At 72.1% G+C, this 54,646-nt stretch carries 57 protein-coding genes, 1 tRNA gene and 1 riboswitch (2 of these 59 running past the window's edge); of the genes, 33 read left to right on the top strand and 25 right to left on the bottom strand.

The annotated features are described in order from the left end of the window. Positions 1-229: the 3' portion of a phosphotransferase gene (locus CFI00_RS13410; protein ID WP_207081631.1), read on the top strand. The gene continues 692 nt to the left of window position 1, outside the view; the window shows 229 of its 921 coding nt (coding positions 693-921); the start codon falls outside the window, past its left edge; it ends in the stop codon at positions 227-229. A gap of 12 nt (positions 230-241) precedes the next feature. Here the strand turns inward: CFI00_RS13410 and CFI00_RS13405 are convergent, their stop codons facing one another. Further along, positions 242-1,156 (bottom strand): neutral zinc metallopeptidase, encoded by a 915-nt coding sequence (locus CFI00_RS13405; protein ID WP_207081630.1) that lies wholly within the window; start codon positions 1,154-1,156, stop codon positions 242-244. 108 nt (positions 1,157-1,264) lie between these two features. Between CFI00_RS13405 and CFI00_RS13400 the strand changes: the two genes are divergently transcribed. The 4 genes from CFI00_RS13400 (at position 1,265) to CFI00_RS13385 (ending at position 5,961) form a co-directional block, all read left to right on the top strand. After that, positions 1,265-2,863 (top strand): ABC-F family ATP-binding cassette domain-containing protein, encoded by a 1,599-nt coding sequence (locus CFI00_RS13400; RefSeq protein ID WP_207081629.1) that lies wholly within the window; start codon positions 1,265-1,267, stop codon positions 2,861-2,863. A 28-nt stretch (positions 2,864-2,891) separates the two neighbouring features. Next, a complete protein-coding gene (locus tag CFI00_RS13395) occupies positions 2,892-3,677 on the top strand; it encodes an enoyl-CoA hydratase/isomerase family protein (RefSeq protein ID WP_207081628.1) in 786 nt (261 codons plus the stop codon). A gap of 76 nt (positions 3,678-3,753) precedes the next feature. After that, positions 3,754-5,640, top strand: coding sequence for an ABC transporter ATP-binding protein (locus CFI00_RS13390; protein ID WP_207081627.1), 1,887 nt, complete (start codon positions 3,754-3,756; stop codon positions 5,638-5,640). Between the two features lie 9 nt (positions 5,641-5,649). Then, positions 5,650-5,961 carry an SDR family oxidoreductase gene (locus CFI00_RS13385; RefSeq protein ID WP_207081626.1) on the top strand — a complete coding sequence of 104 codons (312 nt, stop codon included), beginning with the start codon at positions 5,650-5,652 and terminating at the stop codon, positions 5,959-5,961. Here the strand turns inward: CFI00_RS13385 and CFI00_RS13380 are convergent. After that, positions 5,905-6,753, bottom strand: coding sequence for an SURF1 family protein (locus CFI00_RS13380; protein ID WP_207081625.1), 849 nt, complete (start codon positions 6,751-6,753; stop codon positions 5,905-5,907). The genes CFI00_RS13385 and CFI00_RS13380 overlap by 57 nt on opposite strands. Positions 6,754-6,813: 60 nt before the next feature. On the opposite strand from CFI00_RS13380, the gene moaA reads away from it, so the two are divergent. Both moaA and CFI00_RS13370 read left to right on the top strand, forming a co-directional pair. Next, positions 6,814-7,803 carry a GTP 3',8-cyclase MoaA gene (gene moaA / locus CFI00_RS13375; RefSeq protein ID WP_207081624.1) on the top strand — a complete coding sequence of 330 codons (990 nt, stop codon included), beginning with the start codon at positions 6,814-6,816 and terminating at the stop codon, positions 7,801-7,803. Between the two features lie 61 nt (positions 7,804-7,864). Beyond that, complete coding sequence (locus CFI00_RS13370; protein WP_207081623.1) at positions 7,865-9,004, top strand: CDP-glycerol glycerophosphotransferase family protein; 1,140 nt, start codon at positions 7,865-7,867, stop codon at positions 9,002-9,004. Positions 9,005-9,034: 30 nt separating this feature from the next. Here the strand turns inward: CFI00_RS13370 and CFI00_RS13365 are convergent, their stop codons facing one another. Continuing rightward, entirely contained in the window at positions 9,035-9,238 is a 204-nt protein-coding gene (locus tag CFI00_RS13365; RefSeq protein WP_207081622.1) for an acetone carboxylase, read from the bottom strand. A gap of 181 nt (positions 9,239-9,419) precedes the next feature. Beyond that, complete coding sequence (locus CFI00_RS13360; RefSeq protein WP_207081621.1) at positions 9,420-9,710, bottom strand: DUF3099 domain-containing protein; 291 nt, start codon at positions 9,708-9,710, stop codon at positions 9,420-9,422. 90 nt (positions 9,711-9,800) lie between these two features. On the opposite strand from CFI00_RS13360, the gene CFI00_RS13355 reads away from it, so the two are divergent. The 4 genes from CFI00_RS13355 to CFI00_RS13340 are packed head-to-tail and all read left to right on the top strand — an operon-like array spanning position 9,801 to position 13,324. Next, positions 9,801-10,013, top strand: coding sequence for a dodecin (locus CFI00_RS13355; protein WP_129454388.1), 213 nt, complete (start codon positions 9,801-9,803; stop codon positions 10,011-10,013). A gap of 42 nt (positions 10,014-10,055) precedes the next feature. Next, positions 10,056-10,784, top strand: coding sequence for a 3-oxoacyl-[acyl-carrier-protein] reductase (gene fabG / locus CFI00_RS13350; protein ID WP_207081620.1), 729 nt, complete (start codon positions 10,056-10,058; stop codon positions 10,782-10,784). A 43-nt stretch (positions 10,785-10,827) separates the two neighbouring features. Beyond that, positions 10,828-11,598, top strand: a complete 771-nt coding sequence (gene fabI / locus CFI00_RS13345) for an enoyl-ACP reductase FabI (RefSeq protein WP_207081619.1) — start codon at positions 10,828-10,830, stop codon at positions 11,596-11,598. Positions 11,599-11,629: 31 nt separating this feature from the next. Beyond that, on the top strand, positions 11,630-13,324 hold the full coding sequence (locus CFI00_RS13340; RefSeq protein ID WP_242532388.1) for a Mur ligase family protein: 1,695 nt from the start codon (positions 11,630-11,632) through the stop codon (positions 13,322-13,324). A 66-nt stretch (positions 13,325-13,390) separates the two neighbouring features. On the opposite strand, the gene CFI00_RS13335 is transcribed toward CFI00_RS13340, so the two are convergent. Genes CFI00_RS13335 through CFI00_RS13325 form a run of 3 tightly spaced genes read right to left on the bottom strand, consistent with a single transcriptional unit; the run spans position 13,391 to position 17,510 of the window. Further along, positions 13,391-13,756, bottom strand: coding sequence for a cupin domain-containing protein (locus CFI00_RS13335; protein ID WP_207081618.1), 366 nt, complete (start codon positions 13,754-13,756; stop codon positions 13,391-13,393). Further along, complete coding sequence (gene cphA / locus CFI00_RS13330) at positions 13,757-16,528, bottom strand: cyanophycin synthetase (protein WP_207081617.1); 2,772 nt, start codon at positions 16,526-16,528, stop codon at positions 13,757-13,759. Next, a complete protein-coding gene (locus tag CFI00_RS13325; RefSeq protein WP_207081616.1) occupies positions 16,521-17,510 on the bottom strand; it encodes a cyanophycinase in 990 nt (329 codons plus the stop codon). Before CFI00_RS13325 ends, cphA begins: the two co-directional genes overlap by 8 nt. A gap of 33 nt (positions 17,511-17,543) precedes the next feature. Here CFI00_RS13325 and CFI00_RS13320 point away from each other — a divergent pair, with 33 nt between their 5' ends. Continuing rightward, complete coding sequence (locus CFI00_RS13320) at positions 17,544-18,074, top strand: histidine phosphatase family protein (RefSeq protein WP_242532387.1); 531 nt, start codon at positions 17,544-17,546, stop codon at positions 18,072-18,074. Further along, positions 18,071-18,880: a putative protein N(5)-glutamine methyltransferase gene (locus tag CFI00_RS13315; protein WP_207081615.1), complete on the top strand. Its 810-nt coding sequence runs from the start codon at positions 18,071-18,073 to the stop codon at positions 18,878-18,880. Before CFI00_RS13320 ends, CFI00_RS13315 begins: the two co-directional genes overlap by 4 nt. On the opposite strand, the gene serB is transcribed toward CFI00_RS13315, so the two are convergent. Together serB and CFI00_RS13305 are read right to left on the bottom strand one after the other, a co-directional pair. Next, positions 18,846-20,069 carry a phosphoserine phosphatase SerB gene (serB, locus tag CFI00_RS13310; protein ID WP_207081614.1) on the bottom strand — a complete coding sequence of 408 codons (1,224 nt, stop codon included), beginning with the start codon at positions 20,067-20,069 and terminating at the stop codon, positions 18,846-18,848. The two genes, CFI00_RS13315 and serB, sit on opposite strands and share 35 nt — an antisense overlap. An 86-nt stretch (positions 20,070-20,155) precedes the next feature. Continuing rightward, the gene (locus tag CFI00_RS13305; RefSeq protein ID WP_207081613.1) at positions 20,156-20,875 is read right to left on the bottom strand and encodes a hypothetical protein; all 720 of its coding nucleotides are present in this window, start codon (positions 20,873-20,875) and stop codon (positions 20,156-20,158) included. Between the two features lie 77 nt (positions 20,876-20,952). Between CFI00_RS13305 and CFI00_RS13300 the strand changes: the two genes are divergently transcribed. The 4 genes from CFI00_RS13300 to CFI00_RS13285 are packed head-to-tail and all read left to right on the top strand — an operon-like array spanning position 20,953 to position 24,187. Beyond that, entirely contained in the window at positions 20,953-21,759 is an 807-nt protein-coding gene (locus CFI00_RS13300; RefSeq protein ID WP_207081612.1) for an ABC transporter ATP-binding protein, read from the top strand. A gap of 17 nt (positions 21,760-21,776) precedes the next feature. After that, complete coding sequence (locus CFI00_RS13295; RefSeq protein ID WP_207081611.1) at positions 21,777-22,238, top strand: NfeD family protein; 462 nt, start codon at positions 21,777-21,779, stop codon at positions 22,236-22,238. A 51-nt stretch (positions 22,239-22,289) separates the two neighbouring features. Further along, positions 22,290-23,429, top strand: coding sequence for an SPFH domain-containing protein (locus tag CFI00_RS13290; protein ID WP_207081610.1), 1,140 nt, complete (start codon positions 22,290-22,292; stop codon positions 23,427-23,429). After that, positions 23,426-24,187, top strand: a complete 762-nt coding sequence (locus tag CFI00_RS13285) for a sulfite exporter TauE/SafE family protein (protein WP_207081609.1) — start codon at positions 23,426-23,428, stop codon at positions 24,185-24,187. The genes CFI00_RS13290 and CFI00_RS13285 overlap by 4 nt, the downstream gene beginning before the upstream one ends. 47 nt (positions 24,188-24,234) lie before the next feature. Here CFI00_RS13285 and CFI00_RS13280 read toward each other — a convergent pair whose 3' ends face one another. Beyond that, a complete protein-coding gene (locus CFI00_RS13280; protein WP_242532386.1) occupies positions 24,235-25,215 on the bottom strand; it encodes an alpha/beta hydrolase in 981 nt (326 codons plus the stop codon). Positions 25,216-25,294: 79 nt separating this feature from the next. Between CFI00_RS13280 and CFI00_RS13275 the strand changes: the two genes are divergently transcribed. Beyond that, positions 25,295-26,446: a PP2C family protein-serine/threonine phosphatase gene (locus CFI00_RS13275; protein ID WP_207081608.1), complete on the top strand. Its 1,152-nt coding sequence runs from the start codon at positions 25,295-25,297 to the stop codon at positions 26,444-26,446. 5 nt (positions 26,447-26,451) lie between these two features. Here CFI00_RS13275 and CFI00_RS13270 read toward each other — a convergent pair whose 3' ends face one another. The 5 genes from CFI00_RS13270 to CFI00_RS13250 all read right to left on the bottom strand — a co-directional run bounded on the left by CFI00_RS13270 (position 26,452) and on the right by CFI00_RS13250 (position 30,413). Beyond that, positions 26,452-27,405, bottom strand: a complete 954-nt coding sequence (locus tag CFI00_RS13270; RefSeq protein ID WP_207081607.1) for an ATP-binding cassette domain-containing protein — start codon at positions 27,403-27,405, stop codon at positions 26,452-26,454. Between the two features lie 5 nt (positions 27,406-27,410). Further along, complete coding sequence (locus CFI00_RS13265; RefSeq protein WP_242532385.1) at positions 27,411-28,244, bottom strand: ABC-2 family transporter protein; 834 nt, start codon at positions 28,242-28,244, stop codon at positions 27,411-27,413. Then, on the bottom strand, positions 28,237-29,034 hold the full coding sequence (locus CFI00_RS13260) for an ABC-2 family transporter protein (protein ID WP_207081606.1): 798 nt from the start codon (positions 29,032-29,034) through the stop codon (positions 28,237-28,239). The genes CFI00_RS13265 and CFI00_RS13260 overlap by 8 nt, the downstream gene beginning before the upstream one ends. Positions 29,035-29,149: 115 nt before the next feature. After that, entirely contained in the window at positions 29,150-29,707 is a 558-nt protein-coding gene (locus CFI00_RS13255; protein WP_207081605.1) for a CAP domain-containing protein, read from the bottom strand. A gap of 184 nt (positions 29,708-29,891) precedes the next feature. Continuing rightward, positions 29,892-30,413, bottom strand: a complete 522-nt coding sequence (locus CFI00_RS13250) for a YbhB/YbcL family Raf kinase inhibitor-like protein (protein WP_207081604.1) — start codon at positions 30,411-30,413, stop codon at positions 29,892-29,894. Positions 30,414-30,462: 49 nt separating this feature from the next. Here CFI00_RS13250 and cobA point away from each other — a divergent pair, with 49 nt between their 5' ends. Both cobA and CFI00_RS13240 read left to right on the top strand, forming a co-directional pair. Next, positions 30,463-31,701, top strand: a complete 1,239-nt coding sequence (gene cobA / locus CFI00_RS13245) for a uroporphyrinogen-III C-methyltransferase (RefSeq protein ID WP_207081603.1) — start codon at positions 30,463-30,465, stop codon at positions 31,699-31,701. Then, positions 31,694-32,497 (top strand): RNA methyltransferase, encoded by an 804-nt coding sequence (locus tag CFI00_RS13240; RefSeq protein WP_207081602.1) that lies wholly within the window; start codon positions 31,694-31,696, stop codon positions 32,495-32,497. Before cobA ends, CFI00_RS13240 begins: the two co-directional genes overlap by 8 nt. 12 nt (positions 32,498-32,509) lie before the next feature. Here CFI00_RS13240 and CFI00_RS13235 read toward each other — a convergent pair whose 3' ends face one another. Both CFI00_RS13235 and def read right to left on the bottom strand, forming a co-directional pair. Continuing rightward, a complete protein-coding gene (locus CFI00_RS13235; RefSeq protein ID WP_207081601.1) occupies positions 32,510-33,301 on the bottom strand; it encodes a TrmH family RNA methyltransferase in 792 nt (263 codons plus the stop codon). After that, on the bottom strand, positions 33,298-33,906 hold the full coding sequence (gene def / locus CFI00_RS13230) for a peptide deformylase (RefSeq protein WP_207081600.1): 609 nt from the start codon (positions 33,904-33,906) through the stop codon (positions 33,298-33,300). The genes CFI00_RS13235 and def overlap by 4 nt, the downstream gene beginning before the upstream one ends. An 89-nt stretch (positions 33,907-33,995) precedes the next feature. Between def and CFI00_RS13225 the strand changes: the two genes are divergently transcribed. Together CFI00_RS13225 and CFI00_RS13220 are read left to right on the top strand one after the other, a co-directional pair. Continuing rightward, on the top strand, positions 33,996-35,357 hold the full coding sequence (locus CFI00_RS13225) for an acyl-CoA dehydrogenase family protein (RefSeq protein ID WP_207081599.1): 1,362 nt from the start codon (positions 33,996-33,998) through the stop codon (positions 35,355-35,357). Beyond that, positions 35,357-36,571, top strand: a complete 1,215-nt coding sequence (locus CFI00_RS13220; protein WP_207081598.1) for an acyl-CoA dehydrogenase family protein — start codon at positions 35,357-35,359, stop codon at positions 36,569-36,571. Before CFI00_RS13225 ends, CFI00_RS13220 begins: the two co-directional genes overlap by 1 nt. Positions 36,572-36,683: 112 nt before the next feature. Here the strand turns inward: CFI00_RS13220 and CFI00_RS13215 are convergent, their stop codons facing one another. Then, positions 36,684-36,977: a YiaA/YiaB family inner membrane protein gene (locus CFI00_RS13215; protein ID WP_207081597.1), complete on the bottom strand. Its 294-nt coding sequence runs from the start codon at positions 36,975-36,977 to the stop codon at positions 36,684-36,686. A 96-nt stretch (positions 36,978-37,073) separates the two neighbouring features. Between CFI00_RS13215 and CFI00_RS13210 the strand changes: the two genes are divergently transcribed. The 4 genes from CFI00_RS13210 to CFI00_RS13195 all read left to right on the top strand — a co-directional run bounded on the left by CFI00_RS13210 (position 37,074) and on the right by CFI00_RS13195 (position 41,158). Continuing rightward, a complete protein-coding gene (locus tag CFI00_RS13210; protein WP_207081596.1) occupies positions 37,074-38,516 on the top strand; it encodes an aminotransferase class V-fold PLP-dependent enzyme in 1,443 nt (480 codons plus the stop codon). A gap of 52 nt (positions 38,517-38,568) precedes the next feature. After that, entirely contained in the window at positions 38,569-40,014 is a 1,446-nt protein-coding gene (locus CFI00_RS13205; protein WP_207081595.1) for a GuaB1 family IMP dehydrogenase-related protein, read from the top strand. A gap of 1 nt (position 40,015) precedes the next feature. After that, positions 40,016-40,681, top strand: coding sequence for a sulfotransferase (locus tag CFI00_RS13200; protein WP_207081594.1), 666 nt, complete (start codon positions 40,016-40,018; stop codon positions 40,679-40,681). A gap of 75 nt (positions 40,682-40,756) precedes the next feature. After that, on the top strand, positions 40,757-41,158 hold the full coding sequence (locus CFI00_RS13195; protein WP_207081593.1) for a hypothetical protein: 402 nt from the start codon (positions 40,757-40,759) through the stop codon (positions 41,156-41,158). Between the two features lie 33 nt (positions 41,159-41,191). Here the strand turns inward: CFI00_RS13195 and CFI00_RS13190 are convergent, their stop codons facing one another. Then, positions 41,192-41,773 (bottom strand): LysR substrate-binding domain-containing protein, encoded by a 582-nt coding sequence (locus tag CFI00_RS13190; protein ID WP_207081592.1) that lies wholly within the window; start codon positions 41,771-41,773, stop codon positions 41,192-41,194. Positions 41,774-41,797: 24 nt separating this feature from the next. Further along, positions 41,798-43,510: a BCCT family transporter gene (locus CFI00_RS13185; protein ID WP_207081591.1), complete on the bottom strand. Its 1,713-nt coding sequence runs from the start codon at positions 43,508-43,510 to the stop codon at positions 41,798-41,800. A 155-nt stretch (positions 43,511-43,665) separates the two neighbouring features. Between CFI00_RS13185 and CFI00_RS13180 the strand changes: the two genes are divergently transcribed. Beyond that, positions 43,666-44,352, top strand: a complete 687-nt coding sequence (locus tag CFI00_RS13180) for a hypothetical protein (RefSeq protein ID WP_207081590.1) — start codon at positions 43,666-43,668, stop codon at positions 44,350-44,352. A 3-nt stretch (positions 44,353-44,355) separates the two neighbouring features. On the opposite strand, the gene CFI00_RS13175 is transcribed toward CFI00_RS13180, so the two are convergent. The 3 genes from CFI00_RS13175 to CFI00_RS13165 all read right to left on the bottom strand — a co-directional run bounded on the left by CFI00_RS13175 (position 44,356) and on the right by CFI00_RS13165 (position 47,936). Continuing rightward, positions 44,356-44,859, bottom strand: a complete 504-nt coding sequence (locus CFI00_RS13175; RefSeq protein WP_207081589.1) for a flavodoxin domain-containing protein — start codon at positions 44,857-44,859, stop codon at positions 44,356-44,358. Beyond that, entirely contained in the window at positions 44,856-46,187 is a 1,332-nt protein-coding gene (locus CFI00_RS13170) for a hypothetical protein (protein ID WP_207081588.1), read from the bottom strand. The genes CFI00_RS13175 and CFI00_RS13170 overlap by 4 nt, the downstream gene beginning before the upstream one ends. A gap of 81 nt (positions 46,188-46,268) precedes the next feature. Further along, positions 46,269-47,936 (bottom strand): bifunctional 3'-5' exonuclease/DNA polymerase, encoded by a 1,668-nt coding sequence (locus CFI00_RS13165; RefSeq protein ID WP_207081587.1) that lies wholly within the window; start codon positions 47,934-47,936, stop codon positions 46,269-46,271. A gap of 63 nt (positions 47,937-47,999) precedes the next feature. On the opposite strand from CFI00_RS13165, the gene CFI00_RS13160 reads away from it, so the two are divergent. The 3 genes from CFI00_RS13160 to CFI00_RS13150 all read left to right on the top strand — a co-directional run bounded on the left by CFI00_RS13160 (position 48,000) and on the right by CFI00_RS13150 (position 50,900). Beyond that, the gene (locus CFI00_RS13160; RefSeq protein WP_207081586.1) at positions 48,000-48,452 is read left to right on the top strand and encodes a VanZ family protein; all 453 of its coding nucleotides are present in this window, start codon (positions 48,000-48,002) and stop codon (positions 48,450-48,452) included. A gap of 76 nt (positions 48,453-48,528) precedes the next feature. Beyond that, positions 48,529-49,512 (top strand): polyphosphate kinase 2, encoded by a 984-nt coding sequence (gene ppk2, locus CFI00_RS13155; RefSeq protein WP_207081585.1) that lies wholly within the window; start codon positions 48,529-48,531, stop codon positions 49,510-49,512. Positions 49,513-49,517: 5 nt separating this feature from the next. After that, positions 49,518-50,900 (top strand): MBL fold metallo-hydrolase, encoded by a 1,383-nt coding sequence (locus CFI00_RS13150; RefSeq protein ID WP_207081584.1) that lies wholly within the window; start codon positions 49,518-49,520, stop codon positions 50,898-50,900. 290 nt (positions 50,901-51,190) lie between these two features. On the opposite strand, the gene CFI00_RS13145 is transcribed toward CFI00_RS13150, so the two are convergent. Together CFI00_RS13145 and CFI00_RS13140 are read right to left on the bottom strand one after the other, a co-directional pair. Then, positions 51,191-51,451 carry a hypothetical protein gene (locus CFI00_RS13145; protein ID WP_207081583.1) on the bottom strand — a complete coding sequence of 87 codons (261 nt, stop codon included), beginning with the start codon at positions 51,449-51,451 and terminating at the stop codon, positions 51,191-51,193. Positions 51,452-51,531: 80 nt separating this feature from the next. After that, a tRNA-Leu gene (locus CFI00_RS13140) sits at positions 51,532-51,620 on the bottom strand. A gap of 80 nt (positions 51,621-51,700) precedes the next feature. Between CFI00_RS13140 and CFI00_RS13135 the strand changes: the two genes are divergently transcribed. The 3 genes from CFI00_RS13135 to CFI00_RS13125 form a co-directional block, all read left to right on the top strand. Then, positions 51,701-53,044 (top strand): M20/M25/M40 family metallo-hydrolase, encoded by a 1,344-nt coding sequence (locus tag CFI00_RS13135; protein WP_207081582.1) that lies wholly within the window; start codon positions 51,701-51,703, stop codon positions 53,042-53,044. A 128-nt stretch (positions 53,045-53,172) separates the two neighbouring features. After that, positions 53,173-53,302, top strand: a riboswitch (FMN riboswitch). 82 nt (positions 53,303-53,384) lie between these two features. Next, positions 53,385-54,440, top strand: coding sequence for a bifunctional diaminohydroxyphosphoribosylaminopyrimidine deaminase/5-amino-6-(5-phosphoribosylamino)uracil reductase RibD (gene ribD / locus CFI00_RS13130; protein WP_242532384.1), 1,056 nt, complete (start codon positions 53,385-53,387; stop codon positions 54,438-54,440). Next, positions 54,440-54,646, top strand: partial view of a riboflavin synthase gene (locus CFI00_RS13125; protein ID WP_207081581.1) — the 5' end (the start) only. Its footprint extends 423 nt past the window's final position; only the first 207 of its 630 coding nucleotides appear in the window; the start codon lies at positions 54,440-54,442; the stop codon falls past the right edge of the window. The genes ribD and CFI00_RS13125 overlap by 1 nt, the downstream gene beginning before the upstream one ends.

The following is a 54,646-nucleotide window of genomic DNA, read 5'->3' as shown; positions in this document are numbered from 1 at the left end:
GGAGGCGTACGTCGACGCGCTGCCGTCGGGCCTGACCACCACCGAGCAGGTCATGACGGGCGCCCGCGTGATGGCGGTCTACACCGCCCTGACGCGCCTGGACTGGGCCCTCGCAAGGGTCGCCGAGGGTGACGGGGCGCTGGCCGGCAAGTTCCGCCACCCGAGCGTCGCGCCCTACATCCGCGCGATGCAGCGCCAGGTCACCCAGATCGAGGCGCTGCTCGCCTGAGGCAGCCTCGGCTCAGAGGTCGCTGGCCGAGAAGGTGTCGCACGCCTCGAGCGAGCCCTCCTCGTAGCCGCGGGTGAACCACGCCATCCGCTGCTCCGACGAGCCGTGCGTCCAGCCCTCGGGGTCGACACCCTGGCCGGACTTCTGCTGGATCCGGTCGTCGCCCACGGCCTTGGCCGAGTCGAGCGCCTCGGTGATGTCGCCGTCGTCGAGGGTGATCAGCTCGCTGTCCTCGGCGTGCGCGGTCCACATCCCGGCGTAGCAGTCGGCCTGGAGCTCGAGCCGTACGGCGTCGGAGTCGGCGCCCTGCTGGGTGCGCACCCGGCCCATGGTGCCCATCAGGTTCTGGACGTGGTGGCCGTACTCATGGGCGAGGACGTAGGGCTCGACGAAGTCGCCGCCCTGGCCGCCGAGCTGGCCCTCGAGGACGTCGGCGAAGAAGGTGGTGTCGAGGTAGATGCCCTGGTCGGGCGGGCAGTAGAACGGGCCGACCTGCGAGGAGGCCTGGCCGCACCCGGTGGTGACGGCGCCGCTGAAGGTCGTCATCGACGCGGGGGAGAACTGGGTCTCCGACTGGCTGGGCAGCGCCTCGGCCCAGTAGTCGACGAGCGAGTTCTCGACCGCCACGCGCGCACAGTCCTCGTCGGAGTTGGCGTCGTCCCCGGTCTTGCAGTTGGCGTAGCGCTCGCTGTCCTGCATCCGGCTGGTGTCGGTGCCGGCCGAGGTCCCGCCGCCCGGGCTCGGGAGCCCGCCGCCGGCGCACTGCTGGAGGATGAGGAAGAGGATGACGATCAGCACCGCACCGATGCCGCCACCGGCCTTGGTGCCGCCGGGCAGCGGGATGCGCATCGGACCGCCGGAGGCGCCACCGCCGCCACCTTCGCGGACGCGAGAGGTGTCGAGCCGGGCCTTCGGGTTGAAGCGCATGGGGGTTGCCTTTCCGCAGGTCGTGACGGTCGGAGCGACCTCAGCGCAGGTTAGCGCCTGCGCCGCCGATGGGGCTCCTGCCTCCACCCCTTCGTAGGATGTGGCCCGATGATCACCGCCCAGAAGCTCGAGGTCAGAGCCGGCGCGCGGCTCCTCATGGAGGACGTCACCTTCCGCATCGCCGCAGGCGACAAGGTGGGCCTCGTGGGGCGCAACGGCGCCGGCAAGACGACCCTCACCCGCATCCTCGCCGGCGAGGGGACCCCCGCCGACGGGCAGGTGCTCCGCAGCGGCGAGGTCGGCTACCTCCCGCAGGACCCGCGCGTCGGCGACCCCGAGGTGATCGCGCGCGACCGGATCCTGTCCGCGCGCGGCCTCGACGAGGTCGTACGCCGCCTGCGCGACGCCGAGGTCGACATGGCCGACCCCGACCCCAAGGTCCACGAGCGCGGCATGAAGCGCTGGGCGCGCGCCGACGCCGAGCTGCACGCCGGGGGTGGCTACGCCGCCGAGTCCGAGGCCGCGCAGATGGCCGCAGCGCTCGGGATCGAGGAGCGCATCCTCGCCCAGCCGATCGGCACGCTCTCCGGTGGTCAGCGCCGCCGGGTCGAGCTCGCCCGCATCCTCTTCTCGGGCGCCGAGATCATGCTGCTCGACGAGCCCACCAACCACCTCGACGCGGACTCGATCGTGTGGCTGCGCGACTTCCTCAAGGCCCACCGCGGCGGGTTCGTGGTCATCAGCCACGACAACGCCCTGCTCGAAGCGACCGTCAACAAGGTCTTCCACCTCGACGCCAACCGCGCCGTCATCGACGTCTACAACATGGGCTGGCACAACTACCTCACCCAGCGCGAGGACGACGAGAAGCGCCGCAAGCGCGAGCGCTCCAACGCCGAGAACAAGGCCAAGGTGCTCACCGACCAGGCCAACAAGATGCGCGCCAAGGCCACCAAGGCCCAGGCCGCGCAGTCGATGCTCAAGCGTGCCGAGAAGATGATGGCCGGCATCGAGGGCGAGCGTGCAGCCGACAAGGTGGCGCGGATCGCCTTCCCCGAGCCCGCCCCGTGCGGCAAGACGCCGCTGATGGGCTCGGAGCTGTCGAAGTCCTACGGCTCGCTCGAGGTCTTCACCGCCGTCGACCTCGCGATCGACCGGGGCAGCCGCGTGGTCATCCTGGGCCTCAACGGTGCCGGCAAGACCACGATGCTGCGCATCCTGGCCGGCGTCGACCAGCCCGACACCGGCGAGGTCGTTCCGGGCTACGGCCTCAAGATGGGCTACTACGCCCAGGAGCACGAGACGCTCGACGTCAACCGCACCGTGCTGGAGAACATGCACAGCGCGGCGCCCGAGCTCACCGACACCCAGGCCCGATCCGTGCTCGGCTCGTTCCTCTTCTCCGGTGACGACGCGCACAAGCCCGCCGGCGTGCTGTCGGGCGGGGAGAAGACCCGCCTGGCGCTGGCGATCCTGGTCGTCTCCAGCGCCAACGTGCTGCTGCTCGACGAGCCCACCAACAACCTCGACCCCGCCTCCCGCGAGGAGGTGCTCCACGCGATCCGCAGCTACACCGGCGCGATCATCCTCGTCACCCACGACGAGGGCGCGGTGCGGGCGCTCGACCCCGACCGGGTGCTCCTGCTGCCCGACGGCGACGAGGACCTGTGGAACGAGGACTACGCCGACCTGGTGTCGCTCGCCTGAGGTTACCCGCGAGTAGTAACCTCGGGGCATGACTCCCGCAGATCTCGCCGCCGTCGGACTCCGCCTCGACATCGAGGGTCCGGTGGCGACCGTGACGCTCGACCGTCCCGACGTGCGCAACGCGCAGACGCCGGCGATGTGGATCGCGCTCGGCGAGATCGGGCGCACCCTGCCCGACGACGTACGCGTCGTGGTGGTGACGGGGGAGGGCGACACGTTCTCCGCGGGCCTGGACCGGGCGATGCTCGACCCGTCGACGTCGGGCCAGGAGAGCGTCGTCGGCCTGCTCGCGCTCAGCGACGAGGAGGCCTCGGCGCGGATCGACGAGTTCCAGGGCGGGTTCACGTGGCTGCGCGACCCGCGCTTCGTCTCGATCGCCAGGGTCCGCGGCTACGCCATCGGCGCCGGCTTCCAGCTCGCGCTGTCGTGCGACCTGCGCGTGGTGGCCGACGACGCGAAGTTCTCCATGAAGGAGTCGGCCCTCGGTCTGGTGCCCGACCTCACCGGCACCAAGCCGCTGGTGGAGCACGTCGGCTACGCCCGCGCGCTCGAGATCTGCGCCACCGCGCGCGTCGTGACGGCCGAGGAGGCCGTGCGGATCGGCCTGGCGACCTCCGCGGTGCCGGTCGCCGACCTCGACGCCGCGGTCGCGGACCTCGCCGCGGCCCTTGCGGCACCGATGCCCGGTGTCGTCCCCGAGACCAAGGGGCTGCTCCAGGGGGCCGGCGAGCGCGACCTCGACGAGCAGCGCCGCCTCGAGCGGGAGGCGCAGGTACGCCGCTTCCGCGCCGTCGCGGCCGCCCTCGCCGGCTGATCGTCGTACCCCTCAGGAACACTGGGGTCGATGCGGGCGTTCTGCCTGCGTCGGACGGGCTGAGGGAGAGAACAACATGTCGATGGGACCGGGAGCGGGAGGACCGCCGTGGCGGCACCTGCGCAGTGACCGGAGCGTCGTCGACAACAAGATCGAGCGCCGCACGCTGCGCCGGGTCCTGACCTTCGCGCGGCCGCACCGGCGGCTGATCGCGGGCTTCCTCGCCGTGACGGTGGTCGACGCCGCGCTGGTCGTGGCGCCGCCACTGCTGCTGAAGATGATCATCGACGACGGTGTCAGCTCCGGCGACACCTCGCTGGTGGTGTGGCTGGCCCTGCTGGTCGCGCTCGTCGCGATCGTGGACTCCGGCTTCGGGCTCATCACCGGCTGGCTCTCCAGCCGCATCGGCGAGGGCCTGATCTACGACCTCCGCACCCAGGTGTTCGCCCACGTCCAGCGCCAGTCGCTCGCGTTCTTCACCCGCACCCAGACCGGTGCGCTGGTGAGCCGGCTCAACAACGACGTGATCGGTGCCCAACGCGCCTTCACCTCCACCCTCCAGGGCACGGTCTCCAACGTCATCTCCGCCGTGGTCGTCGGCGTGACGATGCTCTTCCTCAGCTGGCCGGTGACCGTGCTGTGCCTGGCGCTCTTCCCGATCCTGCTGATCGCCTCGCGCCTCGTCGGCGCGCGCCTGGCCGACCTGTCCCGCGCCCAGATGGACGGCAACGCCGACCTCGGCAACGCCATGACCGAGCGCTTCAACGTCGGCGGCGCGATGCTGCTCAAGCTCTTCGGCCGCCGCGACGTCGAGGACGTGGCCTACGCGCAGAAGGCCGCAGTCGTGCGCGACCTCGGCATCCGGATCTCCTTGCTGACCCGGATCTTCTTCGCCGCGATGACGCTGGTGCCGTCGCTCGCCACGGCGCTCGTCTACGGCATCGGCGGCTACCTCGCGATCCGGGGCGACCTGTCCGTCGGCACCATCGTCGCCCTCGGCGTCCTGCTGACCCGCCTGCTGGGCCCGCTGCAGGGGCTCTCCAACGTGCGCATCGACGTGATGACCGCGCTGGTCAGCTTCGACCGGGTCTTCGAGGTCCTCGACCTGCCGTCGCTGATCCAGGAGAAGCCCGACGCCGTCGCGCTGGCTCCCAGCGCCTCGAAGCTCGAGTTCGACCACGTCGCCTTCACCTACCCCCGCGCCGACCAGATCTCGCTCGCCTCGCTCGAGACCGTGGCGCGCACCGAGTCGCGCGACACCGGGCAGGTGCTCCACGACGTGACGTTCACCGCCGAGCCGGGACAGATGGTCGCCCTCGTCGGTCCGTCGGGTGCTGGCAAGACGACCGTCACCCACCTCGTCGCACGCCTCTACGACGTCGAGTCCGGCGCCGTGCGGGTGGGCGGCCACGACGTGCGCGACGTGACCCTGCAGTCGCTGGAGGACGTGGTCGGCTACGTCACCCAGGACGCGCACATGTTCCACGACACCATCCGGGCCAACCTGCTCTACGCCCGCCCCGGCGCTGACGACACCGACGTGTGGGCGGCGCTGGAGGCGGCGCAGATCGCCACGCTGGTGCGGTCGCTGCCGGACGGGCTCGACACGGTGGTCGGCGACCGTGGCTACCGCCTCAGTGGTGGCGAGCGCCAGCGCCTGGCGATCGCGCGGCTGCTCCTGAAGGCGCCCGCCATCGTGGTCCTCGACGAGGCGACCGCGCACCTCGACAGCGAGTCCGAGGCTGCCGTCCAGCAGGCCCTCGACGCCGCGCTCGAGGGGCGTACGTCCCTCGTGATCGCCCACCGCCTCTCGACGGTCCGCAACGCCGACCTCATCCTCGTCCTCGACGACGGCCGGGTCGTCCAGCAGGGCACCCATGCCGAGCTGCTGGCTGCGGGAGGCCTCTACGCCACGCTGCACGCGACCCAGTTCCGCGAGGAGCGCGTCGACGTCCCTGGCTAGGCTCGTGAGATGGACCTCCGTCTGGCCGACCGCGTCCTCATCGTCACCGGAGGGGCTCGCGGTCTGGGCCGCGCCAGCGCCGAGGCGCTCGTCGCCGAGGGTGCCCGTGTGGTGCTGTCGGGCCGCTTCGGGCCGCCGTGGCCGTCGTGGCGGACAACGCCGACCGCGAGACCCCGGCCCGCGGAGGCGAGCATCCCGCTGGGGCGCTACGGCGAGCCTGCGGAGGTCGGGGCGGTCGCTGCGTTCCTGCTCTCGCCCGTGGCGTCATTCCTGACGGGCGTGATGCTTCCGGTCGACGGCGGGCTCCTGCGCGATCTCTGACGCAGGCGCACGCTCGGCGGCGGCGCCGGACCGGGCGCCCTCGTCACGGGTCTTGCCCCACGGGCCGCGCCCGCCGCGCCACTCGTCGTACATCAGGTAGAAGAAGCCGAAGATCGCGAGCGCGCCGAAGAACCACCACTGCAGGCCGTAGAAGAAGTGCGGGCCCTCGTTGAGCTCGGGCATCTCGACCGGGGCCAGCGGCGTCGCTGCCTCGGGCGACTCGGTCCTCAGGTCGATCCACCCGCCGAGCACCTCGCGGTCGAGCGCCTGGGCGATCTCGCCGCTGTTGACCGCGCGCGTGGACTGGTCGCTGACCTGGGTGCTGTCGCCCTCGGCGTCCTGGCGCACGAAGCCGGTGATCGTCACCTCGCCGGCCGGCGGCTCGGGCACGTCCTCGGAGGTGGCGCCCCGGTTGTCGGTGCCGAACCAGCCGCGGTCGACCAGCACGCTGGAGCCGTCGGGGAGCTCGAGGGGGACGACGACGTCGACGCCTGCGGCGCCCTCGCGGGTGCGGTAGCGCACGATCACCGTGTCCTCGACGGCGTAGGTGCCGGTGGCCTCCACGATCCGCCACTCCGTGTCGCGGGTGACGTCGCGCCCAGGCGCCATCACCTCGAGGATCGGGTCGGCGCCGGCCTCCTCGTTGCGCTCGATGGTCGCGTTGCGGTCCTGGCGCTCCTCGAGACGGTCGAACTGCCACTCGCCGAGGCGCCAGGCGACCCAGCCGAGGAAGACGACCACGAGCGCGAAGGCGACCCAGCGGCGTGAGACCAGGAACCGCAGCTTGTGCACGGGACGAGGTTATCCGGCGCGTCCTGAGCGCGTGGGGGGTGCCTCGCTAGGGTGGTGGGTGTGACGACACCTCTGGCAGACCGCTTCGGCCGCGTGGCCACGGACCTGCGCGTGTCCCTGACCGACCGGTGCAACCTGCGGTGCAACTACTGCATGCCGGCCGAGGGCCTCGACTGGTTGCCCACGGACCAGACGCTCACCGACGACGAGGTGGTGCGCCTGATCACGATCGGGGTCGAGCGCCTCGGGATCCGCGAGGTGCGCTTCACCGGCGGCGAGCCGCTCCTGCGGCGCGGCCTGGTCGACATCGTCGCCCGCACCCACGCCCTCGGCGTCGAGACCTCGCTGACCACCAACGCCCTCGGCCTCAACCGCACCGCGCAGGCGCTGGCCGACGCCGGCCTCGACCGGATCAACGCCAGCATCGACACCGTCCGGCCCGAGACCTTCGCGACGATCACCCGCCGTGACCGGCTCGCGGACGTGGTCGCCGGCCTCGAGGCCGCCAAGGCCGCCGGGCTCGGCCCGATCAAGCTCAACGCGGTCCTGCTGCGCGGCACCAACGACGACCAGGCCGCCGAGCTGCTGCACTGGAGCATCGAGCACGGCTACGAGCTGCGCTTCATCGAGCAGATGCCGCTCGACGCCCAGCACGACTGGAGCCGTGAGGCGATGGTCACCGCCGACGAGATCTACGCCCAGCTCATCGACGAGTTCACCCTGACGCCGCACGGCGAGCCGCGCGGGAGCGCCCCCGCCGAGCTCTTCGACGTCGACGGTGGACCGGCGACCGTCGGCATCATCGCCTCGGTCACGCGACCCTTCTGCGGCGACTGCGACCGGGTGCGCCTCACCGCGGACGGCCAGGTGCGCAACTGCCTGTTCGCCCGTGAGGAGTCCGACCTGCGCACGGCCCTGCGCTCGGACGCCACCGACCAGGAGATCGCCGAGCGCTGGGTGATCGCGATGCTCGGCAAGCGCGCCGGCCACGGCATCGACGACGTCACCTTCCTGCAGCCCGACCGGCCGATGTCCGCCATCGGCGGCTGAGACGGTCCACATCCACCGGCGAAGTGGGTGCCGTTGCCCTGCGGGCGACTAGAATCTGCTCGTGAACGACGTGCACGTGATCGCCTACTTCGCAGGCGACCCCACCAGGACCTACCAGCTCGTGCAGTGGCTGGAGGTCCTCGAGATCCTCGACGGTTCCCACCGCGTGGGACTGGTGCTCCGCGACCCCGACTCCGCGGACCTGGTGGCGGCGCGCACCGGCCTGCAGGTCTTCACCGCCCCGACCTTCCCCGAGCTGACCGAGCTCTACGCCGCGCTCGACGCGAAGGTCGTGCTCTACTGCAACAACTCCGTCCTCAACGTCGAGTCGCTCCTCGACAGCCGCCGCCTGCACGTCCACATCAACCACGGCGAGAGCGACAAGCAGTCCATGGCGAGCAACAACGCCAAGGCCTACGACCGGGTCTTCGTCGCCGGTGGCGCGGCGGTCGAGCGCTACCTCACCGGCCTCCTCGCCTTCGACGCCGGCCGACTGGTGCGGATCGGTCGCCCGCAGCTCGACCTGCCGCGTACGCCGCTCCTGGAGCCGAGTCCGCGCCGCACGGTCATGTACGCCCCGACGTGGGAGGGCGACGCCGACTACAACGACTACACCTCGGTCGATCTCTTCGGCGAGAAGATCGTGCGGAGGATCCTCGCGGTTCCCGACGTCCGGCTGGTCTACAAGCCGCACCCCAAGGTGACGACGAGCCTTGCCCCCGCGATCGCCACCGCGCACCAGCGCATCATGGAGCTCGTCGGTGACGCCGCGGAGGCGGATCCCGCTGCGGGCCACACCCAGGTGCTCAACGGGGACATCCTGGCGGTGATGCCCGGGTGCGACGCCATCGTCACCGACGTCTCCTCGGTCGGCCTCGACTGGCTCTACCTCCACACCGAGAAGCCGATCTTCCTCACCGACCGCCACGGCGACACGGAGTCGCTGCGGCAGGAGGTCCCGATCAGCCACTGCGCTGACGTCGTCGACCACACCAACGTCGACGGCCTCACCGCGCTGCTGGCCGAGCGGCTCGACCACGACACCCGTCACCTCGACCGCGTGGCCATGCGCCACCACTACTTCGACGACCTGCACGTGGGCGACAGCACCACACGCTTCCTGGCGGCTGTGGCCGAGGTCGTGGCACTGCGTGACCGGCTGGTCGCGGCCGCCACCACCGGCACCGCGATCACCGCCTGAGCCGATAGGCCCCCGCCGGGAAGCGGTGCGTCAGGCGCCGTGCTCGTGCGCGACGACGTCCCTCAGGAAGCCGCGCGCGCCGAGGAAGTCCGACAGCGACCCGCGGTGGTCCTCGCACGCCAGCCACGACTTGCGTCGCTCGGCGGTGTGGATCTTCGGGTTGTTCCACTGCAGGTCCCACACGGCGTCGGCCTGGCACCCCTTCGCCGAGCAGATGGGACGATCGGGATCCATGGCGACCTCTCTGGGGCGTGGGAGGGGACAAATGTAGAGGTGCCGGACAGCCACGGGGGGAAGCTGTCCGGCACCTCGGAAGCGAACACAGACGGGGGATGCTGCGCTCGCGAGGAAGATCATTCCACGAGGGTCGGTGAAAACCAAACCTTCCGAGCAGAAGTTGCCGGACTTTTTTTCCTCAGTCCGGACGCTCGCCGGCCGTCAGTTCAGGGGCCGACGGACCGGACGGCAGGGTGAATCCGTCGTCTCGCTGGTCGACGGCGTTGGCGATCACCACCGCGAAGAGGGGAAGGAACACCGCGCCGGCGATCAGGAGCCACATGAACACGCCGGACCCGACGATCACCGCGGCGAGGAAGCAGACCAGCCTGATCGACATCGACCACGCGTAGCGGCGCTTGCGCAGCTTCATGTCGTCCGCGGCGCTGCTGCGTGCCGTCGTGATGCGTACGACGTCAGAGTCGGCCATGCGTTCCACTGTACGTCGCTAGGCTCCACAATCCACGGGCCGTGTCGCACCCCACAGCGGCGCCCGGCTGCCCGTCGTACAGGAGGAACCATGTCCAACCGCACCTACCGCGTCACCGAGATCGTCGGCACCTCGCCCGACGGCATCGACCAGGCGATCCGCAACGGCATCGAGCGTGCCGGCCAGACCCTGCGCCACATCGACTGGTTCGAGGTGACCCAGATCCGCGGCCAGGCCAAGGACGGGTCCGTGGAGCACTTCCAGGTGGGGATGAAGGTCGGCTTCCGCCTCGAGGACGAGTAGTCGGTTTCGGCCTACCCCCCGGTAATCACTAGCGTCGACGGAGTGAGCGAGACTTCCGCACCCAGCGTCCCCCGTTCCGTCCTGGTCACCGGCGGCAACCGCGGCATCGGTCGCGCCATCGCCGAGGCCTTCATCGCCCAGGGAGACAAGGTCGCGGTGACCACCCGCAACGGCGGCGCGCCCGAGGGTGCGCTCGACGTGCGGTGCGACATCACGGACCCCGACGCGGTCGAGGCTGCGTTCACGCAGGTCGAGGAGGCCCACGGCCCGGTCGAGGTGCTGGTCGCCAATGCGGGCATCACCAAGGACACCCTGCTCCTGCGGATGAGCGAGGACGACTGGTCGTCGGTCATCGACACCAACCTCACCGGCACCTTCCGGCTCGCCAAGCGCGCGGCCAAGGGGATGCTGCGCCTGCGCCGCGGCCGGATCATCCTCATCTCGTCGGTCGTGGGCCTGCTCGGCTCGGCGGGGCAGGTCAACTACGCCGCCTCCAAGGCCGGGCTCGTCGGCGTCGCCCGTTCGCTCGCCCGCGAGCTGGGCAGCCGCTCCATCACCACCAACGTCGTGGCGCCCGGCTTCGTCGAGACCGACATGACCGACGTGCTGAGCGACGAGCAGAAGGCCGCCATCAAGACGCAGGTCCCGCTGGGGCGCTACGCCTCACCGGCGGAGGTCGCCTCGGCGGTCACCTGGCTCGCCTCCGACGGCGCCGCCTACGTCACCGGGGCCGTGATCCCGGTCGACGGCGGCCTCGGCATGGGCCACTGACGCACCCACCCGCTCCTCGACGCCACACGAAAGGCACACGCACATGGGAATCCTCGACGGCAAGCGCATCCTCGTCGCCGGCGTGACGATGGACAGCTCGATCGGCTTCGCGACCGCGAAGATCGCCCAGGAGCAGGGCGCCACGGTGCTGATCTCCAACTTCGGCCGCGCCCTGGGCATCACCCGGCGCATCGCCAAGCGGCTGCCGCAGACGCCTCCCGTGCTGGAGCTCGACGTCACCGACGAGGACCACCTCGCCGGCCTCGCCGACCAGGTCCGCGAGCACGTCGACGGGCTCGACGGCGTCGTGCACTCGATCGCCTACGGCAACCCCGAGACCCTCCTGGGCGGCAAGTTCATGGACGGACCGTGGGAGGACGTGGCGCAGGCCGTCCAGGTCTCCGCCTACTCGCTGAAGTCGCTCGCGGTCGCCACGCGCCCGCTCATGTCCCGCGGTGGGTCGATCGTGGGACTCACCTTCGACGCCACCACCGCGTGGCCGGCGTACGACTGGATGGGCGTGGCCAAGGCCGCGCTCGAGAACACCTCGCGCTACGTCGCCCGCGACCTCGGTCCCGACGGGATCCGCTGCAACCTCGTCTCCGCCGGGCCCCTCAAGACCCTCGCCGCGAAGGCGATCCCGGGCTTCGAGGACCTCGAGTCGGCGTGGAAGGACCGCGCGCCGCTGGGCTGGGACGAGACCGACCACGCCCCGACCGCGCAGGCCGTGTGCGCACTGCTCAGCGACTTCTTCCCGGCGACCACGGGCGAGATCGTGCACGTCGACGGCGGCTTCCACGCGATGGGGCTGTAGCCGCCTCGCGACGGTTCGGTAGTTTCCACCGGTGACCTCACTCGTCGAGCTGCGCATCCTCGAAGGCCCCAACCTCTACTTCCCGCGGGCTGCAGTGAAGCTCACCCTCGACGTGTCCTCGATCAGCGAGGCCAGCGACGAAGCGGTGCTGCGCCTCGCGCGCCGCATCGGGCTGCGCACGACGCGCCCCGGTGCGCCCGGCTCGGGCTTCCGACAGCGCTTCGCGCTCCGCGCGGTCGAGCGCCTGGTGCGGGCCATCGCGAGCGAGGCCGGCACCCGGCGCCTCGCAGTGCGCGTACGCCCCACCTCGGACCCCGACGTGCTCGTCGTCGCCTTCCCGTGGCGCCACCGCGGCCGTGCGCGCGCGCTCGGAGAGGCAGTCGCGCACGCGCTGGACGCCCTGCCCACCCCCGACGTCGAGGCCGCGGTCAGCGCCGCTGCCGAGGAGGTCGCGGCCGCGGAGCGCGGGAGCCGACCCACGACCATCACCCCGGCCATCCCCGTGGTGGCAGTGACCGGCACGAACGGCAAGACGACGACGAGCCGGATGGTCGCCCACATCGCCCGCACCAGCGGCCTCGTCGTGGGGTGGTCCAACACCGACGGCATCTATCGCGATGGCGTGCTGGTGGAGGCCGGCGACTACTCTGGCCCCTCCGGCGCCGGTCGCGCGCTCGCCCTCGACGGCGTCCAGCTCGCCGTCACCGAGACCGCCCGCGGCGGCATCCTGCTCAAGGGCATCGGCGTCACCCGCAACGACGTGTCCGTGGTGACCAACGTGACCGCCGACCACCTCGGCCTCCAGGGCATCGACACCGTCGACCAGCTGGCCGAGGTGAAGTCCGTCGTCCCGCGCATCACGCGCAAGGGCGGCTGGGCGGTGCTCAACGGCGACGACCCCCGGGTGGTCGCGATGCGTGCCGTGGTCAGCGCCCAGCCCTGGATCTTCAGCCGTGACCCCGACTCGCCCGCCGTGCGCGAGGTGCTGAGCCACGGCGGCGGTCGCGCGACGACGGTGATCGACGGCTGGATCACCGTCCTGACGCCCGGCGCCGACCCGGACCCGCTCGTCGAGCTCGTGGACGTCCCGATGACGCTGGCGGGCTTGTCGCGCTTCAACATCGAGAACGCCCTCGCCGCCGCATCCGCGGCCCTCGCCATCGGGCTCGACCGCGCCGACGTGGTCGCCGGACTGCGCTCCTTCCTGCCCGACGCCGAGCACAACCCGGGCCGGATGAACTTCTTCTCCCTGCCCGGCGACGTCAGCGTCGTCATGGACCTCGCCCACAACGAGGCCGGGCTGGAGGCGCTGCTCGAGATCATGGGCGGCGTACGCCGTCCCGGTGCGCGCCTGCTGCTCGGCCTCGGCGCCGTCGGTGACCGCACCGACGAGCTGATCGACGCGCTCGGCGAGATCGGCGCCAAGGGCAGCGACGTCGTCGCGATCGGTCACAAGGAGTGGTACCTCCGCGGCCGGACGATGGACGAGATCGACGCCCTGCTGCGCGCGGGTGCGGCACGGGTGGGGGTCACCGACATCGACACCTATGAGACCGAGGTCGCCTGCCTCGCCGCGCTCGTGGAGCGTGCACGTCCGGGCGACGTGGTCGGCCTGATGTGCCACGCGGAGCGCCAGGAGGCCTACGACTGGCTCGCCGCCCACGGCGGCACCCCGGACAGCGCCGAGACGCTCTCGCAGAAGGTGCGGGCGGCCGGGGAGGGCTGACCCCGCTCCGCGGAGCGGTGACTCAGACAGGTTTCTGCGGCCGCGGAAGATGTCTCCCGCACCGCTTCAGACGTCGCCGGGGTCCACCTGCTCGCCGGGGGCGCCGATGTCGAGGTCACCCTCGACGATCATGGCTGACATGCCGCCCGGCGACCGGGTCTCGTGCAGCTCACCGGGCTCCCAGACGGCGGCCTGGCCGGCGCGGAGGTGGCGTACGGTCCCCTCGGCGCCCGCCACCTCGGCCTCGCCCGACAGCACGACCAGCAGCTGGCGGCCCACCGCCGGGTGACGGCCGATGGTGCCGCCGGGCGTCAGCGACACGGCGACCAGGTGGGCGTCGGCGCAGATGCCGAAGGCGCCCACCGAGAAGCTGCGGCTGCCGTGCGCCTCGATCGGGCGGTGCGGCAGGTCCGCCAGGTCGAGGATCCGCACTCAGGACTCCGTCTGGGGGGTGTAGTCCGGGTCGGCGGACGGAGCGTCGGGGTTGGCGACGGAGCCCGCCTGCGCGACGTCTGACCACTGCTCGAGCTCGGCCATCACCTCGGCGTGCTTGTCGACGCACACCACGACCAGGTCGCCCCGGTTGGCGCGGCTCATCGCGTGGCGTACGGCCTCGATCTCCTCGACCACCAGCTCGGCCTGCTTGCAGCGGGCGCCCTCGTCCATCGCGGTGCGTACGCCCTCGAGCACCAGCTCCGCGGTGGCGCCGCGCTCGCGTCCGCGGAGGGCGACGTCCTCGCGGACGATGCAGACGTCGAAGTGCTGGGCGGCGATGTGGCCGAGCTCGCGCATGTCCTGGTCGCGGCGGTCGCCCGCGGTCGCGATGATGCCGATGCGCGAAGGGCGCGCGAGGTCGTGCGAGGACTCCAGCGACTCGCCGACGCGGTCCACGAAGTCGCCGAGCATCTTCATGCCAGGTGCGTTGTGGCAGTAGTCGACGATCACGTTCACGCCGTTGACCTCGACCTCGTTGAGGCGGCCGGGGGAGAGGTAGTAGTTGGTCGAGAAGGTCCGCAGACCCTGGCGGATGTCGTGCAGCGGGGCGCCGGCGGCGAACGCGGCAGCGGCGGCGGCCAGTGCGTTCTGGACGTTCATCCGGGCACGGCCGCTGAAGGTCGCGGGGAGGAGGTGGGTCCAGGCCAGCTGCATCTCGCGCCGACCGTGCTGGACGACCATCATCTCGCCGCGCTCGGTCGGGTTGAGCACGATCGCCTTGCCACCGCGGCGGCAGTGGGCGTCGATCATGTCGCGCACCTCGGTGCCGGGCTCCTCCATGGAGAACCACACGACCTGCCCCGAGCACTTGCGCCGCATCTCGCGCACCAGCGGGTCGTCGGCGTTGAGGACGGCGTGGCCGTCGCGCGGCACCGCCTCGACGATGACGGCCTTGACGTCGGCGAGCTGCTCGACGGTGTCGATGCCACGCAGGCCGAGGTGGTCGGGCTGCACGTTGAGCACCACGGCCACGTCGTTGCGCTCGTAGCCCAGACCCTCGCGCAGGATGCCGCCGCGGGCCACCTCGAAGACGGCGAAGTCCACGCGGGGGTTCTGCAGCACCATCCGCGCCGAGCGCGGTCCCGACGCGTCTGCGCGGATCACCAGGCGCTCGTCGATGACGACGCCGTCGGTCGACGTCATGCCGACCTTGCGCCCGAGGCCCTTGAAGATGTGGGCGATCATCCGGCTCGTCGTGGTCTTGCCGTTGGTGCCGGTCACCGCCACGATCGGGATCCGCGAGGTCGCGCCCGGCGGGAACAGCATGTCCACCACCGGCTTGGCGATGAACTGCGGCTCGCCGATGGTGGGGTGGGTGTGCATCCGGAACCCGGGAGCGGCGTTGACCTCGCAGATCGCGCCGCCGGTCTCGCGCACCGGTTCGGTGATGTCGGGACAGATGAAGTCGATGCCGGCGATGTCGAGCCCGACCATGCGGGCGGCCTCCTCGGCGATCTCGACGTTCTCCGGGTGCGCCTCGAAGGTGCGGTCGATCGAGATGCCGCCGGTCGACATGTTGCCGGTCAGCGCGAGCTTGACCATCTCGCCCTCGGCGGGCACGGAGTCGAGCGTGTGGCCCTGGTCGGCCAAGACCTCGATCGCGGCGTCGTCGAGCTTGATCCGGGTCAGCACCTTCTCGTGCCCCACGCCGCGGCGCGGGTCGGCGTTGGTGAGGTCAACGAGCTGCTCGACCGTCGAGGTGCCGTCACCGGTCACGGAGGCGGGCACGCGCTCGGCGATCGCGACCATCCGGCCGTCGATGATCAGGCAGCGGTAGTCCTTGCCGGTGACGAAGGACTCGACGATGACGCTGCCCCGGCGCGACTGGCCCTCCGCGATCGGGAACGCAGCGCGTACGTCGTCGTCGTCCTGCAGGTCCAGGCAGACCCCGCGGCCGTGGTTGCCGTCGAGCGGCTTGAGCACGACCGGGAAGCCGATGCGGCGCGCGGCGGCGACCGCGGCGTCCACCGAGCGCACCGACTCCTGCTTGGGCACCGGCAGTCCCGCGGCGCCGAGCAGCTTGGTCGTGAGGTCCTTGTCGGAGGCGATGTCGACGGCGATCGAGGAGGTCTCCGACGTCATCGTGGCGCGGATGCGCTTGGCGTGCACTCCCTGGCCGAGCTGGACCAGGGAGTACTGGTTGAGCCGGATCCACGGGATGTCGCGCGAGACCGCCTCGTCCACGATGGCCTGCGTGGACGGGCCGAAGGCGGTGCGCTCGGCCCGGCGGATGAAGTCGTCGCGCTCGGTCTCCCACTCGAAGTCGGGGTCGCCCTCGACGAGGTGGTTGACCAGGCGGACGGCAAGGCGACCGGCGGTGAGGCCGACGTTCTCGTCGATGTAGCCGTAGATGATGTTGTAGTGGCCGGGCCGGCCCTTGACCTGGCGGGTCTTGCCGCGCCGGATGTCGTGGCCGACCAGCTGCTGGAGCGCCAGCGCCACGTGCTCGGCGACGTGGCCCAGCCAGGTGCCCTCCTTGAGCCGCTCGACGAAGCCCCCACGACGCCCGCGCGAGCAGGAGTGCTCGCGCAGCCCGGGCAGCATGGCGACGAGGTCGTCGGAGAAGCCGGGGATCGTGTGGGTGGGGAACTGCTCGAGCGAGCCCAGGTCCACCACGAGGTGGATCGACTTGTCGTAGGACCAGACGTTGGCGCCGCGGTAGACGCGGGTCTCGACGATCTCCAGGTCCGGTGTCGGGCGCTCACTCATCAGCGGTCTCCCTCGGGGGTGGGGGCGTGGTGTCGGACGGGCGGGGCGTACGCCTCAGCTTGAGACGGCGCCTGATCGCGGCGGGCGTCGCGTCGGCCGCGGCGATGTCGCGGGCGAGCTGGCGCAGGTCGCGCCCGGCCTCGGCGAGCTCGTCGGCGTCCTCGGGGTCGACGGCCTGCTCCTGCTGCAGCAGCGTGCGGGTGGTGAGGTTGAACACCGCGCCCTCGGGCAGGACGTGGAAGACCACGCCGCTGGCGAGCAGGGGAGAGGATCGGGTCGCCTCGTGGGCGTTGGAGACCATGCGTGCCCCGTCGAAGACGCTGACCGCGCCCTTGCCCATGACGCGCATCACCAGGTCGCCGTCGACGTCCTCGATGAGGCCGCACGTGTCCTCGTCGACGCCGATCCCCAGCAGCTGCGGGCTCTGCGCGACGATCATCAGCAGCCGGCCGTAGCGGTTGCGCTGGTCGAAGTGCTGGTCGATGACGGTGGCGTCCACCAGGCCCAGCCCGGCGGCGACCTGGGTCATCCGCTGCTTGGGCGTGGCCCCGCCGACCCCGAAGGCCACCATGTGCGAGGACTGGATGCTGGCGCCGGCCGACGTGCCGGCAACGACGGCACCGCGCTCGTGGGCGCGCAGGATCGCATCGCCCACAGGCGTCCCGCAGACGATCGAGGACAGCTTCAGCTGGTTGCCACCGGTCATGAAGACGCCGGTCGCGTCGTCGATGGCCTTGACCAGTGCCGGGTCGTGGGCCTGCTCGCGCGACTCGGGGCGTACGGCGTCGACGCGCGCGGCGCCGAACTTGGTGAAGAGCGCGTCGTAGACGTCGACCACCTCCCGTCCGAGCGACGAAGCGGTCGGGATCACGGCGATGCGCGCATCCGGACCCCCGCTGAGTGCGACGAAGTGCTTGAGGATGGTCGGCTTGCGCACCTTGTCCTCGGCACCACCGATGATCATGAGTGGTCCGTTGGGCATGACAGGCAGGCTAGCGGCTGGAAGGGTGGACGGATGCAGCAGTCGAGGGGAGACGAGATGCGACGGCTCGTGGTGATGCGGCACGCGAAGGCGGTGGCGACAGCCCCCTCGGACCACGAGCGGGGCCTCGCGCCCCGTGGACGCGCAGACGCGCAGCAGGTCGGTCAGTGGCTTCGCGAGCGCGAGATCGAGCCCGACGCCGCGCTCGTGTCGGACGCGCTGCGGACCCGCGAGACCTGGGAGCACGTCACCGAGGCGGCAGGGTGGGACGTCGAGGCGGGCTTCTCCGCCGCGCTGTACGCGGCCGGGGCCGATTCGGCCTTCGACCTCATCCGCGAGGTCGACGCGGACGTGCGCACGCTCGTGGTCGTCGGGCACAACCCGACGATGGCCTACATCGCCGAGCTGATCGACGACGGGGAGGGTGAGGTCGAGGCCACCACGGGCCTGGTCACCCGCGGCTTCCCCACGTCCGCGCTCGCGGTCTTCACCGTCGAGGTCGGTTGGACCGACCTCGACCCGGGCACCGGTCGCATCGAGGCCTTCCACCCCGGCCACGGATGACCGATCCGCTCGTGGTGGCGCGCCTGCGCGCCGCCGGGTGCGTCTGGGCCGAGGACGAGGCGGCCGCGCTCGAGGCCGCGACGTCGACGCCCGTCGAGCTCGAGGCGCTGGTCGCCCGACGGGTCGCGGGCGAGCCTCTGGAGGCCGTGCTCGGGTGGGTGGAGTTCCTCGGCCGGCGGCTCGTGGTCGCCCCCGGTGTCTTCGTCCCGAGGCGTCGTACGGAGCTGCTGGCCCGCCTGGCGCTCGCGCAGGTCGCGGACCGACGGAGCGCCGACGAGGGGCCACCCGTGCTCGTCGAGATGTGCTGTGGGGTCGCCCCGGTGGCGGCCGTCCTCGACGAACGTGGGGCGGAGGTGCACGCCGCGGACCTGAGCACCGACGCGCTGGCGTGCGCACGCGCCAACGCGCAGGGCGCGGACCTGCACCTCGGCGACCTCTACGACGCGCTGCCGCACCGCCTCCTCGGCCACGTCGACGTGATCGCGGCCAACGCGCCGTACGTCCCCTCCGGCCGGATCGCGACGATGCCGCCCGAGGCGCGCGACCACGAGCCGATCGTCGCGCTGGACGGCGGACCCGACGGCGCCGACCTGCACCGGCGGCTCGCGGCCGGTGCGGCGGACTGGCTGGCACCCGGCGGGGTCCTGCTCGTCGAGACCAGCGCCGCGCAGTCCGACCTGACGATCGCTGCGATGGCCGGCTCGGGGCTGGCGACGCACGTCGTCACCGACGACGAGGTCGGTGGTTGCGTGGCGCTCGGCGAGCGACCCCTCAGCGGCTCTCCTCCAGCGGGGGCGCCGGGGTGACGATGCCGACGGCCGCGTCGGCGTCCTCGATCTGCTCGCGCGAGATGCCCAGCAGGTAGAGGATCGCGTCGAGGTAGGGCACGTTGACGGCCGTGTCGGCGGCGTCGCGGACCATCGGCTTGGCGTTGTAGGCGATGCCGAGCCCGGCGGCGTTGATCATGTCGAGGTCGTTGGCGCCGTCACCGATGGCGATCACCGCGTCGAGCGGTACGCCGACCTCGGCGGCGAACTCGCGCAGCGCGGTGGCCTTGCCCGCGCGGTCGACGACGTCACCCACGATCCGCCCGGTCAGCACGCCGTCGACGATCTCGAGCTCGTTGGCCCGGGCGAAGTGGATGCCGAGGTCCTCGGCGAGCCGGTCGGTGATCTGGGTGAAGCCGCCGGAGACGATCGCGAAGCGGTAGCCCAGCCGGCGGAGGGTCCGCACCATCGTGCGGGCGCCGGGCGCGAGCACGATGGAGGAGTAGACCTCCTCGAGCGCCGAGACAGGGACGCCCGCGAGCAGCGCGACCCGCTGGCGCAGGGACTGCTCGAAGTCGAGCTCGCCGCGCATGGCCGCCTCGGTCACCCGGGCCACCTCCGCCTCCTGGCCGGCGTGCGCGGCGATCATCTCGATCACCTCGCCCTGGATGAGGGTGGAGTCGACGTCCATCACGATCAGCCGGATGCCGCGACGGTGCAGCGAGTCGCGCTGCACCGCGAGGTCGATGCCCTGCTTGACCGCCTCGGCGGCGAGCAGTGGGCGGAGCCGGTCGGCGGGGGCACCGGAGACGTGCATCTCTATCGCGGTGACGGGGTAGCGCGCCATCCGCTCGATCTTGTCGATGTTGGCACCGGAGTCGGCGATGCGCCCGGCGATGGCCGACATCGCAGAGGCGCGCAGCGGGTTGCCGATCAGGGTGATGTGCGAGCGGTCGCCGGCGCGGCTGCGGTTGTCGCCGGCACCCCGCTCGACCTCGACGCTCATGTCGAGCTCCTCGGCGGTGCGCACGATGACGTCGCGCAGCTTCTTCCAGTCCCGCGGCGCGGTCACGAGGATGCCGAGCACCAGCCGGCGTCGCAGCACGATCTGCTCGATGTCGACGACCTCGACACCGGCCGCGGCCAGCGCGGCGAACATCGCGGAGGTGACGCCGGGACGGTCCTTGCCCGTGAGCGTGACCAGGAGGGTCTTCGGCTCGTCTTCCATGGTGGTGGAAGGCTAGTCGGGCAGGTGCCCGGGCCGCGGGGGAGTCCGCCGATCGGTCCGCGTGTCACGCGCGACGGGCGTGGTCCCTAGGGCGGCCACACCTGGGGCGAGCAGGCAGCCACGACGGCACGACGCGCGGCGCGGCCGAGGGGCTGCAGCAGCCCGCGACGGCGCTCCACCTCGTACGACGACAGCGCGCCGCCGTCGTCGTCGAGCGCGAGGTCCACGATCGCCCAGGCCTGGAGCCCGCGCGCCGCGAGGTCCGCGCACCGCGGCGGGGTGCCGAGCGGCGCCTCGAGGGCGGGGCGGTGGTGGAGGTTCATCAGGGCGTCGGCGGCCTCGGGCCGCCACTTCGCCACGTCGAGGTCGGCGAGCTCGCCGGCGGTGGAGACCAGCGTCTCCCTCAGCCCGCGGTCGGCCTCGCCCACGTCGGGCAGCTGGCGCGGGCCGGCCTCGAAGACCTGCCACTGCACCGTCTCGCCCTGCTCCACCGGCACGAGACCCAGGCCACCGGCGACGACGGCCTGGCCGGACTCCAGCGCCGCGGCGTTGAAGGCTCGCGGCCCGCCCAGACCGAGTGGGTCGCCGTCGACCGGCAGCGCCAGTCCGGCGTACGTCGCCCCGCTGGCGCGCGTGCGGACGAGGAGGTCCAGCGCCGAGCCGCCCTCCAGGAGGTGGGTGTCCTCGGCCAACACGTCGAGGACGTGGTCGGTCTGCTCGTGCCCGCGCAGCCACGCGGTGAGCCACCACGCCAGCGTGGCGGAGTGGGGCAGGGCCGGGACGTGGCCGGGGGAGGCGGTCGACATCGGGGCGAGGCTACTCGGGCGCGCACGACCGACGTGTCCGGCCCGGCAGCGCGGCCGCTGCTGGATAGGGTGACGACGTGGTCGCCGTCATCGAGTTCGCGGGAGTCACGGTGCGCCGTGGCAGCGCGCTGCTGCTCGACGAGGTGAGCTGGGAGGTCGAGGAGGACGAGCGCTGGGTGGTGCTCGGCCCCAACGGCGCCGGCAAGACCACCCTGCTCCAGGTCGCCGCGGCCCAGCTGCACCCGACCTCCGGGGTCGCCGGGATCCTCGACGAGGTGCTCGGCACCACCGACGTCTTCGAGCTGCGCCCGCGGATCGGGCTGACCAGTGCCGCGCTCGCCGACCGGATCCCCAGGGACGAGCTGGTCAGGGACGTGGTCGTCTCCGCCTCCTACGGAGTGGTCGGCCGCTGGCGCGAGCACTACGCCGACCTCGACCACGACCGCGCCGCCGACCTCTTGGCCGAGGTCGGTGCCGCCCACCTCCTGGAGCGGACCTTCGGCACCCTCAGCGAGGGGGAGCGCAAGCGGGTGCAGATCGCCCGCGCGCTGATGACCGACCCCGAGCTGCTGCTGCTCGACGAGCCGGCGGCCGGGCTCGACCTCGGAGGTCGCGAGGACCTCGTCGCCACCCTGTCCGACGTCGCGCTCGACCCCGACTCGCCGGCGACCGTGCTGGTCTCCCACCACGTCGAGGAGATCCCGCCTGGCTTCACCCACGCCCTGCTCCTGCGGGAGGGCCGTGTCGTCGACGCCGGACCGGTGGAGGACGTCGTCACCGCCGAGACGCTGTCGGAGACCTTCGGCATGCCGCTCCTGCTGAGCCGCGCCGACGACCGGTTCGCCGCGCGGCGCCGTCCGCCTCGGCGGATCCTCGATCAGTGACTGGATAGGGTCGTGACATGGACTGGATCCGCGACCACCTGTGGGAGACCTGGCTGGCGCTGTCGATCGCGCTCGGCGTCGCCGAGATGTTCAGCCTCGACCTCATCCTGGCGATGCTGGCCGCCGGCGCCGTGATCGGCATGGTGGCGGCCCTGGTCGGCCTCCCGTTCGTCGCGCAGATCCTCGCCGCGCTCGTCGCCTCCGTCGCGATGCTCGCCTTCGTCCGGCCCGCATTCGTCAAGAGGCTGCACGGTGGGCCGGAGCTCTCGCTCGGCCACGGCAAGCTCGTCGGCACCCGCGGCATGGTCACCGAGGAGATCACCGGCCTCGCCGCGGGGCGGATCAAGGCCGGTGGTGAGATCTGGACCGCGCTGCCCTACGACGAGAACCTCCGCATCGCACCGGGGGAGACGGTGGAGATCCTCCAGATCAAGGGCGCCACTGCCTACGTCCACCCTGTGGCCACGCTCGAGTCCTGAGCCGTCTCCACTCCTGCACCACTCGCACACACCAAGATCGGGGGAGAACCCATGGGAACAGCACTGCTGGTCCTGTTCGCGCTCGTCGTCCTCTTCGTCGTCGTGATGCTCGCCAAGACGGTCCGGATCGTGCCCCAGGCACGCGCTGCCATCGTCGAGCGCTTCGGCAAGTACAAGGGCACGCTTCCGGCCGGACTCAACATCGTCGTGCCGTTCATCGACCGGGTGCGCTACCTCATCGACCTGCGGGAGCAGGTCGTGAGCTTCCCGCCCCAGCCGGTGATCACCGAGGACAACCTGGTGGTGTCGATCGACACCGTCATCTACTTCCAGGTCACCGACCCGGTCGCCGCGACGTACGAGATCGCCAACTACATCCAGGCCGTCGAGCAGCTCACCATGACCACGCTGCGCAACATCGTCGGTGGCATGGACCTCGAGCAGACCCTGACCTCGCGCGAGGAGATCAACAACGGCCTGCGCGGCGTCCTCGACGAGGCGACGGGCAAGTGGGGCATCCGCGTCAACCGCGTCGAGATCAAGGGCATCGACCCGCCGCCGTCCATCAAGGACGCGATGGAGAAGCAGATGCGCGCCGACCGCGACAAGCGTGCCCTCATCCTCAGCGCCGAGGGCCAGCGCCAGTCCGCCATCCTCACCGCGGAGGGCAACAAGCAGTCGCAGATCCTCAACGCAGAGGGTGACCGCGAGTCGCAGATCCTGCGCGCCCAGGCCGACCGCGAGGCCGCGATCCTGCGCGCCCAGGGCGAGGGCCAGGCCATCCAGACGGTCTTCCAGGCCATCCACGACGGTCAGCCCGACCAGTCGCTGCTGGCGTATCAATACCTCCAGATGATGCCCAAGATCGCCGAGGGCAGCGCCAACAAGGTGTGGGTCATCCCCTCGGAGATCACCAAGGCGATGGAGGGCCTCGGGTCATCGATCCACGAGATCGCGGGCATCCCGAAGGACGCCACGCCCCGCAAGCGCGTCGACATGGGCCCGACCGAGCCCCAGCTGCCGCGCTCGTCCGCCGACCCGGACGCCCGGGCGACCAGCGAGGCCGTCCAGCAGGCGATCGCGGAGGCCGAGATCGCGGCGAACCCGGGCAAGTCCGCGCGTGGCCTCGACACCGGGACGACCGGCGGGGACAGCGGCACGACTGACCCGGAGGCACCCGCCGGCCAGTGAGTCCCGTCGAAGCAGTGCTGATCGCCCTCGCAGGAGTGGCGGCCGGCACCATCAACACCGTGGTGGGGTCGGGAACGTTGATCACGTTCCCGACCCTGCTGGCGTTCGGCGTGCCCCCGGTGACCGCCAACGTGAGCAACACCGTCGGCCTCGTGCCGGGGAGCATGTCCGGGGTCTTCGGCTACCGCCGCGAGCTCGCCGGCCAGCGCTCGCGCGTGCTGCGACTGGGCTCGGCGTCCCTGCTCGGCGGCGTCCTCGGTGCCCTGCTCCTGCTGTGGCTCCCGTCGGCGGCGTTCGACGCGATCGTGCCCGTGCTGATCCTGCTCGGCGTCGTGCTCGTCGTCGTCGGCCCGCGCGTCCAGCGAGCCGTCGCCGCCCGCGCCGCGGCCCGCGGCGGCATCCCCGACCACGGCGTCTGGTGGGTCTGGCCGGCGGTCGCCGCGACGGGCGTGTACGGCGGCTACTTCGGCGCGGCGCAGGGCGTGCTGCTGATGGCCGTGCTCGGGATCGGTGTGGCCGACTCGATGCAGCGCCACACCGCCACCAAGAACGTGCTCGCCCTGATCGTGAACGCGGTCGCCGCGCTGGTCTTCATCGCTGTCGCCGACGTCGACTGGGAGGTCGCCGGCCTCATCGCCCTCGGCTCGGTGGTCGGCGGACAGCTCGGCGCGACCGTGGGCCGGCGCCTTCCGCCACCCCTGCTGCGCGCCGTGATCGCGGTCGTCGGGCTCACCGCGCTGGTCGCCCTGCTCGCCTGAGCCCGATCGCTCCGGAGGGGTCTCGGTACGCCGCTCGCGCTCGGGCGCTACTCGACCGCCGAGGGGTCCGGCTCCACCCACGCGCGCAGCCAAGTGTCGAGGGCGGCGTACGCCGTCGCCCGGACCTCGGGGCGCGACAGCACGATGTCGTGGATCGCGCCCTCCACCGCCACCGAGGTGACGTGGCGACCGACCGACGAGGCCCACTTCCGGATCTGCTGCACGTCGAGCACGATGTCGTGGGTCGTGGCGGTCTCGTCGGTCTGCTCACCGAACCAGGAGCGGGCCGAGGAGAGCACCAGGGTGGGGCAGGCGACGTCGAGGCCGGCGTGCAGCTGCGCGTGGCCGCGGCGCACGGCGCGCAGCCAGCCGATGTAGACCGGGCGGGACTGCAGCGGCTTCCAGTCGAGGTCGTAGTCCCACTCGCCTCCGTGCTCGCGGTGCAGGGTCCGGCCGTAGACGTCGTTGACCTTGCGGGGGATGGGTTGCATGGGCCGCCGCGTGCCCAGCCGTTCGAGTGCCACCCGCGTGGCCGGGCTCCGCAGCCAGGCGGCTCCCTGCATGTCGAACCACGGCGAGTTGAGCACCAGCGCCCGGAGCTCGGCGGGGCGCCGCTCGTGGACCCACAGCGGGAGGGTCAACCCGCCGGTGGAGTGGCCGGAGCCGATGACGTCGGTGAACCCGTCGCGCTGGGTGATGCGCCACCAGGCCAAGTCGATCTCGCCGAAGTACTCCGCCAGGTCGCTGACGTAGTGAGGCGTCTGGTGCTCGCGCAGCGACCGGCCGTACTTGCGCAGGTCGATGGCGTAGAAGGTGTAGCCGCGGTCGGCCCACCAGCGGGCGTACTCGTCGTGGAAGAAGTAGTCGGCGAAGCCGTGGACGTGGAGCACCGCGCGGCCGTTGGGACGGGTCGGCTCGAGCGTGACCAGGGTGGCGACGACGGGGCCCTCGTCGTCGGGCGGGAGGGAGAACGTCTCGACCCGGTAGTCCGGCCCGAGGACGTCGGCCTGCAGCGGTTCCAGGGGCATGCCCGGAGCCTAGCGAGAGGGGTCCACGGATTTCGGGGTTCGACCGCGGGATGCATCCGGTGAGCCCTACCCTTCGGACGTGTCGAGCGCGTTGGGGGCGGTGATCCGCGGTTGCGGGGCCTACGTCCGCCAGCGGGTCGAGGGCTGGCGCACCGGCTCCCGCGGCAGCCAGGCGTTCCTGCTGCTCGTGCTGCTCGCCCTGGTGGCCCTCGCCGTGGCGGTCGGCGCCCTGGCGCGCGTCGTCGTCCCGGTCTCGCTGTGGCTGCTCTTCCTCATGCTCGGGACGATGCTGCTGCGCTTCGTGCCGCTGCTCGTCCTCGTCGCCGTGCTCATGGGTGTCTCGGTGTGGACCTCGGTCGAGACCAGCTTCGCCACTGCGAGCCGTCCGTCGGCCCTGCTGATCTTCGCCGTGGCGATTGGGCTCGCGCTCTACCAGTCGAGCCGCCAGCGATCAGGCCTCCCGATGGCGCTGAGCGAGGCCGTGCTGACCCAGCTGCGCGACCGCCTGCAGCGCCAGGGCGTGGTGCCGCCCCTGCCCGAGGGGTGGCGCTCGCAGTCGGCCACCATCACCGCCAACGGGCCCAGCTACGCCGGTGACTTCCTCGTCGCGGACCTCCGCGAGGGCCGGTGGCTCGAGATGGCGCTGGTCGACGTGTGCGGCAAGGGCACGTCCGTGGGTCCGCAGGCCCTGCAGTTCGCCGGTGCCCTCGGCGGCCTCATCGGCGCGTTGCCTCCGGCCGAGCTGATGGCGGCGGCGAACAACTTCCTGCTGCGCCAGGAGTCCGACGAGTCACTGGCCACCGCCGTGCACATCAAGGTGGACCTGGTCACCGGCGACTACACGATCACCAGTGCCGGCCACCCGCCCGCACTGCACTGGCACCTCGGGCAGCGGGGGTGGTCGGTCGACAACGCCCGCGGCATGGCCCTCGGCGTGATCGAGGAGGCCGACTTCACCCCCAGCCACGGCCGCCTGCGCCCCGGCGAGGCGCTGATGTTCTACACCGACGGCGTCATCGAGACGGCCGGTCGCGACCTCGACGACGGCATCGACTGGCTGCGCCAGGTCGCCCTCCAGGCGGTGGACGCGCGCGGCTTCACCGGCATGCCGAAGCGGGTCCTGAAGAAGGTCCCGCGCGGTGACGACGACCGCGCGATGCTCGTCCTCGAGCGCCAGCCGCTGACCTCTCCGGAACGCGACTCCGAGCGCAGCCGCGCCCTGGGTGGCTGACCGCGTCAGGCGCCGCGGGAGTAGAGGTCGCGGATGACGTCCTCGATGTCGGGCTCCTGGATCGAGAGGTCCGCCACGTCGTACGCCGCCGCCACCGCCGCCACGACCGGGGCCGCACTCGCCTCGGTCGGGAACGACAGCCACTGCCGCGGGCCCTCGACCTTCTTCACCCGCGCTCCCGGTACGTCGATGGGTGGGCCCTCGTCGACCAGGTCGACGACCAGGGTGCGGCTCGACCCGCCCTGGGCGTGCAGCCCGGCGAGCGAGCCGTCGTACACCGACGTGCCGTGGTCGATCACGATCACCCGGTCGCACAGCGCCTCGATGTCCTGGAGGTCGTGCGTGGTGAGGAGCAGCGTGGTGCTGCGCTCGGCGTTGAGGGCACGCAGGAACTCGCGCAGCCGGCCCTTGCTGACCACGTCGAGCCCGATGGTCGGCTCGTCGAGGTAGAGGATCTCGGGGTCGTGCAGCAGGGCCGCGGTGATGTCGCCGCGCATCCGCTGGCCCAGGCTGAGCTGGCGCACCGGTGTGTCGAGCTGGTCACCGAGGTCGAGCAGCTCGACGAAGCGGTCGAGGTTCTGGCGGTAGCGCGCGTCGGGGATGCGGTAGATCTTGCGCAGCAGCTCGAAGGAGTCGCGCAGCGGCAGGTCCCACCACAGGGTCGTGCGCTGGCCGAAGACCACGCCGATGCGCTGGGCGAGCTCCGTGCGCTGCCGGCTCGGGTCGAGCCCGGCCACCTGCAGCGAGCCCGCGGTCGGGACCAGGATGCCGGTCAGCATCTTGATCGTCGTGGACTTCCCCGCGCCGTTGGGGCCGATGTAGCCGACCATCTCCCCGGTCTCCACCGCGAAGGTCAGGTCGTGGACCGCGCGCACCTCGGAACGCGTGCGGCGCATGAAGCCCGCGCGGCGGCGTACGACGAAGGTGCGCTCGAGGCCGGAGACGTCGATCAGTGGCATGGGGCTCAGCTTCCGGTGGAGGTGTAGCGGCGCACACCGGTGCGCCAGACGAGGAGGGCGGCGGCCACGACGACGGCGGCGGCCAGGGGCGAGCAGAACTGCAACCCCTCGGGGAAGCCGAACGGGTCGGACCGGCCGAGGAGGTAGAGGCACGGGTACCAGTTGACGAACGCGATGGGCAGCACGACGGTGAGCGCGATCGCCAGCTCGCGGGGAAAGACCGTGAGGGGGTACTGCGTCAGCGTGTTGCCGCCGTAGGTGAAGGCGTTGGCGAACTCGCTGGCGTCGCTGGTCCAGAACTGGACGCAGCTGAAGAGGACGAACAGGCCGAAGAAGAGCGCGCTCGAGCTGAGCACCATCAACACCGCCACCAGCACGCGCGACGGCGTCCAGTCCACGATCGGCAGGGCCCACGCCATCACGACGCTCGCCTGGGTGATGCGCCCGAGCCGGCGCAGGGTGAAGCGGTCGGAGCAGACCTGCACCAGCAGGGGCACCGGCTTGGTGAGCATCTGGTCGAGGCGGCCGGTGCGGATGAACTCGCCGATGCGCTCGACGCTCCCGATGAGGGTGTCGGCGATGCCGATGCCGACGCCGGTCGCGCCGTAGAGCAGGGCGATCTCGCGCAGCCCGAAGCCGCCGAGCGAGTCGATGCTGGAGAACATGATCGCGATGCCGGCGAAGTCGAGGGCGTTGATGAGCATGCTGCCCACGACGAGCATCGCGAAGGACGCGGGGTAGGACAGCTCGGCGCGGACCCACAGCCGCACCATGTCGCCGTAGCGCGCGACCGGGTGCCACAACCGCGCGGTCGTCGAGGTCGTCGAGGTCTCAGCCACCCTGCACCACCAGCTTGCGGGTCGCGAGCGCCAGCACGAACCGGCAGGCGAGCAGCAGCACGACCGCCCAGCCCGCCTGGAAGGCCAGCGCGCCCACGAGGTCGATCCCGGTGTGCCGGCCCAGCCAGATGTCGTTGGGGACCTGGATCATCGCCGAGAAGGGGAGTGCCTCGGCGAGGGTGCCGAGCCAGCCGGGGAAGAGCACGAGCGGGAGCGACATGCCGCTGAAGAAGATCGCGAGCGCGCCGGTGAGGATGCGCGGACCGCTGGCGTCGAGCAGCCAGAAGGCGGTCGAGGCGACGAGGAACCGGATGGCGAAGCTGACCACGACCGCCAGCGGGATGCTGAGCACGAAGCCCAGCGCCGCGACGGGGGAGTCGGGCAGGGCGATGTCGAAGAGCAGCAGCCCCACCACGGTCGGGGCGAGACCGCGGATGAGGAAGTGGTACGCCGCCCGGCCGAGGTCGCTCGCGAGGTACCACCCGACGAGGTCGACGGGCCGGTAGAGGTCGATGGCCACGTCGCCCGTCCGGATGCGCTCGGCGAGGTCGTCGGTGGCGCCCCCGCCCCACAGCGCGACGGTCATCAGCAGCGCCTGGCCGAGCCAGACGAAGGTGACCGCGTCGACGGCGTCGTAGCCGCCCGCGTCGGGGTTGGCCCTCCACAGCGCCAGGTAGGCGAAGGAGTAGATGACGCCGAACACGGAGTTGGTGAAGACCCCCGCGACGGTGGCCGCGCGATAGGTCGAGTAGCGGCGGAAGGCGCGTGACGCCACGGCGACGTGCAGCATCCGCTCTCCCCTCACGCGAAACGATCCCCGGCCCACCCACGAGGGGGCCGGGGATCGTCTCACACGTGAGGGGTACGGCGCACGCGGGCGCACGCGGGCGCGCGCGGCCCTCGCGTCAGCGGTGCCGCACCAGGTTGACCACGCCGACCATCCGGCCCTGCGGGTCCTCCGTGATCGCCACGCCGGCCCGGCGGGCGTCCGGGTTGAGCAGGATGGCGCGGTGGTCGGGGGAGTCGAGCCACAGCCGCACCATCTCGTCGGGGGTCAGCGCGGTGCCGCGCACGAGCGTCTCCCCGGCCCACGCGTGGCGGCAGCGGCGGATCACCTCGCCCTGGTCGCGGTGCGCGAAGACGCCGGTGCGGGCGATGCGCAGGCCCCAGTGCTCGGCGAGCTCGTCGGTGCAGACGTCGAAGTTCCAGATCTTGCGCAGCCCGAGCGCCGCTCGGGCGTCGTTGATCCGCACCATCAGCGCGTCCTCGAGCCGGTCGTGGTCACGGCTGGTCGTGGGGTCCTCGACGAGCACGGTGGGGACCGACCACGTCCGTGCCGCAGGCTCCCACCGTGACGTCGCGGCGACCGCGCCGGTCGGTCCGGCGAGCACGGCCGCGCCCAGCACCGCTGCGGTGGCGGCGCGCGCCAGCGGCCGTCGCGAGCGGGGTCGGGGGTGGCGCACGGTCGTTCCTCCAGTGCGGGATCCGCGTCGGGTGTCGGATCTTGAGGAGATCTCAGGAGTTTTCCCACCACGGATCACAACAGTTTGACCGTTTCTGCATGACAGGTTCCCGAAAAGGGGGCCCGGTGGTCTGGACCGCAGGGGCCGGGACCACCGGGCCCCCAGGGGCTCGGGCGCAGGACGATCAGTGCTGGTAGGTGCCGTGGATGATCGCCCGGCCCAGCGTCTTGAACGCGAGGTTGAAGGACACGACGGCGTTGGACGCGCCGTTGTCGACGCCGAGCGTCTCGTCCTGGACGGCGTGCACCACGAAGAAGTAGCGGTGCGGCTGGTCGCCCTCCGGCGGCGCCGCACCCATGAAGCCGGCCTCCCCGCCGTCGTTGCGCACGTGGAAGGCCTTGCCCGGCAGGTCGCCGGCCGCGGCGCCGGTGTCGAGCGAGGTGACGTCGGCGGGGACGTCGACCAGGCACCAGTGCCAGAAACCGCTCGGGGTCGGTGCGTCGGGGTCGAAGCAGGTGACCACATAGGACTTCGTGCCCTCGGGCGCGCCCGACCAGCTCAGCTGCGGCGAGGTGTTGCCGAGGGCGGCCACCTGGTCGTCCTTGAGCGGCGCACCATCGGTGACGTCGTCACTGGTGACCGTGAAGGACGCGGTCGCCGGCAGGTAGTCGTACGGGTTCGGGCTGACAGGTCGCTCGATGCTCATTCCTCGAACCTAGCCACGGGTCCAAGGCGCTGACCAGAGACAATGCAGCATGCCCGACAACGGTTCCTCGGAGACCCATCCCTACCTGGCCGGGCTCGTGCTGGCCGGACGCCGGGTGGTCGTGGTCGGCGGCGGGCACGTCGCCCAGCGCCGCGTCCCCACGTTCCTGGCGACCGGCGCGGACGTGGTGGTGGTGAGCCCGGAGGTGAGCCCCGCGATCGAGGGGCTGGCCGGCGAGCTCACCCTGGTGCTGCGCGAGTTCACCGAGACCGACCTCGACGGCGCGTGGTACGTCGTCGCCGCCACCGACGAACCTGAGGTCAACGCGCGCGTGGCGACCGCGGCCGAGCAGCGCCACACCTTCTGCGTGCGCGCCGACGACGCGCTCAGAGGGTCCGCGTGGACCCCGGCCGTCGGCCACCACGGCAGCGTCACGGTCGGCGTGCTGGGCAACCGGGAGCCACGGAAGTCCGCGGCGCTGCGCGACGACATCGTCACCGCGCTGCGCGACGGCCAGCTGAGCGCCGCCGACGCCCACGACCGCACGCCGGGCGTGGTGCTGGTGGGCGGCGGTCCCGGCGAGCCGGAGCTCGCCACGGTCGCCGCGCACCACGCCCTGGCGTCGGCCGACGTGGTCGTCGCCGACCGGCTCGCACCGCGCGAGCTGCTCGACGGCCTCGGGTCGCACGTCGAGCTGATCGACGTCGCCAAGCTGCCGCGCGGCCGGTCGGCCTCCCAGGAGCAGATCAACCAGGTCATCGTGGACCGGGCACTGGCCGGCAAGCGCGTGGTGCGCTTCAAGGGCGGTGACAACTTCGTCTTCGGCCGCGGCTACGAGGAGATCCAGGCGTGCGCGGCAGCCGGGGTGCCGGTGACCGTCGTCCCCGGCCTCACCTCCGCCATCGCGGTGCCGGCCCGCGTGGGCATCCCCGTCACGCACCGCGGGGTGGCGCACGAGTTCACGGTCATCTCCGGCCACCTGCCGCCGGGCCACCCCGAGTCACTGGTCGCGTGGGACTCGGTGTCCGGGCTGCGGGGGACTCTCGTACTGCTGATGGCGGTGGACAACGCTCCCGCCATCGCCGAGGTGCTGCTGGAGGGGGGACGTCCCGCCGACACCCCGGTCGCCGTGATCGTCGACGGCACCATGCCCACCGAGCGCACCGTGCTCAGCACGCTGGGTTCGCTGGCCGACGACCTCGCCGCCCACGAGGTGGTCCCGCCCGCGATCATCGTGATCGGCGAGGTGGTTGCGGTGGCCCGTCCGGCACACTACGGACGTGCCTGAGACCGTCGAGATCACCGACCCCGACGACCCCCGCCTCGCCGACTACCGCGACCTGCGCGACGTCGAGCTGCGCAAGAGCCTCGAGGCCGAGCACGGGCTCTTCCTGGCCGAGGGCGAGAAGGTCGTACGCCGCGCGGTCGAGGCCGGCTACGACGCCCGTTCGTTCCTGATGGCGCCGCGCTGGCTCGAGGGGCTCGACGACGTCATCTCGCGAAGCGCGGGGCACTGCTACGTCATGCCCGAGCGACTGATCGAGCAGGTGACGGGCTTCCACGTCCACCGCGGCGCGCTCGCGTCCCTGCAACGCCGGCCGCTACCTGCGCTCGACGCCGTGCTGGCGGACGCGCGCTCGGTGCTGGTCCTCGAGGACCTCGTCGACCACACCAACGTCGGTGCTGTCTTCCGCTCGGGCGCCGCCCTCGGCTTCGACGCGGTCCTGCTGGCGCCGCGCTGCGCGGACCCGCTCTACCGGCGCTCGATCAAGGTCGGCATGGGCGCGGTGTTCACCACGCCCTGGACCCGCCTGCCCGACTGGTACGACGCCCTGCCGGACCTGTCGGCGCGCGGCTTCACCACCGTGGCGCTGACCCTGTCGGCCGACTCGGTGCCGATCGAGGACGCCGTCGCCGGTGTCGACCGGCTGGCGCTGGTGCTCGGCTCGGAGGGGCACGGGCTGTCGTCGCGGTGGGAGGCCTCCGCCGACCGGCGCGCGATCATCCCGATGCGGGCCGGCATCGACTCGCTCAACGTCGCCGCGGCCAGCGCGGTCGCCTGCTACGCCGCGGCCCGCCGCTGAGGGTGCGGTCGCTCAGCGCCGCTGGCGCAGGGCCTCGTGCAGCACGATCGACCCGGCGACGGCCGCGTTGAGCGACGACGCGGTGCCCATCATGGCGATGCTCGCGACGTCGTCGCAGGCAGTACGCCATCCCGAGGAGATGCCGTGGGTCTCGTTGCCGACCACGACGACCACCCGTCCGGACAGGTCGACCTCCGCGAGTGGGCTGCCCACCTCGTCAGTGCCGACGATCCGGTAGCCGCGCGACTGCGCGTGCTCGACCACCGGAGCGGGGCCGGGCACGCGCAGGACCGTCAGGGCGAAGAGCGAACCGGTGCTCGCGCGCACCGACTGCGGGTCGTAGGGGTCGGCGGCGTGGCCGGTGACGACGAGCGCAGAAGCACCGAACGCGTCCGCGGAGCGGGCCAGGGTGCCGATGTTGCCGGGGCTGGTCGGCCGGTCGAAGACCACGATCGGGCCGTGCGGCCGCGAGGAGTCGGCGAGGCGGGCGACGCCGTCGTCGGGCATCTCCACCACGGCGACGAGCTCGGCGCCGTCCTTGCCGCTGAGGCGGGCGTGCAGGTCGGGGGAGAGGTCGACGCGCTCGCCGTCCGTGGTCGACCACAGCGCGTCGGACCAGGCCGAGGAGGCGCCGTCCGCGCGCAGGAGCGCCCGCACGGTCCAGCCCTCGTCGACGGCGCGGGTGATCGGGCGTACGCCCTGCACCAGGAACTCGCGGTTGCGGTGGCGCTTGGAGCGGTTGGTCAGCAGCGCCTCCCATTGCTGGAAGCGCGCGTTCTCGCGGGTGATGCGCAGGTCGCTCATCCGGCGGGCCAGGTGAGGGGGAACTCCTCGGCGGCGGCGTCGTGCTTCTTGGTCAACCGCTTGCGCGACTTCGCCGAGAGCCGGTCGCCGAAGACGGTGCCGAGGGTGTGGTCGGTCTCGTGCTGGAGGCAGCGGGCCAGGAGCCCGTCGCCCTCGAAGGTCACCGGCTCGCCGTCGAGGCCGGTCCCGTCCACGCGCGCCCAGTCGGGGCGCGGGCACGACTCGAAGGAGCCGGGGAACGACAGGCAGCCCTCCTCGTCGTCCTCGAGACGGCGGTCACGGCCCTCCGGCAGCGTCAGCACCGGGTTGCACACGACGCCGACGGTGCGGGTCCCGGTGTCGTCGGGGCAGTCGAAGACGAACATCGCCACGTCCTCACCGACCTGGCAGGCCGCCAGGCCCACGCCCTCGGCGGCGTACATCGTGGCCACCATGTCGGCTGCGAGGGTGCGCAGCGCCTCGTCGTACGCCGTGACCGCGGCCTGCGGCCGGTGCATGACCGGCGTGCCCCAGCGGGTGATCGGGCGCACCGAGCCGCCGTCGGGGAGGGGGCCGTGGGGCGCCCGGAGGTCGAGGTCGGCGTCGGTCGGCTGGTCCTCGGGCATGACGAGGATCCTAGCGAGCGCCGGCAGGTGGCCCGCACCACGCCGGACGTGCTCTGGTCAAACATGTAACTCAGAGTTACATTGAGTCCATGAGCCCACTGTTCCGCCTGCGGCCGGGAGGCCGCCACGGGTTGTCCTCGCGCGAGACCCGCGACCCCATCGGCTTCGCCGTCGCCGCCGTCAACCGGCTGGCGCAGAGCGAGCTCATCGACCGGGTGGGCCTGCGCAAGCAGGCCGAGCAGGCCGTCTACTCCACGACGCGCAACGGGTTCCGCGTGGCCACCGCCGCCGGTCGGACCTTCGCCCGTGCCGGCCGGAACGCCCCCGGCGCCCGTCCTGCCCGGGGCGCGTCGAGCGGGGTGTTCGACCTGACCCCGACCGAGGACGAGGCGATGCTCGTGGCGGTCGTCGACGAGCTCGCGACCGAGCTGCTCCGCCCCGCTGGGTCCGCCGCCGACGCGGCGTGCACCGCGCCGGCGGACGTCCTGGCCGCTGCCCAGGAGATCGGGCTGCCCGGCGTCGGTGTGCCCGACGCCCTCGGTGGCATCATGGAGGAGCGCTCCGCCATGGCCGGCACGCTCGTCGCCGAGGCGCTCGCCAAGGGCGACATGGGCCTGGCCGTCGCGACGCTCGCGCCGGGTGCGGTCGCGACCGCGATCGGCCTGTGGGGCACCGAGGCCCAGCAGCAGACCTACCTCCCCGCCTTCACCGGCGACGACGTCCCCGTCGCGGCGCTCACGATCGCCGAGCCCACGGTCCTGTTCGATCCGTTCTCGCTCGCCACGACCGCGCGGCGCGAGGGCGAGGGCTTCGTCCTCGACGGCGTGAAGTCCGCGGTCGTGCGCGGCGCCGACGCCGAGCTCTTCGTGGTCGCGGCCCAGCTCGACGGCACCCCGGCGCTCTTCCTCGTCGAGTCGGGGACCGACGGGCTCGAGGTCGAGGCCGACCCGTCGATGGGCGTGCGCGCCGCGGGCCTGGCCCGCCTGCACCTCAGCGGCGTACGGGTCGGGGCGCAGGCCCTGCTCGGCGACACCGACGGCACCGCCTACCTCGAGTGCGTACGCCTCTCCCGCCTGGCGTGGTGCGCGCTCGCCGTCGGGACCGGGCAGGCGGTGCTCGACTACGTCAAGGAGTACGTCAACGGGCGCGTGGCGTTCGGCGAGCCGATCAGCCACCGCCAGTCGGTCGCCTTCATGGTGGCCGACATCGCGATCGAGGTGCAGGCGATGCGCCTGGTGACGTGGAAGGCCGCCTCGCGCGCCACTCGCGGCCAGGACTTCTCCCGCGAGGTCGCCCTGGCCCGCCAGCTGTGCACCGAGAAGGGCATGCGGATCGGGCTCGACGGCGTCCAGCTGCTCGGCGGGCACGGCTTCGTGAAGGAACACCCGGTGGAGCGGTGGTACCGCGACCTGCGGGCCGTCGGCGTGATGGAAGGTGCGGTGCTGGTCTGATGATCAACCTGGAGACCCCCAAGAAGCAGGCCGGCCTGATCGACCAGGCCCACCAGCTGGCGATGAACATGCTCCGCCCGATCTCGCGGAAGTACGACCGGGCCGAGCACGACTACCCCCACGAGCTCGACATGCTCGCGGCGCTGATCGACGGCGTGTCCGAGACCGGCGCGACCGGCGGCGCCGGCGCGGGCGGCGTACGCCGCGACGACAAGCCGTCGGACGCGGGGAAGGTCCGCAACGGCGCCAACCTCGCCTCGGTGCTGTCCGTGGCCGAGATGTGCTGGGGCGACACCGCCCTGCTGCTGTCGATGCCGCGCCAGGGCCTCGGCAACTCGGCGATCGCGTCGGTCGCCAACGACGAGCAGCTCGAGCGCTACAAGGGCACGTGGGCCGCGATGGCGATCACCGAGCCCGGCACCGGCTCGGACTCGGCCAACATCACCACGACCGCGGTGAAGGACGGCGACGACTACGTCATCAACGGCGAGAAGATCTACGTCACCTCCGGCGACCGCGCCGACAGCGTCGTCGTGTGGGCCACGCTCGACAAGGAGCTCGGCCGCGCGGCCATCAAGTCCTTCCTCGTGCGCAAGGACAACCCCGGGCTCAAGGTCGAGCGGCTCGAGCACAAGCTCGGCATCCGCGCCTCCGACACCGCGGCGATCACCTTCACCGACTGCCGGGTGCCAGCCGAGGACCTGCTCGGCTCGCCCGAGATCGACGTGAAGTCCGGCTTCGCCGGGGCCATGGCGACCTTCGACAACACCCGCCCGCTCGTGGCCGCGATGGCCGTCGGGTGCGCCCGCGCCTCCCTCGACCTCACCCGCGACCTGCTCGAGCAGGCCGGTGTGGTGATCGACTACGACCGACCGGCCCAGTCGCAGAGCGCGGCCGCGGCCACCTTCCTGCGCCTCGAGGCCGACTGGGAGGGCGCCCAGCTGCTGATGATGCAGGCGGCGTGGATGGCCGACAACCGACTGCCCAACTCGCTCGAGGCGTCGATGGCCAAGGCCAAGGCCGGACGCGTCGGCTCGGACGTCACGCTCTCGTGCGTGCAGCTGTGCGGCACCCTCGGCTACAGCGAGGGCGAGCTGCTGGAGAAGTGGGCGCGCGACTCCAAGATCCTCGACATCTTCGAGGGCACCCAGCAGATCCAGCAGCTGATCGTGGCCCGGCGGATCCTCGGGCTGACGAGCTCCCAGCTCCGCTGACCGGGCACTTCCTCGCGCTGAAACGCACTGACCGGGCGGTTCCTCGCGGTGCAACGCGAGGAACCGCCCGGTCAGTGATGCATAGCGCGAGGAAGTGCCCGCTCAGCGTCGGTCAGGAGACGGCGCGGAAGGGGTCGTGCTCGGCGAGCAGCTTGTCGACGCGGGCCTGGTCGATGCGGTGGAAGACCTTCTGGTCCTCCTGCTGGTCGCGGATCACCTTGGCGAGGGTGAAGGCCGAGGTCGTGAGGTAGAGGGTGCCGAGGGCGAGGAAGCCCTTGATCCAGGGGTCGGCCGGCATGAAGTAGATGGCGACCAGCATCGCGAAGAGCGAGGCGCCGAAGGAGATCGCGGCCTGGGCGGCGAAGGCAGTGGTGTTCTTGGCGGTGGAGTCGGTCTTGGAGGTCATGGCAGGAGTCTGGTGACGCCGGTGCCCGCGCGGACCCGGCCGGCTACCCGACCTGCGCTGAGTACGCGCACCCGACCCGCCCGGTACGTTCGGGCCATGCCAGACCCGCACGCCGGCCACATGTCGCCCCAGGAGTTCCGCCGCCACGGCCACGCCGCCATCGACTGGATCGCCGACTACTGGGCCTCGCTCGACGACCTGCCGGTGCGCGCCCAGGTCTCGCCCGGCGACGTACGCCGTCAGCTGCCCGCGTCGGCGCCCGAGCAGCCCGAGCCGTTCGACGCCCTGCTGGCCGACCTCGACCGCGTCGTCGTGCCAGGGCTCACCCACTGGCAGCACCCGCGGTTCTTCGCCTACTTCCCGGCCAACTCCTCGCCGGCCGCGATCCTCGGCGACCTGCTCTCCAGCGGCATCGGCGCGCAGGGGATGATCTGGGCCACCAGCCCGGCGGTCACCGAGGTGGAGCAGGTCGTCCTCGACTGGTTCGCCGAGGCGCTCGGCCTGCCCGAGGGCTTCCGCAGCGACGGCCCCGGCGGCGGCGTCATCCAGGACACGGCCTCGACCGCGACGTTCACGGCGCTGCTGTCCGCGCTGCACCGCGCCAGCGGGGGAGCCGTGCGTGCCGACGGTGTGGGCAGCGAGCCGTGGCGGGTCTACGGCTCGACGCAGGCCCACTCGTCGCTGGTGAAGGCCGCGATGATGGCGGGGCTGGGGGAGGGCGCGGTGCGCACCGTCGCGGTCGACCCGACCTCCCAGGCCATCGACGTCGACGCGCTCCGCGACGCGATCGTCGAGGACGTCGAGGCCGGCCTGCGTCCGGTGATGGTGCACCTCGCCGCGGGGTCGACCTCGACGGGCGCGATGGACGACGTCGCCGCGGTCGCCGAGGCGGTGCGCGAGTGGGGCGTGTGGCTGCACGTGGACGCCGCCTGGGCGGGCGTCGCCGCTGTCTGTCCCGAGCACCGCGACTTCCTGGCCGGGGTCGAGGCGGCCGACTCGTTCGTCACCAACCCCCACAAGTGGCTGCTGACGACCTTCGACTGCAGCACCTTCTGGGTGCGCGACCGCGCTGCGCTCACCGGTGCGCTGTCGATCCTGCCGGAGTACCTCCGCAACGCCGCGACCGAGTCCGGGGAGGTCGTCGACTACCGCGACTGGCACCCGCAGCTGGGCCGGCGGTTCCGGGCCATCAAGCTCTGGGCGGTGCTGCGGACCTACGGGCTGGACGGCCTCCGCGCCCACATCCGCGGCGGCATCGCCCTCGCCGAGCACGTGGCCGACCTCGTCGCCGCGGACGACCGCTTCGAGATGGTCACCGAGCCGTCGCTGTCGCTCGTGGTCTTCCGGCTCCGCGCCGGCGACGAGCAGACGCTCGCGGCCATGGCGGCGGTCAACGACTCGGGCGAGGCGTACCTCTCCCACACCACGGTCGAGGGTCGCGCGGCGATCCGGCTCGCGGTCGGCAGCTGGCGCACGACGGAGGCCGACGTCGACCGCACGTGGCGGGCGCTGCAGGAAGCCGCGGCCGCTCAGGCCTGACCGTCCTCGCAGTGGTCGGCGCAGGAGCTGCCCGCCCCGTAGAGTGCGGCCAGTGCAGTTCCTCACCACGCAGTCCGGGGGCGCCCCGTCCCACGACCTGACCTACGACGACGTCTTCATGGTGCCCCGTCACTCGGCGGTCGCGAGCAGGTACGACGTCGACCTCGCCACCTCGGACGGCACCGGGGCGACGCTCCCGCTCGTCGTGGCCAACATGACCGCCATCGCTGGTCGGAGGATGGCCGAGACCGTCGCCCGCCGCGGCGGCATCACGGTGATCCCGCAGGACATCCCGATCCCGGTGGTCGCCGACGTGGTGGCGTGGGTCAAGCAGCGCCACCGTGTCTTCGACACCCCCATCGAGCTGCGCCCCGACCAGACGGTCGCCGAGGCGTTGTCGCTCATCCCCAAGCGGGCCCACCGCGCGGCCGTGGTCGTCGAGGACGGCCGACCTGTGGGGGTGGTGTCCGAGGCCGACTGTGCCGACGTCGACCGCTTCGCGCAGGTGTCGCACGTGATGAACCCGGCCGTGGTGACGGTGTCGGCCTCGACCGACCCGCGTGAGGCCTACGACGCGATCGAGCGGGCCAAGGCGCCCGTGGCCGTCGCCGTCTCGGAGACCGGCGAGCTGGTCGGCGTGCTGACCCGGCTCGGCGCGCTGCGCGCCACCCTCTACACCCCCGCGCTGGACGCCCGCGGTGGTCTGCGCGTCGCCGCTGCCGTCGGTGTCAACGGCGACGTCGAGGCCCGTGCGGGCGAGCTGCTCGCCGCCGGCGTCGACTGCCTCGTCGTCGACACGGCCCACGGCCACCAGGACCGGATGCTCCAGGCGCTGAAGGCGGTCCGGGCGCTGTCCCCGACGGTCCCGGTCGTCGCGGGCAACGTCGTCTCCGCCGACGGCACCCGTGCGCTGGTCGAGGCCGGTGCCGACATCGTCAAGGTCGGCGTCGGACCCGGTGCGATGTGCACGACCCGGATGATGACGGGCGTGGGACGCCCGCAGTTCTCCGCCGTGCTCGAGTGCGCGGCCGCCGCGCGCGAGCTCGGCAAGCACGTCTGGGCCGACGGCGGCGTACGCCATCCGCGCGACGTCGCGCTGGCCCTGGCGGCGGGAGCTTCGTCGGTGATGATCGGGTCGTGGTTCGCCGGCACGCACGAGTCGCCCGGCGACCTCATGCACGACGCCGACGGCCGTCCCTTCAAGGTGTCCTTCGGCATGGCCTCGGCGCGGGCCGTCGCCAACCGCACGGCCGGCGAGTCGTCGTACGACCGGGCCCGCAAGGGCCTCTACGAGGAGGGCATCTCGTCCTCGCGGATGTATCTCGACCCCGACCGCCCCGGCGTCGAGGACCTCATCGACCAGATCTGCTCGGGCGTGCGCTCGGCGTGCACCTATGCCGGTGCGACCAGCCTCGCCGAGCTCCACGACCGGGCCGTGGTGGGCGTCCAGTCCGCTGCGGGGTTCCACGAGGGCCGTCCGCTCGCGAGGTCGTGGTGACGTGGGGGACCTCCGGCACGTCTTCGTCATGACCTACGGCAGGTCGGGCTCGACCCTGCTGATGGGCATCCTCAACTCGATCCCCGGCTGGCTGCTGCGCGGGGAGAACCGCCACGCGATGCGCCACCTCTACGACTTCCACCGCAGCGGCCTGGTGGAGAGGGCGCGCGTCGACGCACGCCGCGCGAGCCAGCCCACGCACCCGTGGTTCGGCATCGAGGCGTTCCCCGAGGACGTCTCGCTCCAGCACATCCGGTCCCTCGCCGAGGCGACGCTCCTGCGGCCCGAGCCGGACACGCGGGTGACGGGCTACAAGGAGATCCGGTGGTACGACGAGGACCTGCCGGACTACCTCGCCTTCCTCCAGCAGGTCTTTCCCGGCGCGCGGTTCGTGCTCAACACCCGCAACCTCGAGGACGTCGCCGCCAGCAACTTCTGGACCCACAAGGACGACCCGCTCGGCCGCGTCCAGAGGATCGAGGAGCGGATGCTCAGCGCGGCCGGGGGACTGGGACAAGCCGTCCACCGGGTCCACTACGACGAGTACGTCGCCGACCCCGAGGTGCTGCGCGGGCTCTTCGACTGGCTCGGCGAGGACTACGACCCGGCGAAGGTGCACGAGGTGATGGCCACGCCCCACTCACGCCGGGGCAAGCACCGCGACTGACCACCGTCGCCGGTCGAGGAACCTGAGTACCCGACCCCTCGCGGGCGCGGTGCCCCGCCGGGGAGGCTCGGGCCCATGACGTCTCGTCGCCAACCGCCCAGGACCCTGCTCGCCGCCTGGTCGGCCGTGGTGGCGGGGCCGCCTCTCGCGTGGCTCTTCTGGATCTCGTGGAGCGAGGACAAGGCGAGCGATGCTGCCCACGTCGCCTGGTTCGCCACGGTGGCCGCATCGTGGGTCGTCGCCGGCGCCCTTGCCGGGCGGCGCAGTGCCCATCCCACCATCGCCGCGGTGGCCGTCGTCTCGGCGCTGGTGACGCTCTTCGCCTGGTGGTCGTCCCAGGACGACAGCGGGTTGTTCCTGGTCGGCCTCTTGTTCGTGACCCCGTTCCTGCTCGTGATGTCCCTGCCGCTGATGTGGATCGGGCACGCGTGGTCCCTGGGCGTCCGTTCGCGCAGGCGCCCGCGCCCGAAGCCGTGAGAGGGTCCCGCCGGCCGGGCCGTCGGACGCGGGTCAGCGCGAGGACCGTGCCGTACGCCCCTTCGTGACGCCCACGAACGTCTGGGTCACCTCGTCGTCGCGCTCGGTGCGCCACACGAGCGCGATCGTCGTGGGATCGAGGTCGGTGACGACGCGCGTGACGACGTCCTTGCGCTGGTGCAGCCGCGCCACCGACATCGGGAGCACGACGACGCCCGTGCCGGCCGCGACGGTCTCCACGGCGTCCCGCTCGCTCATCGGCGGCCAGTCCAGCTGCGCGGCGTCGGGCCGCCACCCGCTCACGTGGGGGCGTACGAGCTGCTCGTCCGCCAGGTCCGCGGTGGTCACCTCGGCGTCGGCGGCGGCCAGGAGGTGGTCCCGGGAGGCCACGACGACCGGCAGCTCGTCGTAGAGGCGCACGCAGTGGAGTCCGTCGGTCTCGACGGGCAGTCGGACCAGCGCCATGTCGAGGCTTCCGTCGAGCACGCCGTCAAGCTGCTCGGACTCCGTCACCGGCACGAGCTCCAGGGGCTCGCGCCGTTGGTCGCGCCAGCTGCGCGCCCACTTGTCGGGGGTCGCGCCGGTGACGAAGCCGATGCGCAGGGGAGCGATCATGCGGCCGACCCTACGGTGCGCGACTCAGACCTCGAGGTCCTTGTCGACCTCGGCCTTCTCGACCGACAGCACGAAGTCGTCGCCGTGCTCGGTGACGCCGGTGATGACCGCGGCCTCCACGGCCTCGATGGCGTACTGGCGGCGCACGACCATCGGGTCCTGCGCGAGGTCCTTCACCAGTGCGACGGCGAGACCGATCATGATGAGCACGAACGGCAGGGCTGCGATCACCGTGATCGTCTGCAGTCCGCTGAGCGCGTCCGCGCCGCCCACGAGCAGCATCACGGCCGCGACGGCCCCGGTCGCGACACCCCAGAAGATGACGGTCGGACGGCTCGGGTGGATGGTGCCGCGCTCGGACAGCGAGCCCATCACGATGGACGCAGCGTCGGCGCCGGAGACGAAGAAGATGCCGACGAGCACCATCACCACGATGCTTGACACGGTGGCGAGGGGGTAGGCCTCGAGGGTGCTGAAGAGCTGGTTCTCCAGGCCGTCGGCGCCGGCGATGTCAGTGCCCTTCTTCTGCAGGTCGATGGCTGCGCCGCCGAAGATGGCGAACCACACGACGCTGACGAGGCTGGGCACCAGCAGGACACCGGTGACGAACTGGCGGATCGTGCGACCGCGCGAGATGCGGGCGATGAACATGCCGACGAACGGCGTCCACGAGAGCCACCAGGCCCAGTAGAAGACGGTCCACGTCGACAGCCACTCGCTGGTCTCGGTGCCCTCGGCGGCGGTCCGGGCGGCCATCATGGGCAGGTCGGCGACGTAGCTGCCGATGGAGGTCGGCACGAGGTTCAGGATGAAGACCGTCGGGCCGACGACGAAGACGAAGAGCGCGAGCGCGACGGCAAGCACCATGTTGATGTTGGACAACCACTGGATGCCCTTGGCGACGCCGGAGACTGCGGAGAGCACGAACGCGGCGGTCAGGACGGCGATGATCCCTACCAGCACCGCGTTGCCGGTGTCGCCGAGCCCGGCCACGATCTGCAGGCCCGACTGGATCTGCAGGGCGCCGAGGCCCAGCGACGTGGCGGAGCCGAAGAGGGTCGCGAAGATCGCGAACATGTCGATGGCCTTGCCGCCGAGTCCGTGCGCGTGGCGGCCCAGGAGGGGTTCGAACGCGGAGCTGATCAGCTGCAGGCGACCCTTGCGGTAGACGCCGTACGCCACTGCGAGCCCGACGACGGCGTAGATCGCCCAGGGGTGGAGCGTCCAGTGGAACATCGTGGTGGCCATCGCGTCCTGCGCGGCCTCGGCGCCGCCCTCCGTGCCCGGCGGTGGGGTGACGAAGTGCGTGATCGGCTCGCTGACGCCGTAGAACATCAGGCCGATGCCCATGCCGGCGCTGAACATCATCGCGATCCACGAGATCGTGCGGAACTCCGGCTGCTCGTCGTCGCGGCCGAGCGGGATGTTGCCGAACTTGCCGAGGGCCAACCAGATGACGAAGACGACGAAGGCGCTGGAGGTCAGGACGAAGAGCCAGCCGGTCTTCTCCATGGTCCACGCCAGGCCCGAGGCCGAGGCGTCGGCGAGGGTGCCGGTGCTCGTGAACCCCCAGACGAGGAAGGCGAGACTGACGACGGCGGTGACGCCGAACACGAGCTTGTCCACCCCCGACTCACGGGACACACCGGAGTCGATCACGCTGTCGAGGGCCGGGTGCGGCTCGTCGAGGGGGTCGGGTGCGGGCAGGTCGCGGGGGTGCTCGATTCCTGTGGCCATCCGTCGACCTGACCAACATTCGCGGCCGCTGGCAAACCGGGAGCCCGCCGTCCCGCTCACGATGAGAGGACTCTCACAACCTGCCAGAACATCGATTCGCGCTCGATGGGCACGTCCGGGGGTCACGGGTGCGCTGCTCGTGCGACAGTCGCGGGGTGACCACGGGGGACGCGTCCAGAGCCGAGCACCACGCCTTCGTCGACGGGGACGTGGGCCGTTGCGGCGCCATCCTCCGCGACGTTGCCTCCCGCAGCCTGCGGACGCGCACCGTGTTCCGGATGGGTGACGACGCTCCCCTCTACATCGTGGACCACGTCGTCGACCACGATGGTGACGTCCGGCGGTGGAGGCGGTTCACCTACGACTCGCCGAGCTCGGGGAGCCGTCACTCGGGCCTTCGCGACACGGACGGCACGGTCCAGGTGGACGGGACGTCGGTGCCGGAGCTCGCCGACGCCGTCGGTGCGTACGCCGAGCACCTGCTTGTCGCAGGGATGCTCGGCCGCGACGAGGACACCGTCTCGTTCGTCCAGTTCGACGAGGGCGAGCCCGGAGGCGCCACGCAGGAGGCGGAGCTGCACAGGTGCGGGTCCGAGCAGACCGAGCTGCTGGACGGGTCCACCGTGCACGCCGAGCGCATCCAGCTCGTCGTGGACGGACGCCCCACCAACGCTCACTGGTGCGTCGACGGCCTGGTCGTGAAGTCCGACTGGTGCGGGGCCCAGTCCTTCCTCGTCGACGACCTCGACGTCCTCTGCGCGGGGCTCGACCAGGAGGTGGCAGGCCGGATCAGGGAGTTCGCGGCAAGGCGGGTCAAAGGTGGCGGTCCCGGGCCGACGTAGCGGTCAGCGGGGGTGTGCCGCGGTGGCGAGCGAACGCGCCCATGCCCGCGCCCTCTCCAGCTCTCCCTCGAGCAGCGGCCCGGACACGTCCTCGACGTAGAACGACTCCACCGCGACCACGCGTCCGAGCCCGCGCCGCGCGACCACCTTGCCGGCCGCACGTGCCGCCGAACCCGGGAACCGGCGGACCTTGGCGACGCGGGTGTCGAAGGCGGCCACGGTCACCTGCGGCGTCCGGGGCAGGCCGGCCAGCCATTCGCGGATCCCGCGGATCTCGTGCTCGTGGGCGGCGCCCTGCGCGACGGCGTCGCGTCGGGTCCCCGCACGGCTCATGGAGAAGGCGTGGGTGGGGCCGCCGACGACGAGCAGGTCGACGTGTGCCGGCAACGGTGTGGGTGCGTCCGTCACGTCGACCACCTCGACGTGGCCGGGCAGGTCGGCAGCGATCGCCTCCGCGATCGCGCGGGTGTTGCCGAACATGGACTCGTGCACGACGAGCGTGGTCATGATGAGTGTCCTTCCTCGAGGAGCAGCGGGTGTAGGTCCTGCGGGTCGATCGACCGCAGCCAGCGCACCACCAGCCACGTGCTGGCCGCCAGCAGCAGGAGGCTCGGCCCGGCGTCGGGACCGAGGTGGACGTCGGCACCGGTTGCGAGCGAGAGCAGGGGCCCGGCCCAGAGGGCGGTGAAGAGGGTGACGACCTTGATGAGGGCGACGACCGCCAGCGCCGGACCCACGCGGTGGCGACGCAGCAGCAGCACCCCCACGAGGACGACCAGCGGCAGGACGATCGCGAGGTCGAGCCAGAAGACCGGGTAGGGGGTGCCGCCGATGCCTTGGGGCTCGGGGCGCGCACCGCCGAGGGCGAAGGGGAGCAGGACCGAGAGCCACAGGCCGGCGAACAGGACGCCGGTGGCCACGAGCATCCAGCCGGTGCCGGTCGTGAGTGCGCTGGACGCACGGCTGGCCGGCGGGCGGGCCACGACCTGTCCCAGGCCGGACACCAGACCGTAGCCGGCGAGCCCCACGATCACGACGTAGACGAGGAACATGCGGTTCATCGGCACGCCGGTGACGTAGATGAGGTAGCTGTAGGTGAGGTAGCCCAGCAGGCCGAGCCGCACCAGCAGGGTCGTGGACGAAGGGCGCCGGGACACGAGGGCGAGGAGCAGGACGGCCACGGCGATGCTGCACGCGTCCTGGGCACGGGCGCCGACGACCGTCGCTTCCGGCAGCGACCGGTACGGCGACTCGGCCACGAGTCCGTAGACGGAGGCCACGAGCACGCTACCGGCGAGCGTGACGGTCGACCAGAGCGTCGACGGACCGGGCGCCGCGCGGCTCTCCGGTCGTTCGTCGCCCGACGCCGTCGGCGTACGCCGTCGCGCCGCGACCGGCGCTGCTGTCGCGACGAGCGCGACCATGTCGGCGCGTGCGGCCGGGGCCAGCACGGCCAGCACCGGGATGCTCCAGAGCCAGAAGCCGAAGCCGAACGACATCAGCAGGACGTGGAACACCAGCACGCCCACCCACCCGGCCCGGGCGGCCGGGCCGCCGCGCAGCAGGAGCAGCCCGAGGACGACCTCACCCGCGGCCAGCAGCAGGATCCAGGCGAGGGGGTGCGTCATCACCACCTGCCGCCAGGCATCGGTGACGGAGGACGAGAAGGACTCGTCGGCGAAGGTGCGGTAGGACTCGGCGTCCGCGAGCACGATGCCGGCGTTGAGGCCACCCATGACGAGGTAGAAGCCCCCGACGAAGCGGCGGACGGCAGCCGCGCGTGCACTGCCCGCGCCGACGGCGACGGTCGTGTGGCGCTCGATCGTGGTGCTCACCGGGGTGCCTCCTGCCTCCACCTCCAGCCTCGAGCACCCCGGCAGCGCCGGGCAGGGGCGAGTGTCGCCGCGGGGGAGGACCTAGGTCCCGGCCGTGGCCGTGGCCGTGCCCTTGCCGGCGTCGGCGTAGGACGAGACGACGGAGATGCTCAGCGGGAAGTCCACGGCGAAGTCGCGGAACACCAGGCGTCCCGCACCCGCGGCCGCCTGCTCCAGCTCGGCGGCGACGTCGTCGGCGAGCGTCGCCGGCGCGTGCACCACGACCTCGTCGTGCAGGAAGAGGACCAGGTGGGGACGCTCGTCGAGGGCGCCGGTGCCGCCGAGCCGCCACAGCCGGTTGCGCAGGTCGGCGATCCAGCACAGCGCCCACTCCGCACCCGTGCCCTGCACGACGAAGTTGCGGGTGAAGCGGCCGTAGGCGCGACGTCGCCGGTCGAGCGCCTGGAGGTCGGACGGTGCCTCGTCGGGCTCCTCGTCCCAGGAGCCGCCGAGGGAGGGGGATCCGCGCCCGAGGACGGTGCGGACCACCTGCCCGCGCTCGCCGGCCCGAGCAGCCTCGTCGACCAGCGCGAAGGCGGCGGGGTAGCGCCGGGTGAGTCCCGCGACCATCCGTCCGCTCGCACCACTGGTGGCGCCGTACATCGCGCCGAGCAGGCCGAGCTTGGCGTCCTGACGGGTCGCGACGGCGCCGTCGGCGACCATGCCCTGGTAGAGGTCGGCGCCCTGCGCGGCGCGCGCGAGGGCGGTGTCGTGGCTCATCCCGGCGAGCACCCGCGGCTCGAGCTGCGCGACGTCGGCGACCACGAGCACCCACCCCTCGTCGGCGACGGCGGCGGATCGCACCTGCACGGGGAAGGACAGGGCGCCACCGCCGTTGGACGACCAGCGGCCGGTCGAGGACCCGGCCGGCTGGTAGGACGGCCGGAACCGGCCGTCACCCGCCCACTCGTCGAGCCACGCCCAGCCGTTGGCCTGGAAGAGGTGGGCGAGCTTCTTGTAGCGCAGCAGCGGCTCGATGGCCGGGTGGTCGACCTGCCGCAGCGTGGCCGCCCGGATGTCGGGCACCTCGACGCCCGCCCTTCTCAGGGCGCCCATCAGGTCGGTCCGCGACTCGGGGTTGAGGCCGGGGGCGCCGAAGGCGCGGCGCACCTCGCCGGCCAGCTCGTCGAGCACCGGCGGCAGCGCGTCGCGCAGGGGTCTCGGACCGAGCAGGTCGGTGAGCAGTCGCTCGTGCACCTCGGTGCGCCACGGCACGCCGGCGTACGTCATCTCCGCTGCGGCCAGCGCCCCCGCGGACTCCGCCGCGAGGAGCAGCCCGAGCCGGGTGGGCTCGCCGGACGTGGCGACCGCGGCGAGCTGGCGGGCGTCCTCGACGTCGGCTCGCAGGTGCTCGGCGGTGTCGTCGGCGGCGAACAGCGTGGGATGGCTCGGCTCCGCTGCCGGGCCCAGCCGGTCCCAGGACCCCGAGTCGTCCCCGTCGAGCAGCAGCCCGTCCACCGCAGGGGCGCGGCGCAGCACGCGCCGGCACAGCCTCAGGTCGTGGCAGCGCGCCACCCGCACGCCCGCGGTGAGCAGCGGGGGATACCACCGCGCGGTGTCGTCCCAGACCCACCTCGGAGCCTCGGCGGTGTCGGCCTCGCGCGCCCGGACGTACGCCGGAAGATCGTCGAGGGGGAGCTCCTCCCCGACACCGCCTGTAGTGACGAGCACACGCTCGCCCGGCAGGCGGGAGAGCTGGACCCGGGTCATGGGGACACCCTCTCCCACGGCACCGACGTCAGGGCCCCCTTGGTCCACCCGGATGATGGTCGGGTGCTGCACCGACATCCCTTCCTGAGTCTGCTGACCCTGCTCTACCTCGGCTTCGTCGGGCTCGTCACCCTGGTCCCGGCATCGGAGCAGCCCGACTACTACGGCCTGGCCGCCCGGGTCCTGGCCCGGCTCGAGCGCTACCCCGACCTGGACCCGCTGACCAGCAGGCTGAACGTGGACCGGATCGAGTTCCTCGCCAACATCGGACTCTTCGTCCCTGTCGGGATGTTCCTGCTGCTGCTCGTCGGCGCCCGACTGTGGCCCGTCGCCATCGCGGTCGGCATCGTGCTGACCTCGATGATCGAGAGCGCCCAGCGCGCGATCCCCGGCCGGGTGCCGGACCCGCGCGACGTGGCCGCGAACTCGCTCGGCACCTTCGCCGGAGTCGCGCTGGCACTCGTGCTGACCCTCCCCGCCACGCTCAGGCGCCGGCGCGCGGCCCGCGCGCGCTGACCACCCAGCCGAAGGGCCCCCGCCTTCGGGACGATGGGCACTGCCAGCGAGCCGCTGCGCTGCCTAGCGTCGAGGCATGGCGACCCTCGACGGCCACGGCCCGACCCTGTCCCCGCGCGTGCCGATCGGCACCCCCGGCCACGCGGAGGAGCTCGACGAGCTCCTCGACCTGACCGACGAGCTCCGCAGCGAGGGTGAGGAGTCCGACGACCGGCCCGGGCCCGGCGGTGTACCTCCGTGGCGCCAGGGCTACCCCTACGCCTCGAAGCTCGGTCGTCGCGACTACGAGCACACCAAACGGCTGCTGCAGATCGAGCTGCTCAAGCTCCAGGCGCACGTGAAGGACACCGGCCAGAAGGTCGCGATCCTCTTCGAGGGCCGTGACGCCGCCGGCAAGGGCGGCGCGATCAAGCGGTTCATGGAGCACCTCAACCCGCGTGGCGCCCGGCTCGTCGCGCTCAGCGTGCCGACCGAGCTCGAGAAGTCGCAGTGGTACTTCCAGCGCTACGTCGCCCACCTGCCGAGCGCCGGCGAGATCGTGCTGTTCGACCGGTCCTGGTACAACCGCGCCGGGGTCGAGCGGGTGATGGGGTACTGCACCCCGGTCCAGTACCTCAACTTCATGCGCGAGACGCCGGACTTCGAGCGGATGCTCACCCACGCCGACATCCACCTGGTGAAGCTGTGGTTCTCGGTCTCGCGTGCCGAGCAGGCGGCGCGCTTCGCGGCGCGGTCGTCCGACCCGGTCCGGCAGTGGAAGCTGTCGCCGACCGACCTGGCCAGCCTCGACAAGTGGGAGGCCTACACCGACGCCAAGGAGACGATGTTCTTCCACACCGACACCGGTGACGCTCCGTGGACGGTGATCAAGTCCAACGACAAGAAGCGCGCCCGTCTGGAGGCGATGCGGGTCGTGCTCTCGCAGCTGGACTACCCCCAGAAGGACCACGACGTCGTCGGCACGCCCGACCCGCTGCTGGTGGGCTCCGCCAACCGCGTCCACGAGGACGACGAGGACCCCGCCCGGTTCTTCCCGCCGATCGAGTCGCTGGGGAGGTGAGCACCGTGGCCACGCAGACGTCGCTGACCTTCCTGGGTGCGGTCGACACGGTCACCGGGAGCCGGTTCCTGCTCGAGTCGGACGGGACGCGGGTCCTGGTCGACGCCGGGCTCTACCAGGGCCTGGCCGTCCACCGCCGCCGCAACTGGGAGCCGCTGCCGGTCGATCCCCGCACGATCGACCACGTGCTGCTGACCCACGCCCACCTCGACCACACCGGCTACCTGCCGCGCCTCGTGAGGGACGGCTTCGCCGGGCGGGTGACCTGCACCCGGACGACCGCCGAGCTGGCAGCCATCGTCCTGCGCGACAGCGCGCACCTCCAGCAGGAGGACGCGAGGTACGCCAACACCGCCGGCTTCTCCAAGCACCATCCGGCCCTCCCGCTCTACGGCGACCACGACGTGGAGCGCGCGCTCGCCCTCATCGACCCGGTCGAGCTCGACACCGACGTGGCGCTCGCACCCGGTGTGGGCGTACGGCTCGCACGCGCCGGCCACATCCTCGGCTCGGCCACGGTCGACGTGCGACTGGGGGAGTCGCACGCGTCCTTCAGCGGCGACCTGGGTCGTCCCCGCCACCCGCTGCTGCGCCCGCCGGAGGACCCGCCCGTCGCGGACACCCTCGTGGTGGAGTCGACGTACGGCGACCGCGCGCACCCCGCACCCGACCCGGACCAGCTCGCCGACGCGATCTGCCGCACCGTCGAGCGTGGCGGGTCGGTGCTGGTCCCGGCCTTCGCCGTCGACCGCACCGAGCTGGTCCTCCTCGAGCTCCGGAGGCTGATGGGGGAGGGGCGCATCCCCGAGGTGCCCGTCTTCGTGGACAGTCCGATGGCGCTCGCCGCGCTCGAGGTCTACCGCCGCGCGGCGGCCCGCGGCGCCCCCGAGCTGCGCCGCGAGGCGCGCGCCCTGATGGCCGACCTCGACGTCGGCGTGCAGGGCGTCCACGACCCCGAGAGCTCCATGCGGCTGAACCGTCCCGGACGTCCCAGCATCGTCATCTCCGCCTCGGGGATGGCCTCGGGTGGCCGGGTCCTGCACCACCTCGCGCACCAGCTGCCCGAGCGCCGCAACACGGTCCTCCTCACCGGCTACCAGACCGACGGCACCCGCGGGCGGCAGCTGGCGGAAGGGGCACGGCAGGTGAAGATCCACGGTCGTTACGTCCCGGTCCGCGCCGAGGTGGTGGCGCTGACGGGCTTCTCCGTGCACGCCGACGCGCGGGAGACCCTCGAGTGGCTCGGCCGCGCTCCGCGCCCGCCGCGGACCCTCTACGTCGTCCACGGCGAGCCCGCCTCGGCGGCCGCCCTGGCCCGCGAGATCTCCGTCGAGCTCGGCTGGACCGCCGTCGTGCCGTCGTACGGCGAGCGCGTCCTGGTGGGGTGAGCGGCCGATGTACGCCGACGCGCACGCACGCGCGCGTCCACCGGGCTGGCTCGTCGTCGTCGACGTCACCGCCAAGGTGCTGCTGCTGGCCGCCGGATCTCGGTGGACCCCGGGTGGGGCAACCTCGAGGGCAAGGCCCCCGGCACCCGCGCCCTGACCTATCCGCTGCTGGCGCTCGTGGTCCCGGTGTGGCACGCGGTGGCACGGTCGGGACGTCCGTACCCCTGGGGTGCCGACGTGCTCGTCACCCTGCCGGGCTTCTCCGACATCCTCGGCAACCGCCTCGACCTCTACGACCGCCTCACCTGGTTCGACGACGCCATCCACCTTGCCGCGACCGGGTCCCTCGCCGCGGCGGTGGTCCTGCTCGCCGGGGCCGCACACGCGCCGGTGCTGCGCCGCCTCGAGATCGCCGTCGCGTCGGGCATGACGATGGCGCTGGCCTGGGAGATGTGGGAGTACGCCGCCTTCGTGACGAGGTCGAGGGAGGTGGCCACGGCGTACGCCGACACCGTCGGCGACCTCGCGATGGGGTGGACGGGTGCCGTCACGGCCGCGGTCCTCGTCGGGGTGGTGCACCCCCGACGACGACGAAGCCCCAGGTCAGGGACCTGGGGCTTGCCTGTCGAGCTGGTGTCCGAGGGGGGACTTGAACCCCCACGCCCTAATACGGGCACTAGCACCTCAAGCTAGCGCGTCTGCCAATTCCGCCACCCGGACGAGTGCTGGGAAACAGTAGCAAAGCAGCTCCCCGCCAACGAATCGGGGCTGCTGCTCGCTCGTGGGGCAGGATGGACGGCATGGAACAGGTGCCCACTGACCACTCGGCAGTCAGCTCGCCGGACCGTTCGTACGACCCCGCGAAGGAGGTCGTGCAGCTCTGCCAGGACCTCATCGCGATCGACACCTCCAACTACGGCACCGACGACGGGCCGGGGGAGCGCAAGGCCGCCGAGCACGTCGCCACGCTGCTCGACGAGGTCGGCATCGAGAGCCGGGTCATCGAGGGCCGCCCGGGTCGGGCCAACGTCGTCGCGCGCTGGGGCGGCGGCGACGGCCGCGCCCCGCTGCTGCTGCACGGGCACCTCGACGTCGTGCCCGCCGAGGCGTCCGACTGGGAGGTCGACCCGTTCGGCGGGGAGATCAGGGACGGACAGGTCTGGGGCCGCGGCGCGGTCGACATGAAGGACTTCGACGCGATGCTCCTCAGCGTCGTCCGGGCCCGGGCGGTTGCCGGCGCCGCGCCCGACCGCGAGGTCGTGCTCTGCTTCACCGCCGACGAGGAGGCGGGGGGCCACCACGGTGCCGGGATCCTCGTCGACCAGCACGCGGACCTGCTCGCCGACTGCAGCGAGGCGGTCGGCGAGGTCGGCGGGTTCTCCGCGACGATCCGGGGTCGTCGGGTCTACCTCATCGAGGCGGCCGAGAAGGGCATGGCGTGGATGCGCCTGACCGCGCGCGGGCGCGCGGGCCACGGCTCGATGATCAACGACGACAACGCCGTCACCCGGCTCGCCGGCGCCGTGGCACGCATCGGCGCGCACCAGTGGCCGGTGCGGCTGACCCCCACCATGGAGGTGCTGCTCGCCACCGTCGGGGAGCTCGCCGGCACCGAGGCGACCCCGGACAACGCCGAGGCCCTCGTCGAGGAGTTCGGCGACGCCGCCCGCATGCTCGGCGCCGTCATCCGCAACACCGCCAACCCGACGATGCTCAAGGCCGGCTACAAGACCAACGTCATCCCCACCGAGGCGCACGCGACGATCGACGGCCGCTTCCTCCCCGGCTACGAGGACGAGTTCTTCGCCACCCTCCACGAGCTGGCCGGTGACGGCATCGAGTTCGACTTCGAGTCCAAGCAGGACCCGTGGGAGACGCCGTACGACGGCGACCTGGTCACCGCGATGAGCCGCAGTCTCCTCGCCGAGGACCCCGACGCCCTCGTCGCCCCCTACCTGATGAGCGGCGGCACCGACGCCAAGCACTTCCGCAAGCTCGGCATGCGCTCCTACGGCTTCGCGCCCCTGCGCCTGCCCGCCGACCTCGACTTCACCGCGCTCTTCCACGGCGTCGACGAGCGGGTCCCGGTCGACGCGCTGGAGTTCGGCGCGCGCGTCTTCGACCGGTTCCTCGACCAGGTCTGATCCCCGCCGGGCCGCTCCGTCGGCACCAGCCGGCGCCGTCCGTCCCCTCGGCCGGTGTTGCGCACGTCACGACCGGACAGCGGTGAGGGAATCATCCGCGCTGTGGCAGAGTTGCGTCCACGAAGAGCTTGCGTGCTCTGGGGGCGGTGGAACTCCGCACCGGCGGTCACAGTCCGCGACCCGACCACATCCAGTGGCCGGTTGACCAGGTGGAACTCCTGGACCGACGGTCACAGTCCGGATGAGAAGTGCACGCTGACGGCTCCACGCCCTCCCGCCACGGCGAGGGGCGTACGCCGTCGCCCGCCCCCCGGAGTCCCACCACGGACCGGAGGCGGAGATGACGACGACCAGCGAGGCGGAGCGGCGCGCCATGCAGCGCGCCCTGGCGCTCGCCGTCACCCCCGGCGTGCCCCTCGGGCCGAACCCCCGCGTCGGCTGCGTGCTGCTCGCCCCTGACGGCGCCACGATCGCCGAGGGGTTCCACCGCGGCGCCGGCACGGCCCACGCCGAGGCTGCCGCGCTCGCGGAGGCCGGTGACGCCGCCCGGGGCGCGACCGCCGTCGTCACCCTCGAGCCGTGCAACCACACCGGTCGCACCGGACCGTGCAGCGAAGCGCTCGTCGCCGCAGGCGTACGCCGGGTCGTCTACGCCCAGCCCGACGCCAACCCCGTCGCCGTGGGCGGTGCGCGACGGCTGCGTGAGGCGGGCATCGAGGTCGTCGGCGGCGTGCTGATCGAGGAGGCTCAGCTCATCAACCGCGCCTGGACCTTCGCGGTCGCGAGGCGTCGTCCCTTCGTCACGTGGAAGTTCGCCACCACCCTCGACGGGCGCAGCGCGGCCCCCGACGGCACCAGCCGCTGGGTCTCCAGCCGCGCCGCCCGGCTCGACACGCACCGCCTCCGCGGGCTGTGCGACACGATGCTGGTCGGCACCGGGACCGTCGAGGTCGACGACCCCGAGCTCACCGTGCGGGACGAGGTCGACGAGCCGGTCGCGGTGCAGCCCCTGCGCGCCGTGATGGGGCTGCGCGACCTCGCCCCGGACCGCCGGGTCCTCAACGACCGAGCCGAGACCGTCCACCTCCGCACCCGCGACCCCGAGGAGGCGTTGGCCAGGTTGCACGAGCTCGACCGCCAGCACGTCTTCCTCGAGGGCGGACCCGCGCTCGCCCGCGCCTTCCTGTCCGCCGGTCTCGTCGACGAGGTCGTCGCCTACGTCGCGCCGATGCTGCTCGGCTCGGGCACCAGCGCCGTCGCGGACCTCGGCATCACCACCATCGGCGACGCGCTGCACCTGCACGTCACGGACGTGGCAGTGCTGCAGGGCCACGACGGCGAGGACACCAACGTGCGACTGACCATGAAGCCGCTCACGACCCCCAGGAGGTCCTGATGTTCACCGGAATCGTCGAGGAGCTCGGCACGATCGCCGAGGTCACCGACCAGGGAGACGCGATCCGCCTCACGATCGAGGCGTCCACCGTGCTCGACGGCACGATCCTGGGTGACTCGATCTCGGTCAACGGCTGCTGCCTGACGGTCGCCGAGCTCGGGGAGGGCCGGTGGACCGCCGACCTGATGCAGGAGACCCTCGACAAG

The sequence above is a fragment of the Nocardioides sp. S5 genome, assembly GCF_017310035.1.
GTDB lineage: Bacteria > Actinomycetota > Actinomycetes > Propionibacteriales > Nocardioidaceae > Nocardioides.
The sequence above is the reverse complement of the archived record's forward strand: the minus strand, read 5'-3'. Positions and strand labels throughout refer to the sequence as shown.

What these genes read in the sequence shown, in the direction of transcription:
- CFI00_RS13405 (WP_207081630.1), bottom strand. Translation starts at nt 1,156, where the DNA reads ATGCGCTTCAACCCGAAGGCCCGGCTCGACACCTCTCGCGTCCGCGAA.
- CFI00_RS13400 (WP_207081629.1), top strand. Translation starts at nt 1,265, where the DNA reads ATGATCACCGCCCAGAAGCTCGAGGTCAGAGCCGGCGCGCGGCTCCTC.
- CFI00_RS13395 (WP_207081628.1), top strand. Translation starts at nt 2,892, where the DNA reads ATGACTCCCGCAGATCTCGCCGCCGTCGGACTCCGCCTCGACATCGAG.
- CFI00_RS13390 (WP_207081627.1), top strand. Translation starts at nt 3,754, where the DNA reads ATGTCGATGGGACCGGGAGCGGGAGGACCGCCGTGGCGGCACCTGCGC.
- CFI00_RS13385 (WP_207081626.1), top strand. Translation starts at nt 5,650, where the DNA reads ATGGACCTCCGTCTGGCCGACCGCGTCCTCATCGTCACCGGAGGGGCT.
- CFI00_RS13365 (WP_207081622.1), bottom strand. Translation starts at nt 9,238, where the DNA reads ATGGATCCCGATCGTCCCATCTGCTCGGCGAAGGGGTGCCAGGCCGAC.
- CFI00_RS13360 (WP_207081621.1), bottom strand. Translation starts at nt 9,710, where the DNA reads ATGGCCGACTCTGACGTCGTACGCATCACGACGGCACGCAGCAGCGCC.
- CFI00_RS13355 (WP_129454388.1), top strand. Translation starts at nt 9,801, where the DNA reads ATGTCCAACCGCACCTACCGCGTCACCGAGATCGTCGGCACCTCGCCC.
- fabI (WP_207081619.1), top strand. Translation starts at nt 10,828, where the DNA reads ATGGGAATCCTCGACGGCAAGCGCATCCTCGTCGCCGGCGTGACGATG.
- cphA (WP_207081617.1), bottom strand. Translation starts at nt 16,528, where the DNA reads ATGAGTGAGCGCCCGACACCGGACCTGGAGATCGTCGAGACCCGCGTC.
- CFI00_RS13325 (WP_207081616.1), bottom strand. Translation starts at nt 17,510, where the DNA reads ATGCCCAACGGACCACTCATGATCATCGGTGGTGCCGAGGACAAGGTG.
- CFI00_RS13320 (WP_242532387.1), top strand. Translation starts at nt 17,544, where the DNA reads ATGCAGCAGTCGAGGGGAGACGAGATGCGACGGCTCGTGGTGATGCGG.
- CFI00_RS13315 (WP_207081615.1), top strand. Translation starts at nt 18,071, where the DNA reads ATGACCGATCCGCTCGTGGTGGCGCGCCTGCGCGCCGCCGGGTGCGTC.
- serB (WP_207081614.1), bottom strand. Translation starts at nt 20,069, where the DNA reads ATGGAAGACGAGCCGAAGACCCTCCTGGTCACGCTCACGGGCAAGGAC.
- CFI00_RS13305 (WP_207081613.1), bottom strand. Translation starts at nt 20,875, where the DNA reads ATGTCGACCGCCTCCCCCGGCCACGTCCCGGCCCTGCCCCACTCCGCC.
- CFI00_RS13295 (WP_207081611.1), top strand. Translation starts at nt 21,777, where the DNA reads ATGGACTGGATCCGCGACCACCTGTGGGAGACCTGGCTGGCGCTGTCG.
- CFI00_RS13290 (WP_207081610.1), top strand. Translation starts at nt 22,290, where the DNA reads ATGGGAACAGCACTGCTGGTCCTGTTCGCGCTCGTCGTCCTCTTCGTC.
- CFI00_RS13280 (WP_242532386.1), bottom strand. Translation starts at nt 25,215, where the DNA reads ATGCCCCTGGAACCGCTGCAGGCCGACGTCCTCGGGCCGGACTACCGG.
- CFI00_RS13270 (WP_207081607.1), bottom strand. Translation starts at nt 27,405, where the DNA reads ATGCCACTGATCGACGTCTCCGGCCTCGAGCGCACCTTCGTCGTACGC.
- CFI00_RS13260 (WP_207081606.1), bottom strand. Translation starts at nt 29,034, where the DNA reads ATGCTGCACGTCGCCGTGGCGTCACGCGCCTTCCGCCGCTACTCGACC.
- CFI00_RS13250 (WP_207081604.1), bottom strand. Translation starts at nt 30,413, where the DNA reads ATGAGCATCGAGCGACCTGTCAGCCCGAACCCGTACGACTACCTGCCG.
- cobA (WP_207081603.1), top strand. Translation starts at nt 30,463, where the DNA reads ATGCCCGACAACGGTTCCTCGGAGACCCATCCCTACCTGGCCGGGCTC.
- CFI00_RS13235 (WP_207081601.1), bottom strand. Translation starts at nt 33,301, where the DNA reads ATGAGCGACCTGCGCATCACCCGCGAGAACGCGCGCTTCCAGCAATGG.
- def (WP_207081600.1), bottom strand. Translation starts at nt 33,906, where the DNA reads ATGCCCGAGGACCAGCCGACCGACGCCGACCTCGACCTCCGGGCGCCC.
- CFI00_RS13225 (WP_207081599.1), top strand. Translation starts at nt 33,996, where the DNA reads ATGAGCCCACTGTTCCGCCTGCGGCCGGGAGGCCGCCACGGGTTGTCC.
- CFI00_RS13220 (WP_207081598.1), top strand. Translation starts at nt 35,357, where the DNA reads ATGATCAACCTGGAGACCCCCAAGAAGCAGGCCGGCCTGATCGACCAG.
- CFI00_RS13215 (WP_207081597.1), bottom strand. Translation starts at nt 36,977, where the DNA reads ATGACCTCCAAGACCGACTCCACCGCCAAGAACACCACTGCCTTCGCC.
- CFI00_RS13210 (WP_207081596.1), top strand. Translation starts at nt 37,074, where the DNA reads ATGCCAGACCCGCACGCCGGCCACATGTCGCCCCAGGAGTTCCGCCGC.
- CFI00_RS13195 (WP_207081593.1), top strand. Translation starts at nt 40,757, where the DNA reads ATGACGTCTCGTCGCCAACCGCCCAGGACCCTGCTCGCCGCCTGGTCG.
- CFI00_RS13190 (WP_207081592.1), bottom strand. Translation starts at nt 41,773, where the DNA reads ATGATCGCTCCCCTGCGCATCGGCTTCGTCACCGGCGCGACCCCCGAC.
- CFI00_RS13185 (WP_207081591.1), bottom strand. Translation starts at nt 43,510, where the DNA reads ATGGCCACAGGAATCGAGCACCCCCGCGACCTGCCCGCACCCGACCCC.
- CFI00_RS13175 (WP_207081589.1), bottom strand. Translation starts at nt 44,859, where the DNA reads ATGACCACGCTCGTCGTGCACGAGTCCATGTTCGGCAACACCCGCGCG.
- CFI00_RS13165 (WP_207081587.1), bottom strand. Translation starts at nt 47,936, where the DNA reads ATGACCCGGGTCCAGCTCTCCCGCCTGCCGGGCGAGCGTGTGCTCGTC.
- ppk2 (WP_207081585.1), top strand. Translation starts at nt 48,529, where the DNA reads ATGGCGACCCTCGACGGCCACGGCCCGACCCTGTCCCCGCGCGTGCCG.
- CFI00_RS13135 (WP_207081582.1), top strand. Translation starts at nt 51,701, where the DNA reads ATGGAACAGGTGCCCACTGACCACTCGGCAGTCAGCTCGCCGGACCGT.
- ribD (WP_242532384.1), top strand. Translation starts at nt 53,385, where the DNA reads ATGACGACGACCAGCGAGGCGGAGCGGCGCGCCATGCAGCGCGCCCTG.